Annotated in this window: 57 protein-coding genes (2 of these 57 cut by a window edge); 28 read left to right on the top strand and 29 right to left on the bottom strand. The window is 41.6% G+C overall.

Going from position 1 to position 57,671, the window contains the following annotated elements:
* The 3 genes from MUS1_RS06380 to MUS1_RS06370 all read left to right on the top strand — a co-directional run.
* Window positions 1-128 carry the 3' end of a response regulator gene (locus MUS1_RS06380; protein ID WP_036160310.1) on the top strand. 1,138 nt of this gene lie to the left of the window's left edge, so 128 of the gene's 1,266 nt are visible here — the last part of the coding sequence; its start codon lies off the left edge, out of view; its stop codon occupies window positions 126-128.
* Window positions 129-257: 129 nt separating this feature from the next.
* Window positions 258-1,277: a serine/threonine protein kinase gene (locus MUS1_RS06375; protein ID WP_051436141.1), complete on the top strand. Its 1,020-nt coding sequence runs from the start codon at window positions 258-260 to the stop codon at window positions 1,275-1,277.
* Complete coding sequence (locus MUS1_RS06370; protein WP_245595765.1) at window positions 1,274-3,247, top strand: RecQ family ATP-dependent DNA helicase; 1,974 nt, start codon at window positions 1,274-1,276, stop codon at window positions 3,245-3,247. Before MUS1_RS06375 ends, MUS1_RS06370 begins: the two co-directional genes overlap by 4 nt.
* Here the strand turns inward: MUS1_RS06370 and MUS1_RS06365 are convergent.
* The 5 genes from MUS1_RS06365 to MUS1_RS06345 form a co-directional block, all read right to left on the bottom strand.
* Window positions 3,225-3,668 carry a VOC family protein gene (locus MUS1_RS06365; RefSeq protein WP_051436140.1) on the bottom strand — a complete coding sequence of 148 codons (444 nt, stop codon included), beginning with the start codon at window positions 3,666-3,668 and terminating at the stop codon, window positions 3,225-3,227. The genes MUS1_RS06370 and MUS1_RS06365 overlap by 23 nt on opposite strands.
* A 73-nt stretch (window positions 3,669-3,741) precedes the next feature.
* Window positions 3,742-4,053 carry a GIY-YIG nuclease family protein gene (locus MUS1_RS06360; RefSeq protein ID WP_036160308.1) on the bottom strand — a complete coding sequence of 104 codons (312 nt, stop codon included), beginning with the start codon at window positions 4,051-4,053 and terminating at the stop codon, window positions 3,742-3,744.
* 30 nt (window positions 4,054-4,083) lie between these two features.
* The gene (locus MUS1_RS06355; RefSeq protein ID WP_036160305.1) at window positions 4,084-4,785 is read right to left on the bottom strand and encodes an aspartate/glutamate racemase family protein; all 702 of its coding nucleotides are present in this window, start codon (window positions 4,783-4,785) and stop codon (window positions 4,084-4,086) included.
* A gap of 16 nt (window positions 4,786-4,801) precedes the next feature.
* Window positions 4,802-5,419: a LysE family translocator gene (locus tag MUS1_RS06350; RefSeq protein WP_036160303.1), complete on the bottom strand. Its 618-nt coding sequence runs from the start codon at window positions 5,417-5,419 to the stop codon at window positions 4,802-4,804.
* On the bottom strand, window positions 5,419-5,625 hold the full coding sequence (locus MUS1_RS06345; protein WP_036160301.1) for a hypothetical protein: 207 nt from the start codon (window positions 5,623-5,625) through the stop codon (window positions 5,419-5,421). Before MUS1_RS06345 ends, MUS1_RS06350 begins: the two co-directional genes overlap by 1 nt.
* A gap of 245 nt (window positions 5,626-5,870) precedes the next feature.
* On the opposite strand from MUS1_RS06345, the gene MUS1_RS06340 reads away from it, so the two are divergent.
* From MUS1_RS06340 to MUS1_RS06315, 6 genes are all read left to right on the top strand, one after another.
* Window positions 5,871-7,292 (top strand): aminotransferase-like domain-containing protein, encoded by a 1,422-nt coding sequence (locus tag MUS1_RS06340; protein WP_036160298.1) that lies wholly within the window; start codon window positions 5,871-5,873, stop codon window positions 7,290-7,292.
* Between the two features lie 200 nt (window positions 7,293-7,492).
* On the top strand, window positions 7,493-8,872 hold the full coding sequence (locus tag MUS1_RS06335; protein ID WP_036160296.1) for a TolC family protein: 1,380 nt from the start codon (window positions 7,493-7,495) through the stop codon (window positions 8,870-8,872).
* Window positions 8,869-10,074 (top strand): efflux RND transporter periplasmic adaptor subunit, encoded by a 1,206-nt coding sequence (locus MUS1_RS06330; protein WP_036160294.1) that lies wholly within the window; start codon window positions 8,869-8,871, stop codon window positions 10,072-10,074. The genes MUS1_RS06335 and MUS1_RS06330 overlap by 4 nt, the downstream gene beginning before the upstream one ends.
* Window positions 10,071-13,388, top strand: coding sequence for an efflux RND transporter permease subunit (locus MUS1_RS06325; protein ID WP_036160291.1), 3,318 nt, complete (start codon window positions 10,071-10,073; stop codon window positions 13,386-13,388). Before MUS1_RS06330 ends, MUS1_RS06325 begins: the two co-directional genes overlap by 4 nt.
* A gap of 262 nt (window positions 13,389-13,650) precedes the next feature.
* The gene (locus tag MUS1_RS06320) at window positions 13,651-14,121 is read left to right on the top strand and encodes an Lrp/AsnC family transcriptional regulator (RefSeq protein ID WP_036160290.1); all 471 of its coding nucleotides are present in this window, start codon (window positions 13,651-13,653) and stop codon (window positions 14,119-14,121) included.
* Window positions 14,122-14,161: 40 nt separating this feature from the next.
* A complete protein-coding gene (locus MUS1_RS06315) occupies window positions 14,162-15,907 on the top strand; it encodes an aminotransferase class V-fold PLP-dependent enzyme (RefSeq protein WP_036160288.1) in 1,746 nt (581 codons plus the stop codon).
* A 68-nt stretch (window positions 15,908-15,975) separates the two neighbouring features.
* Here MUS1_RS06315 and MUS1_RS06310 read toward each other — a convergent pair whose 3' ends face one another.
* Both MUS1_RS06310 and MUS1_RS06305 read right to left on the bottom strand, forming a co-directional pair.
* Window positions 15,976-16,434 (bottom strand): MOSC domain-containing protein, encoded by a 459-nt coding sequence (locus tag MUS1_RS06310; RefSeq protein ID WP_036160287.1) that lies wholly within the window; start codon window positions 16,432-16,434, stop codon window positions 15,976-15,978.
* Window positions 16,435-16,707: 273 nt separating this feature from the next.
* The gene (locus tag MUS1_RS06305) at window positions 16,708-16,929 is read right to left on the bottom strand and encodes a DUF6500 family protein (protein WP_036160286.1); all 222 of its coding nucleotides are present in this window, start codon (window positions 16,927-16,929) and stop codon (window positions 16,708-16,710) included.
* Between the two features lie 156 nt (window positions 16,930-17,085).
* On the opposite strand from MUS1_RS06305, the gene MUS1_RS06300 reads away from it, so the two are divergent.
* The 6 genes from MUS1_RS06300 (at window position 17,086) to MUS1_RS06275 (ending at window position 22,397) form a co-directional block, all read left to right on the top strand.
* Window positions 17,086-17,346, top strand: coding sequence for a DUF4212 domain-containing protein (locus tag MUS1_RS06300; protein ID WP_036160285.1), 261 nt, complete (start codon window positions 17,086-17,088; stop codon window positions 17,344-17,346).
* Between the two features lie 5 nt (window positions 17,347-17,351).
* Window positions 17,352-19,118 (top strand): sodium:solute symporter family protein, encoded by a 1,767-nt coding sequence (locus tag MUS1_RS06295; protein ID WP_036160284.1) that lies wholly within the window; start codon window positions 17,352-17,354, stop codon window positions 19,116-19,118.
* Window positions 19,119-19,318: 200 nt separating this feature from the next.
* Complete coding sequence (locus MUS1_RS06290) at window positions 19,319-19,864, top strand: hypothetical protein (RefSeq protein WP_036160283.1); 546 nt, start codon at window positions 19,319-19,321, stop codon at window positions 19,862-19,864.
* Window positions 19,865-20,099: 235 nt separating this feature from the next.
* On the top strand, window positions 20,100-20,303 hold the full coding sequence (locus tag MUS1_RS06285; RefSeq protein ID WP_036160282.1) for a hypothetical protein: 204 nt from the start codon (window positions 20,100-20,102) through the stop codon (window positions 20,301-20,303).
* A 240-nt stretch (window positions 20,304-20,543) separates the two neighbouring features.
* The gene (locus MUS1_RS06280) at window positions 20,544-21,002 is read left to right on the top strand and encodes a GNAT family N-acetyltransferase (protein WP_036160281.1); all 459 of its coding nucleotides are present in this window, start codon (window positions 20,544-20,546) and stop codon (window positions 21,000-21,002) included.
* 15 nt (window positions 21,003-21,017) lie between these two features.
* Entirely contained in the window at window positions 21,018-22,397 is a 1,380-nt protein-coding gene (locus MUS1_RS06275; protein WP_036160279.1) for an HD-GYP domain-containing protein, read from the top strand.
* A 131-nt stretch (window positions 22,398-22,528) separates the two neighbouring features.
* On the opposite strand, the gene MUS1_RS06270 is transcribed toward MUS1_RS06275, so the two are convergent.
* Window positions 22,529-23,839 carry a M18 family aminopeptidase gene (locus MUS1_RS06270; protein WP_036160278.1) on the bottom strand — a complete coding sequence of 437 codons (1,311 nt, stop codon included), beginning with the start codon at window positions 23,837-23,839 and terminating at the stop codon, window positions 22,529-22,531.
* Window positions 23,840-23,926: 87 nt separating this feature from the next.
* Between MUS1_RS06270 and MUS1_RS06265 the strand changes: the two genes are divergently transcribed.
* The 5 genes from MUS1_RS06265 to MUS1_RS06245 all read left to right on the top strand — a co-directional run bounded on the left by MUS1_RS06265 (window position 23,927) and on the right by MUS1_RS06245 (window position 29,419).
* Window positions 23,927-26,020: a carboxy terminal-processing peptidase gene (locus MUS1_RS06265; RefSeq protein WP_245595764.1), complete on the top strand. Its 2,094-nt coding sequence runs from the start codon at window positions 23,927-23,929 to the stop codon at window positions 26,018-26,020.
* A 144-nt stretch (window positions 26,021-26,164) separates the two neighbouring features.
* The gene (gene ybfE, locus MUS1_RS06260; RefSeq protein WP_036160276.1) at window positions 26,165-26,455 is read left to right on the top strand and encodes a LexA regulated protein; all 291 of its coding nucleotides are present in this window, start codon (window positions 26,165-26,167) and stop codon (window positions 26,453-26,455) included.
* A 128-nt stretch (window positions 26,456-26,583) separates the two neighbouring features.
* Window positions 26,584-27,162: a thymidine kinase gene (locus MUS1_RS06255; RefSeq protein ID WP_036160275.1), complete on the top strand. Its 579-nt coding sequence runs from the start codon at window positions 26,584-26,586 to the stop codon at window positions 27,160-27,162.
* Between the two features lie 2 nt (window positions 27,163-27,164).
* Complete coding sequence (locus tag MUS1_RS06250; protein ID WP_036160274.1) at window positions 27,165-28,061, top strand: recombination-associated protein RdgC; 897 nt, start codon at window positions 27,165-27,167, stop codon at window positions 28,059-28,061.
* Window positions 28,062-28,240: 179 nt separating this feature from the next.
* Window positions 28,241-29,419: a cation diffusion facilitator family transporter gene (locus tag MUS1_RS06245; protein WP_036160273.1), complete on the top strand. Its 1,179-nt coding sequence runs from the start codon at window positions 28,241-28,243 to the stop codon at window positions 29,417-29,419.
* Window positions 29,420-29,450: 31 nt separating this feature from the next.
* Here MUS1_RS06245 and MUS1_RS06240 read toward each other — a convergent pair whose 3' ends face one another.
* Window positions 29,451-30,749: a DNA recombination protein RmuC gene (locus tag MUS1_RS06240; protein WP_036160271.1), complete on the bottom strand. Its 1,299-nt coding sequence runs from the start codon at window positions 30,747-30,749 to the stop codon at window positions 29,451-29,453.
* Between the two features lie 54 nt (window positions 30,750-30,803).
* On the opposite strand from MUS1_RS06240, the gene MUS1_RS06235 reads away from it, so the two are divergent.
* From MUS1_RS06235 to MUS1_RS06225, 3 genes are read left to right on the top strand one after another with little or no spacing between them, the layout of a single operon-like run.
* Window positions 30,804-31,421 (top strand): YigZ family protein, encoded by a 618-nt coding sequence (locus MUS1_RS06235; RefSeq protein ID WP_036160270.1) that lies wholly within the window; start codon window positions 30,804-30,806, stop codon window positions 31,419-31,421.
* A gap of 2 nt (window positions 31,422-31,423) precedes the next feature.
* Entirely contained in the window at window positions 31,424-34,252 is a 2,829-nt protein-coding gene (gene rapA, locus MUS1_RS06230) for an RNA polymerase-associated protein RapA (RefSeq protein WP_036160268.1), read from the top strand.
* A gap of 6 nt (window positions 34,253-34,258) precedes the next feature.
* Window positions 34,259-34,876: an RluA family pseudouridine synthase gene (locus tag MUS1_RS06225; protein ID WP_036160266.1), complete on the top strand. Its 618-nt coding sequence runs from the start codon at window positions 34,259-34,261 to the stop codon at window positions 34,874-34,876.
* Window positions 34,877-34,966: 90 nt separating this feature from the next.
* Here MUS1_RS06225 and MUS1_RS06220 read toward each other — a convergent pair whose 3' ends face one another.
* On the bottom strand, window positions 34,967-35,449 hold the full coding sequence (locus tag MUS1_RS06220) for an FKBP-type peptidyl-prolyl cis-trans isomerase (protein ID WP_036160265.1): 483 nt from the start codon (window positions 35,447-35,449) through the stop codon (window positions 34,967-34,969).
* A gap of 282 nt (window positions 35,450-35,731) precedes the next feature.
* On the bottom strand, window positions 35,732-36,091 hold the full coding sequence (locus MUS1_RS06215; protein ID WP_036160264.1) for a DOPA 4,5-dioxygenase family protein: 360 nt from the start codon (window positions 36,089-36,091) through the stop codon (window positions 35,732-35,734).
* Window positions 36,092-36,326: 235 nt separating this feature from the next.
* Here MUS1_RS06215 and MUS1_RS06210 point away from each other — a divergent pair, with 235 nt between their 5' ends.
* Window positions 36,327-39,785 (top strand): hybrid sensor histidine kinase/response regulator, encoded by a 3,459-nt coding sequence (locus MUS1_RS06210; protein WP_036160263.1) that lies wholly within the window; start codon window positions 36,327-36,329, stop codon window positions 39,783-39,785.
* Window positions 39,786-39,795: 10 nt separating this feature from the next.
* Here the strand turns inward: MUS1_RS06210 and MUS1_RS06205 are convergent, their stop codons facing one another.
* The 4 genes from MUS1_RS06205 to MUS1_RS06190 form a co-directional block, all read right to left on the bottom strand.
* The gene (locus MUS1_RS06205; protein WP_036160262.1) at window positions 39,796-40,425 is read right to left on the bottom strand and encodes a TetR/AcrR family transcriptional regulator; all 630 of its coding nucleotides are present in this window, start codon (window positions 40,423-40,425) and stop codon (window positions 39,796-39,798) included.
* Between the two features lie 65 nt (window positions 40,426-40,490).
* On the bottom strand, window positions 40,491-40,886 hold the full coding sequence (locus MUS1_RS06200) for a DUF2750 domain-containing protein (RefSeq protein ID WP_051436138.1): 396 nt from the start codon (window positions 40,884-40,886) through the stop codon (window positions 40,491-40,493).
* Between the two features lie 15 nt (window positions 40,887-40,901).
* Window positions 40,902-41,591, bottom strand: coding sequence for a 16S rRNA pseudouridine(516) synthase (locus tag MUS1_RS06195; RefSeq protein ID WP_036160261.1), 690 nt, complete (start codon window positions 41,589-41,591; stop codon window positions 40,902-40,904).
* 26 nt (window positions 41,592-41,617) lie between these two features.
* Window positions 41,618-42,148 carry a GNAT family N-acetyltransferase gene (locus tag MUS1_RS06190; protein ID WP_036160260.1) on the bottom strand — a complete coding sequence of 177 codons (531 nt, stop codon included), beginning with the start codon at window positions 42,146-42,148 and terminating at the stop codon, window positions 41,618-41,620.
* A gap of 402 nt (window positions 42,149-42,550) precedes the next feature.
* Here MUS1_RS06190 and MUS1_RS06185 point away from each other — a divergent pair, with 402 nt between their 5' ends.
* The 3 genes from MUS1_RS06185 (at window position 42,551) to MUS1_RS06175 (ending at window position 44,532) form a co-directional block, all read left to right on the top strand.
* Window positions 42,551-43,102 (top strand): DUF3455 domain-containing protein, encoded by a 552-nt coding sequence (locus MUS1_RS06185; protein ID WP_051436137.1) that lies wholly within the window; start codon window positions 42,551-42,553, stop codon window positions 43,100-43,102.
* A gap of 111 nt (window positions 43,103-43,213) precedes the next feature.
* Window positions 43,214-43,786 carry a sigma-70 family RNA polymerase sigma factor gene (locus MUS1_RS06180; RefSeq protein ID WP_036160258.1) on the top strand — a complete coding sequence of 191 codons (573 nt, stop codon included), beginning with the start codon at window positions 43,214-43,216 and terminating at the stop codon, window positions 43,784-43,786.
* The gene (locus MUS1_RS06175) at window positions 43,783-44,532 is read left to right on the top strand and encodes an anti-sigma factor (protein ID WP_036160256.1); all 750 of its coding nucleotides are present in this window, start codon (window positions 43,783-43,785) and stop codon (window positions 44,530-44,532) included. The genes MUS1_RS06180 and MUS1_RS06175 overlap by 4 nt, the downstream gene beginning before the upstream one ends.
* Before the next feature lie 280 nt (window positions 44,533-44,812).
* Here the strand turns inward: MUS1_RS06175 and MUS1_RS06170 are convergent, their stop codons facing one another.
* The 14 genes from MUS1_RS06170 to MUS1_RS06105 all read right to left on the bottom strand — a co-directional run bounded on the left by MUS1_RS06170 (window position 44,813) and on the right by MUS1_RS06105 (window position 56,696).
* On the bottom strand, window positions 44,813-45,349 hold the full coding sequence (locus tag MUS1_RS06170) for a P-loop NTPase family protein (protein ID WP_036160254.1): 537 nt from the start codon (window positions 45,347-45,349) through the stop codon (window positions 44,813-44,815).
* Between the two features lie 264 nt (window positions 45,350-45,613).
* Window positions 45,614-46,234 carry a YitT family protein gene (locus MUS1_RS06165; RefSeq protein WP_036160252.1) on the bottom strand — a complete coding sequence of 207 codons (621 nt, stop codon included), beginning with the start codon at window positions 46,232-46,234 and terminating at the stop codon, window positions 45,614-45,616.
* 104 nt (window positions 46,235-46,338) lie between these two features.
* Window positions 46,339-46,656, bottom strand: a complete 318-nt coding sequence (locus MUS1_RS06160) for a S24/S26 family peptidase (RefSeq protein ID WP_036160250.1) — start codon at window positions 46,654-46,656, stop codon at window positions 46,339-46,341.
* A gap of 45 nt (window positions 46,657-46,701) precedes the next feature.
* Window positions 46,702-47,205: a superoxide dismutase, Ni gene (sodN, locus tag MUS1_RS06155; RefSeq protein ID WP_036160248.1), complete on the bottom strand. Its 504-nt coding sequence runs from the start codon at window positions 47,203-47,205 to the stop codon at window positions 46,702-46,704.
* Window positions 47,195-47,416 carry a hypothetical protein gene (locus tag MUS1_RS06150; protein ID WP_036160246.1) on the bottom strand — a complete coding sequence of 74 codons (222 nt, stop codon included), beginning with the start codon at window positions 47,414-47,416 and terminating at the stop codon, window positions 47,195-47,197. Before MUS1_RS06150 ends, sodN begins: the two co-directional genes overlap by 11 nt.
* A 69-nt stretch (window positions 47,417-47,485) precedes the next feature.
* Window positions 47,486-47,929 (bottom strand): hypothetical protein, encoded by a 444-nt coding sequence (locus tag MUS1_RS06145; RefSeq protein ID WP_036160243.1) that lies wholly within the window; start codon window positions 47,927-47,929, stop codon window positions 47,486-47,488.
* A gap of 287 nt (window positions 47,930-48,216) precedes the next feature.
* A complete protein-coding gene (cobO, locus tag MUS1_RS06140) occupies window positions 48,217-48,861 on the bottom strand; it encodes a cob(I)yrinic acid a,c-diamide adenosyltransferase (protein WP_084035578.1) in 645 nt (214 codons plus the stop codon).
* The gene (locus MUS1_RS06135) at window positions 48,830-49,561 is read right to left on the bottom strand and encodes a trimeric intracellular cation channel family protein (RefSeq protein WP_245595763.1); all 732 of its coding nucleotides are present in this window, start codon (window positions 49,559-49,561) and stop codon (window positions 48,830-48,832) included. The genes cobO and MUS1_RS06135 overlap by 32 nt, the downstream gene beginning before the upstream one ends.
* Complete coding sequence (locus MUS1_RS06130; RefSeq protein ID WP_036160242.1) at window positions 49,546-50,136, bottom strand: histidine phosphatase family protein; 591 nt, start codon at window positions 50,134-50,136, stop codon at window positions 49,546-49,548. The genes MUS1_RS06135 and MUS1_RS06130 overlap by 16 nt, the downstream gene beginning before the upstream one ends.
* Complete coding sequence (cobS, locus tag MUS1_RS06125; protein ID WP_036160240.1) at window positions 50,133-50,918, bottom strand: adenosylcobinamide-GDP ribazoletransferase; 786 nt, start codon at window positions 50,916-50,918, stop codon at window positions 50,133-50,135. The genes MUS1_RS06130 and cobS overlap by 4 nt, the downstream gene beginning before the upstream one ends.
* Window positions 50,919-50,966: 48 nt before the next feature.
* Complete coding sequence (gene cobT / locus MUS1_RS06120; protein WP_036160238.1) at window positions 50,967-52,028, bottom strand: nicotinate-nucleotide--dimethylbenzimidazole phosphoribosyltransferase; 1,062 nt, start codon at window positions 52,026-52,028, stop codon at window positions 50,967-50,969.
* A gap of 22 nt (window positions 52,029-52,050) precedes the next feature.
* Entirely contained in the window at window positions 52,051-52,818 is a 768-nt protein-coding gene (gene rlmB, locus MUS1_RS06115; RefSeq protein WP_036160236.1) for a 23S rRNA (guanosine(2251)-2'-O)-methyltransferase RlmB, read from the bottom strand.
* Window positions 52,819-52,860: 42 nt separating this feature from the next.
* A complete protein-coding gene (gene rnr, locus MUS1_RS06110; protein WP_036160234.1) occupies window positions 52,861-55,458 on the bottom strand; it encodes a ribonuclease R in 2,598 nt (865 codons plus the stop codon).
* Between the two features lie 434 nt (window positions 55,459-55,892).
* Window positions 55,893-56,696: a pyruvate, water dikinase regulatory protein gene (locus MUS1_RS06105; RefSeq protein WP_036160232.1), complete on the bottom strand. Its 804-nt coding sequence runs from the start codon at window positions 56,694-56,696 to the stop codon at window positions 55,893-55,895.
* Window positions 56,697-56,933: 237 nt separating this feature from the next.
* Here MUS1_RS06105 and ppsA point away from each other — a divergent pair, with 237 nt between their 5' ends.
* Window positions 56,934-57,671, top strand: partial view of a phosphoenolpyruvate synthase gene (gene ppsA, locus MUS1_RS06100; RefSeq protein ID WP_036160230.1) — the 5' end (the start) only. The gene runs 1,662 nt beyond the window's last position; only the first 738 of its 2,400 coding nucleotides appear in the window; it begins with the start codon at window positions 56,934-56,936; its stop codon lies beyond the right edge, outside the window.

Raw genomic sequence — 57,671 nt, 5'->3', positions numbered from 1 at the left:
TTCGAAACCACAAAGAAGCAGCGATCAAGTCTTGGAAGCAATGGAACCAGCTCATTAACTCAAGCAAAGCCTCTCCACTGACTGATGCTCAAGCTTATACATTAGAGAAGCGGCTTGGGTTGAAATAATTCGTTTTTATATTTTACCCTTACTTGCTATAACGCTCCTTCATCGTTATCGTCACGGTTCGATTTTCTGTCTCTAATGTTGGCATCACGCTTGGCATGAGAGATAAAGGTAAAGTAAAGGGTTAAACCATGTCTGCAAACGATAACACTTCAGCCAATCAAACCGACACAGCCGCAACATCAGCTAGCCTCGCTTTTTCTTCTCTTGTTCCTGATGTCATTTTAGATGCGGTTGAATCGTCAGGTCTTTGGAGTGACTCTCGAATTTATCCACTAAACAGCTATGAGAACAGAGTCTATCAAGTGGGTATTGAAGATGGCTCACCGGTTATTGCGAAATTTTATCGACCAGAGCGCTGGACTGAAGCGCAAATCCTTGAAGAACATACGACATTACTAACGCTAAAAGCAGATGGCATACCCGTTGTAGCGCCGCTTGAATTTGAAGGAAAAAGCCTTTTCTGTCACAAAGGTATCTATTTTTGTTTATCACCACGATTGATTGGACAACATCCAGAAGCGGATAATTTAGACGAGTTGTATCAGCTTGGTGAGCTTATTGGTCAAGTCCATCAACAAATGTCGACAACACCGTTTACACATCGAATCAGCGTATCGCCCTTATCTCAAATAGACGAAGCGGCAAGACTAATTTTGTCGAACGCCTTCTTACCAGAAAAGCTCAAACCTATTTACAAGCAGCAAGTTGCTAAACTACGCCAAATGAGCGAAGCACGCATTCAAAAATATTGGCCAATACAATTACGCCCTGTGCATGGCGACAGTCACCGTAGCAACCTCATGCTGCATGAAGGTCAATTCCATTTATTGGATTTCGATGATTGTCAGAATGGCGTTGCTGTACAAGATCTATGGCTTCATCTGACTCAAACTGAAAATCCAAAACAACAACTTAGCGAAATTATTGAAGGCTATGAAAACTATTTGCCTTTTGAAACAAGAGAGCTAAACTTAATCGATGTGTTCAAAAGTGTGCGTGTTATCAATTACGCTGCTTGGTTGCAGAGTCGATGGAGCGACCCTGCGTTTGTAAAAGCATTTCCTTGGTTTGGCTCTGAAGAATATTGGCTAAACCATTTAAATGAATTAAGAAATTGTGAATTAGAATGGGGAAATATTTCCCGATGAAACGAATGGACTCGACAGAAACTATGGAAAACTCATTACAATCTCTGTTTGGCTTTAATCAATTCCGTGAAGGCCAAAAACAAACCATCGAACAGCTTTTATCTGGCTACTCTTCTCTTGCTGTCTTCCCTACTGGATCAGGCAAGTCTTTATGTTATCAATTTACCGCTACGCAATTACCCCATTTAACCTTAGTTATTTCGCCGCTAATCGCCTTGATGCACGACCAACTAGAATTTTTACGATCTAAAAATATTGCCGCCGCAAGCCTAGATTCAAGCCAAACAAAAGAAGAAAGCCAAGCGGTTATGGCTGGCGTTCAGAACGGCTCGATCAAAGTCTTAATGATTTCGGTAGAACGCTTCAAAAACGAACGCTTTCGACGCTTTATCAAGCAAATCCCTATTTCTATGTTAGTTGTTGATGAAGCTCACTGTATTTCAGAATGGGGACATAACTTTCGTCCAGACTATTTAAAGCTGCCTCATTATCAACAAGAACTCGCCATTCCGTTAGTGTTGCTTTTGACCGCAACTGCAACGCGTCGAGTGCAAAAAGACATGGCACAAAAATTCGCCATACACCCAGAACATATTATCCAAACGGGTTTTTATCGCCACAATTTAGACATTGATCTTATTCAAACGGAAGGTCACCAGAAGTTCGTCAAGCTCAAAACCGTACTCGATGAAACACAGGGCGCTGGCATTGTTTACGTTACTCAGCAGAAAACAGCTGAAGAGATTGCTACGGCATTGCGGACAGAAGGCTATTCTGCAGAGGCTTACCATGCAGGACTAGGTAACGATATTCGTAGTGATATTCAAGCCAGATTCATGGACAGCAAAACACGTATCATAGTCGCAACAATAGCTTTTGGTATGGGCATTGATAAATCTGACATTCGTCTTGTTGTACATTTTGATTTACCTAAATCCATTGAGAACTACAGTCAAGAAATTGGCCGTGCAGGACGAGATAACCAACCAAGCCGATGTGTAATGCTTGCCAGTTTAGAAGGGTTACATACCTTGGAAAACTTTGTCTATGGTGACACACCAGAGACACAGGATATAGATACGTTACTAAGAAACATCACAGAGCAAACGGTTCAACAAGCGAATGACATACAAGAATGGGAAACCCAGCTTTATGGCTTATCAAACCAAACCAACATTCGTTCTTTGCCATTAAAAACCTTACTCGTCCAACTTGAATTACTCGGTGCAATCACCCCAAAATACAGTTATTACGCAGATGTTCGACTTAAATGGGAAGGCGATAGAATCGCTTTTGGACATCAAATCCCAGAGCAATGGCAACAAGCTTACCAAGCCATATTAAAAGGAATTCAGTATAAGAAAATTTGGGGATCACCAGATTTCGATAAGCTCTTCAATGAAACAGGGCTTTCTCGAAGCGACGTTTTACAAGTATTGGAGTTTGCCGCTGACCACAATATCTTAACCTTGGAAAGCAAAGGGTTAACAGAAGTTTATCAAGTCAATCCAGATGAGTTTCATCATCAAATATTAGCAAATCAATTGCATCAGTATGTGGATGAAAAACAAACCGCTGAAATCGATAGAATCGCCACCATGATTCGATTTTTTCAACTGGATAGGTGTTTAAATCATAATTTGGCCCGCTATTTTGGCGACCAGAATTCACCTGAAGATTGCGGACATTGTTCGGTTTGTCGTGGCAAACCGCTCGTTTTCCTAGAGAATACGCTATCCGAAACCTGGCAAGAGCACCTTGCTCATTATGTCAAAGAGTTTGCGCAACACATACAAAGCAAAAGCCCAAACACAGCTATCACTCCAGTGTTAATCACACGTTTTTTAACGGGTCTGACACAACCTATTTTTACTAAAATAAAAGCGCGTCAGTTGGGTGGTTTTGCGGTTTACGAAGAACAACCTTATCAAGAGGTACTAGAAGCGGTTACTCCGCTTCTTTCTCGTTAGCTTCTTTCTCAATCGAATCTAATGAAGGCTCCACCGGTTCATTCTGTGTGGAGTTTAGATACACACTCACTTCAATAAGGTTATTGTCTGGGTCGTTAAAATACACAGACTCAATTGGACCTTGCGCTCCAGACTTACTAACTGGTCCTTCTAAAATAGTCACCTTACAAGCTTTTAAATGCCCCACGACATCATCCATTGACCAATCTGTTATCAGACATAAATCCCCCGCTCCTTCCATAGCATGGTTACGCAGTTCTTCACCCAATAATTGCAGATTAATTTTTTGTTGTCCGAAACGGACTGCCTTACGTCCTTCACCGAAAGTAACGGACTCCATTCTTAATACCGTTTCATAGAAAGACACGGCTCTATCAATGTTTGCCACGGTCAATACGACGTGGTCAAAATGGCTAATCATAGCTCCTTGCCTCCTATGGCAAGCCAATAACGAATAGTAATAATGCTACGAATGATTTAATAAAAACACAAGCTTAACCACTCGTCTCTTTGCATAATGAGTCAAGATCAATCAGACCTTCTATTAAATTGAGTTTTTTTCGTTTTGTTAGTTTTTTTACTTTGTATTCAAGTACTAACGCATCACTTTGAGAACCAATTATTTGTTGCCAAACCAGCACCAATGGCCCTTTCCCTTTTAAATAACGAGCACCGCGCTTATTGTCACCAGAATGTTCTTTAAAACGTCGCTCTACATCTGTGCTAATACCAGTGTAGAGTGTGTCGAAGCGTGTCTTCACAATGTAAATGCTCCATTGTGCGTCTTCTATTTTTTTCTGCCTCATGACGGACGTTTCCAGCATTCTTATGATTTTTTATATAACATCTAATATAGCCCACTCAACCGCTTTTTTAGCATGAATGTATGTCGTGTCTAAAAGCATGATTTCTGTGTCATTTTGATTCACTAACATTCCGATTTCAGTACAACCAAGGATAACCGCTTCAGCACCCTGACTTGCTAAAGACTCAATAATTCGTAGGTATTCAACTTTAGAATCTGAATTTAACTGCCCTAAACAAAGCTCTTTATAGATCACATTATGAATAATATTTCTGTCTTCTGTATTAGGAACCAAAACCGTTAAACCATAATCTTCAGTTAAGCGGCCTTTATAAAAATCTTGCTCCATTGTAAAAGCCGTTCCCAATAATCCTACCGTTTTAACCCCTTTTTTTACAAGCACTTCAGCCGTGGCGTCCGCTATATGCAATAAGGGGATATCAATAGAGTTTTCTATTTGTGAAGCGACTTTATGCATTGTATTTGTACATATTAATAAAAAGTCTGCACCAGCCGCTTGAACATTTTTAGCTGCATCAATCAGTATCTCAGAAGTACCTTCCCAATCACCCTTATGCTGTAACTTTTCAATAGGATCAAAATCCACACTGTACATAGCAATTTTTGCAGAATGCAGCCCACCAAGTGACTCTTTTACGCCTTCATTGATTGCTTGGTAATATCCGACACTGCTTTCCCAGCTCATTCCACCTAAAAGCCCAATGGTTTTCATATATCCTCCAAAATCATTACCCTCTAACAATCATCATCAATGTTAAGGCCGTTGCGGTTCCCATGATAAGGTTAAAGACGCGTTGTCGTTTAGCGTCTGTTAACCAGCGTCGAATACTCACACCCAACCACGCCCAAAGTGAAATTGTTGGGAAGTTAACACAAGCAAATACAAGCAGAATCCAAAGGCCAGATTGTAAATACAAATCCCCTTCGATGGTGAACGTACTCACGGCACTAATTGCCATCATCCACGCTTTCGGATTTACAAACTGAAACAACGCAGCTTGCCACCAAGCCATTGGTTTACTTTCCTCACTCTCTTCAGAAGCATTATTCATTTTTTGGCTCACAGGGGCACTGGCAATCTTCCACGCCAACCATACTAAATAAGCACCACCAACCCACTTCAACACAAGATACAGAGGCGGATATAAGGAGAACAAAGCACCCAACCCCAATAAAGCAGACGAAATCAACACCGCCATCCCTATGCCAATTCCAAGCATATGGGGCAAGGTGCGTCGAAAACCAAACTGAGCACCAGAAGCCAATAACATAATATTATTTGGACCTGGTGTTCCAGACATTACAAAGGAAAATATCACAAACGCAATAAAAAAGGATAAATCCATCACAACGCTTTCATTCCTTTTTTAACTTGCCTTAGTAAATCTCGTACAAAACCCAGTACAGAAGCGTGTGCTATTTCTGTTTGTTTCTCATCATCTGTTATGCCGATATCACACATCTGTTGAGCGCTTAACAATGCTAATGCCTTGCGGCTTTGATAACGCTGTACACAATGTTGAATGTGAACAAACAAACTAATAACCAGCATAACTTTCTCCTTTAAGCTGCGCCGACAAAAATTTTCATGGGCGCTGTGTATGAATATCTACTTTAGGAAAAACAGCCAAGACAATACAGATTCAAAAAAAACCTTTATTAACCATACAGAAGAGCGTTTTATCGTCTGTATGGTATAATAATACCAAATCTGTATGGTCACACTTTTTATAAAAACGTTCTACAATAAAACTATCCCAACATCATGTTTTAAACCACCACGGCTAAACACATATTATGACGCTCTATCAAAAGCTAGCAAAACGCTTAAGAGAACACATTCAGCACGATTTCTATAAACCGGGTGACAAACTTCCGTCTGTGCGTCAATTAGCTCAAGAACACGGTGTCAGTATTTCTACAGTTCAAGAAGCCTATAGACAGTTAGAACAAGAGCTCCTTGTCGAAGCAAAACCAAAATCAGGTTATTTTGTTTGCCAGCAAAAAAAAGACAACTTACCCAGTGTTTCTAGACCACCACAGCGACCACTAGAAGTCTCTCAATGGGAAGAAGTTCTCAACATGCTCATGAACCGCAGTAATCAAAAAGGCGTGCAGTTACAACACGCCATGCCAGACATGAAAGCGCCAACACTTAAGCCTTTATTAAAAACGCTGTCTGATCTCGCTAAACAAAAACCAGAGTTAGGGTTGAGCTATTCAGATATTCGAGGCAGAGAGGAACTACGCACGCAACTTTGTCGTTTAGCCGTTGCGTCAGGTTGTCAGTTACATCCAGATGATCTCGTTGTTACTTCTGGATGCCAAGAAGCTATTTCTGTTTGCTTACGAGCGGTCACTGAACCCGGCGATATCATCGCCATCGAATCACCAAGTTTTTATGGTTCTATGCAAGCTATTAAAGCCGCCAACCTAAAAGCCATGGAAATACCCACTCACCCAGAAACCGGTATGAGTATAGAGGCGCTTGAACTAGCGTTAGATCAATGGCCAATCAAAGCCATCTTTGTCACTCCAACATGTAACAACCCAATGGGTTACACCATGCCAGAAGAGAAAAAAGAGCGACTCTATAAACTGGCACAAAGTTACGACATTGCCATTATAGAAGACGATATTTACGGCGACATTTCTTTTCAATTTCCTCGTCCCAAAACCATTAAATCTTTTGATAATGATGGTCGAGTACTTTTGTGTTCTTCTTTTTCAAAAACAATCGCACCCGGTATGAGAGTCGGCTGGATTGCCCCTGGGCGTTATCGGGACAAAGTCACTCACATAAAATATGTCAGCAGCTCCATGTGCCCTGTTTTTCCTCAGCTTGCCATTGCGAAATTTATTCGCTTAGGCGGTTACACAAAGCACATTCGTCAAATTAGGCAGCACTATGAAAAGCAAAGAGACCATTTGTTAAATGCCATCAAAGCCTATTTACCCAGTGACACTCGAGTAAGTTTTCCTGACGGTAGTTTCATTTTATGGGTAGAACTCAACCCAAACATCGACAGCATGAAACTATTAGAAAAATGTCGCGCTGAAGGCGTGAGCTTTGCTCCTGGCCCATTATTCTCGGCAACCGGAAAATTTCGAAACTGTTTTAGACTCAATTTTAGTGAACAGAGTCTAGAAAAAAGGGAATGGGCAATTAAAGTCTTAGCAAAAATCATTACTGACTTTAATGTAGAAAAGAATAAATAACTCAGAAAAGAATGCTTAAATGGAATATCTAATTAATTTTTTTTGTAAAGAAGTGAAAATTTCATTTAATGAAGCCAACAGAAAATACGATAATCTGAACTAGACTAGACGTAATATTTATCTCGTTACTGTCTCTTTATTAGGCAAATAAGCATCGTGTTTGTCGTATGTATTTACTTATTTTGATTAGGATTCGTTGAATGATAAACAAGTCGTTACGAAACGCGGGCGCACTTTGTTTAAGCTTGATATTGGCTGCCTGCAGTAACACAGAAAAACGCGAAAATTACGCAGAGCTGGCCCAAGGTGAACTTGAGTCGATTGGCGATGCCAACTTCTCTCAATGGGAAGGTTTAGACCATGTAGCCCCCGTGAGCTACCTCACCGATTTGATCCAAGATGCGCAATTAGACCAACTCATTCAACAAGCATTAGACGCCAACCCGAGCTTACAAGAAACCAAACTCACCTTACAGGCGAGTTTGTGGAGCATCAAAAGCCAACACGGCGATTCTTTACCAACGGTTGAAGCTGGATTTTCAGCAGGCAAGTCAGAAGGTGACAGTGCAAGTTATCAGGCAGACGTGAGTGTGAGTTGGGAAATTGACTTGTGGCAGAAACTGGCGGCATCCGAAGAAGCTTCCGCTAAGTCTCTTGCCAGTGACGAAGCACTTTATCAAGCAAGCCAAGACACCTTAGTCGCCAGCCTCATTAAAACTTGGTTGGCCATCACTGCAAAACAACACGCCATCGATATTGAAGAAAAGCGTCTGGCGTTACTTGAAGCAAACGAGCAACTTATCCAAAAGCGTTTCAAAAACGGTCTTGGTGATTTAGAAGAATTGGATTCGGCCCGCACCACCACTTCCCAGTCACGCTCTGACCTTGTTGAACTTCAAGAAGACCTCGCCATTGAAATACGAACCTTGCAATTGTATTTGGGAAGCCAAGAACCCATCAAGTTCACTGCCAACACAAATTACCCCAATGTCAGTTTATCCTTCAGCGATTTTCCTGAGCAGAATTTGCAACGTCGTCCGGACTTAAAAGCCGCTTATCTAGACATTGAAGCCGCTGACCTCAATACCACGGTTGCTTACAAAGACATGCTGCCGAGCATCAGTTTGAGCGCGACCTTAAGCGAAACCGCGTCCTCGCCTAGCGGCGCTTTATTCGGCTCCCCTATTTGGTCTTTATTGGCGCAACTAACACAACCACTGTATCAGGGTGGTCAATTAGAAGCCGCAGCAGAGATTGCCAAACTCGAAACCGCACAAACTTATCAAGCCTACCGAGATACCTTGCTCACGGCAGTCAACGAAGTAGAAAGCGCATTAGGACAAGAACGAGTGTTGTCGCTACAAACACAACATATTCGAAATGCGCTCACCAGCTCACAAAAAAACCTCAGCCAATATGAGAAAAAGTACCGTTCTGGACTGATTGAAATCAGCGACTTAATCGACGTGCAAACCACCACATTCGATTTGGAAGCGCAACTTGACGACATTATTTATCAACACTTATCAAACCGAGTCAATTTAGGGCTCGCATTAGGGCTTGGAGTAAACGAAGAATGAAACGCCTCTCACTATGGATCACATTAATTCTGGCTCTGGTTTCGGTTGTTGGAGTGTATTTCTACATTACCAGTGCGATTGAGGCGCAAAACAACGAAGTCAAAAAGACGCGTCCTGAAACACCTGAACAAGCCCTACAAATCAGTGTCATGAATGTAGAAATGGGCGCGTACGCCGCAGAAATCAAAGCATCGGGATTGGTAGAACCAAGATATTCATTGACGTTAACGAATCAAGTCAGTGGCCAAGTGACACAGTTATCCAGCCAGTTTGAATCGGGTCAGGTCATCAAAAAAGGCCATGTTCTTGCCACGTTAACGAATAAAGAACTCAACAGCGAAGTTGCTAGTGCAAGAAACACTTTAGCCAGCGCCGAACTCGCCCTTAAAGAAGAACAGCGCCAAGGCGAGCAAGCCCGAGCAGAATGGGAAGCATCTGGTTTTGACGAAGCGCCAGATTCTGATCTTGTGCTTCGTGAACCACAACTTGCTGCAGCACAAGCCGAATTTGACTCTGCAAAAGCAGAATTAGAAAGCGCCCAAAATGATTTGAAGAATGTAAAACTCATCGCGCCTTTTGACGCATTAGTCGTAGAGCGTCTTATCACTCCTGGTTCATATCTAAGAAGTACAGGAAGTGACATAGGTACACTCTATAGTACTGATCGTGCTGAAATTCAAATCGACCTTTCCAGCAGTGACTGGTTAAAACTGCCAGACACAAACATTCTATTATCCTCGGATTGGCCCGTAACCATTCAAAGCATTGAAGACGGTGCGACATGGCAAGGTAAAATACTTCATGTGGGACTTCATATTGATGAAACAACTCGTATGCGCAGCCTAACAATCGGTTTGGATCAACCTTTGGCTCAGTCACCTCAACTCATTCCAGGTGCTTTTGTTAGTGTCTCTCTGAAAGGCAAAGAGTTAAATAATTTGTGGCGATTACCCAATACCGCACTGAGTCAAAAAAGTGAAATTTGGTTTCTTGATAAAGACAATAGACTCGACACTTTCGCAACGACGCCACGTTTTGTCGATTCAAATTATGTCTACATTCAAGCACCAGAAGACATGAAAGACGGTAATTATCAAGTTCTTATGCAGCCTTACAACAGTTATATAAAAGGTACCTTGGTTGACCCAATCATTGTTTCTAACCAAGAGAAGCAATCCACTGTAAAGGGCAATAATCCATGAGCCCAATAGACCAAAACAGAGGTATCATTCCTTGGTTTGCCAACAACCCAGTGGCCGCCAACTTATTATTAATCTTGATGATCACCTTGGGTCTGATCAACATGGGCTCCATTAACAAAGAAGCCTTTCCAAGCTTACCACCAAGTCAAGTCTCTATTTCTGTCAGTAATGACAGCGGCTCCGCGAAAGAGAACGAAGAAGGCATTGCCATTCCCATAGAGCAAGCCTTACAAGGCACGTCTGGCATAAAAAGCATCACCACTTCATCAAAAGCCAGCTCCACCAGCGTCACTGTTGAAATGGTCGATGGCTATGACATTAATGTCTTAACCGACGACATTAAAGACGAAGTCGATCAAATAACCTCTTTTCCAGACGATGCTGACCCGGCAGTGGTCACCAAGGCTACAAGAGTAGAACACTCAATTTGGGTTCAGCTTTACGGCGAGGCCGACCGTCGTACCTTGCAAAAGCTAACGGATGAACTGGAATCAGACTTACTGGCACAGGAAGACATCAGCTCCACCTCGATTACAGGTTGGTTAGATCCAACCATGATGGTCGAAATAGACAAAAATAAATTAGAGTCTTACGGTCTCACATTAACCGACGTTGCTAACGCCATTAATGCCGAGTCTTCGACTGCCAAAATCGCCACGCTGCGCAACGAAGACATTTACTTGAGCGTCAGCGCATCCGAGCAGGCGTACATCAAAAGCCAATTCTCACAGGTGCCGGTGCAAACCAACGAAAATGGCGGAACCTTGCTGCTTAGCGATATCGCCACGATCCGCGATGTGTTCGATGAAGACGAGTTCGTACTGTCTCGTTTTAACCGCGAAAACAGCCTAGCAATTCAAGTGCTCACCACAGGCAACAGCGACATTTCCAATTCGGTAATTGCCGCTAAATCAGTCATTCAAGACTGGCAAGACAGTGGCCGATTGCCCCCTAATGTCACCTTAGGCACTTGGTATGATCGCAGTGAATCCATAAACGAACGTCTAGAGTTAATGGTTGAAAATGCGGTGACAGGCGTCTTCTTGGTGTTTGTTTTATTAGCCATTTTCTTAAACATTACCGTGGCGTTTTGGGTCGCTATGGGGCTGCCATTTATTTTCTTTGGCACGCTGTTTTTTATGGGCACAGAAAGTATTGGCCTAACCTTAAATATGTTCACGACCTTTGGTTTCATCATGGCCTTAGGCATAGTAGTGGATGACGCTGTGGTGGTCGGCGAAAGTATTTATACTGTGCGGTCAAAAGAAGGCGATACGTTAGGGAGCACGATTAAAGGCACCATGATTGTCGCCATTCCAACGCTGTTTGGCGTGTTTACCACAGTCGCCGCCTTCTGGGCACTGTCGAACATCGAAGGTCGATTGGGCCAGCTTTACTCTCAATTCGCCATCGTCGTCGCTATTTGCCTCGTGTTGTCGGTAATCGAATCGAAGATCATTTTACCTGCTCACTTGGCTCACATTAACACTCGCAAATCAACTCGAACTAACCCTATTGCCAAAGGATGGGCTTGGATTCAACGTGGCGCTGACAACGGCTTACAGTGGTTCAGTGACCGTATTTATAAACCGACGATAGACATCGCTCTGAATCACAGATACGCCATCTGTTTGTTCTTCATTGCCGTTTTCTTACTAGTAATGTCCATGCCATTCACGGGTGCTATTCGTATCAGCTTCTTCCCACAAATTCCGGGGGACACTGTTCGTGGTGGCGTCACCATGTACAACGACGTGAGTTATGGACGCACCAGCCAAGTATTGCTAACACTGGAAAAAGCCGCCTACCAAGCGGATATTGCGTTGCGCAGTAATACAGATGAACGCTCTAGTGGTCAAAGACCAAATGCCAACGGTGAACAACGCGCAAATGCCAACGATGATGTAAGAAGCAAAACAGCTTCTGATAGATCGGCAGCAGACAGACCGAACCGCTCTGAAAACTCAGATCGCCCGAATAGACCTGCTACCAAGCCAAAAGGCGACGTAGCCATCAAAAATATCCAAGTGACCTCAAGCAATGAGCAGTCAGGTAATATTCGGATTGAGTTAATTACAGATCGCCCTTACACCTCCGCAGAGTTTGCTGCGAAGTGGCAGCAATTCTCTGGCATGCCGGAAGGTGTGAAGAACCTCAGAATTCGTAGTGCACGGGAAACCGTTGATGCCCTTAGAGTTGAACTCAGAGGCAATGATTCGAGCGTCTTAACCGGCGCTATGACAGAGCTGTTGAAACAACTTGAACCTCTTCCTGCCGTGACAGGGATAGAGCAAAACACCGAACCAACGGAATCTCGAATGGTGCTAAAACTCAGTGAACAAGGTCGTTTATTAGGTTTGTCCACCAGCGACCTCGCTTCTCAGATTTCCACAAATTTTGATGGCCAAGTTGTGCAGACTTACCAACGAGACAATGCCGAAGTGGAAGTGCGTTTAGGCTATCCGAATGACCAGCAAGAGTCCCCTGCTGCCGTGATGAACACCAAAGTCACGTTGGACGATGGCACACGTATTCCGTTGTCTGCAGTGGCAACCTTGTCTCAAGAAGAAGCCGAAACCACCATTGTTCGTATTGATGGAAAACGCTCTTTGTATTTGTCTGCCGAAGTAGATAAAGACGAAATGTCGTCAACGGAAGTGGTCGAATATTTGGAAAATGCCGTGGTGCCACAAATGGAACGCCAGTTCTCTGGTGTGTCTTTCTACTTCTCGGGGGAAGCGGAGCAAAGAGAAGAAACACAGTCTTCTATGTCTGAGATGTTCCTCATTGCGATGCTGATCATTTATGCCCTACTGGCCATTCCATTGAAGTCTTACACACAGCCAATCATTATCATGATGGCGATCCCATTTGGCATCATAGGCGCGTTGCTTGGTCATTGGATGAATGATTTAACGCTGGGGATTTTCTCGCTAAACGGTATTTTGGCGCTCAGCGGTGTAGTGGTAAATGACAGTCTCTTACTGGTGTCACGCTATAACGATTTACGCCATGAAACGGGACACATCAAGAAAGCCATTAGTCTTGCCTGTCGCAGCCGTTTGCGTGCGGTATTGCTAACGTCTATCACAACCTTCGCGGGGTTAATTCCTATTCTCTGGGAAACCTCAAAACAAGCACAAATGTTGATTCCAGCTGCGGTGTCATTAGGCTACGGCATTATGTTTGCGACGGTAATCACCTTAGTGCTAATTCCTGTCTTACTGATGATTAGTGAAGATGCTCGTCATCTTTTGGATCGGCTTAAAAGCAAAAAAGAAGATCATGATTTATCAAATCTAAAATTGGATTAGATTAACAAAATTGCCAGACATCAAATCAACGAACCCTTTAACGTTTCTTTAAAAATACGTTAAAGGGTTTTAATAACCTGCATTTTCATATCACTTCACCAAATTAATTCTCTTTTTTCCTCTAATTTTCATATTTTTTTCGATCTTTTTCAAAACCATCATTCCTCTTTTTTTGCCAAATAAGGAATCAAGTGACGACACACAGATAAAAAATCAATAATATGAAAAATAATCCTAAAAAACAAACCATAAAGAGAACAGAATGAACTTAGATGACATAGATTTGCAACTACTTGCCTTAATTCAAGGCGATGATAGTATTTCAACAGAAGCAATGGCTCACCAAGTTGGTTTGTCTAAAACCCCCTGTTGGAGACGCGTTCAAAAACTCGAAAAAGCCGGATTCATTAAACGCCGTGTCGCCTTGTTAGACGCGGATAAATTAGGGCTTGGCGTATCTGTTTTCGTACAGGTGAAAACCAATCAGCATGATGCTAACTGGGCCATTGAATTTGCCCGTATTGTGGCTGAATTTCCAGAAGTCGTGGAATTCTATCGCATGGCAGGAGAATACGATTATTTAATGCGAGTGTTAGTAAAAGACATTCCTTCTTATGACAAATTTTATAAACGCTTAATCAGCGCAACTGCTTTGACAGACGTAACGTCTAACTTCGCCATGGAACAGATTAAATGGACCACGGAGTTGCCTTTACCCACCAGTAAAGACTAGATATTTTGTTTGCTATGCCCGTTGCAAAAAAGGACAACACATGCCAACGGCGACACTTACAAGAATTGAAAAAGACACAAACAGGGAAACAAGCGATAAAAGCCAAGACACTATCATGGCTCGTATTCGTCAAGGCGTTATTGGTAAAGACACTCAAATAACCACACCATTTGGGCAGAGACTATTAACTTATGCGGACTATACTGCATCGGGTCGAAGTTTAGATTTCATTGAAGACGCTATTCATCAGTATGTTCTTCCTCTTTACGCCAATACTCATACGGAAGCGAATGCGACAGGCCAACAAACCACAACGTTTCGAGAACAAGCCCGAGACCAAATCCGCACAGCCGTGAATGCCAACGATGAAGACTTAGTCATGTTCTGTGGCAGCGGCGCCACCAGCGCAATAAATACACTTATTACCCAATTGGCGTTACGTCAACTATCGCTAGACGAAAAATCCAACATCTGTGTTTTGATCGGCCCCTATGAACATCATTCTAACGAGTTACCATGGCGAGAATTAGATGTTGAAGTCATTCGGATTGCAGAATCAAAAGATGGCGATGTTTGCCTCAACGATTTAGAACAACAACTTAAAACGAATCAAGGTAAACACCTAATTGGTAGCTTTAGTGCGGCTTCAAATGTCACTGGCATTTTATGTAACCAAAATGCCATCACAGAGCTTTTACATTGTTACAATGCACTATCATTTTGGGATTTCGCAGCTGCCGCACCTTATGTTGAATTAGACATGAACCCTAAAAAAGATTCTAAATTTGTCAAAGATGCGATGTTCTTTTCGACTCATAAACTCATCGGCGGGCCAGGTACACCGGGTATTTTAGTGGTTAAGAAAGCCATTATCAAAAATCAAAAACCGAGCCTTATTGGTGGTGGAACCGTATCGTTTGTAACCCCTAAAGACCATACATTTTTGCCAATAGGTGAACGTCGTGAGGAAGGCGGTACACCAGGCATCGTTGAATCTATCCGAGCAGGATTAGTATTCCAACTTAAGCAAACAGTCGGAACCGACGCGATAGAAAAACGTGAACATGAACTGGTTAAAATGATAGACAATAGATGGCGTAAAAATCCGCTAATAGAACGTTTAGGCCATCAAGAAGCAAGTCGTTTGTCTATTACGGCATTTCGAATTAAAACGAAACGTGACTCTTTGCAGCAGAGCTATTTGCACCATGGTTTTGTCACCGCCCTACTCAATGATTTATTTGGTATCCAAGTCCGCGGTGGTTGCTCTTGCGCTGGCCCATATGGACATCAGTTATTAAACATCAATGAGCAAGAATCGAAACGCATTCAAGAGGCCATCAAGCAAGGTGAGAAATTGGTAAAACCAGGCTGGGCTCGATTCAATCTGAATTACTTTTTAGACGATACTGAAGCCAACTTCATTTTGGATGCCATCGACTTTGTCGCTCAAAATGGTTTAGCCCTATTGCCTTTTTATGCTTACGACCAAAGTACCGATTTATGGCGTTTCCAAGGCAACAGCCCAACGCCAATGTCATTGACTAACTTGCTATGGAAATCATTAGACGAGAAAAACAGCAATAAGAGCGACAATCTAGATAACAACAACCTAGAAAATAGCGATTTAGAAAGTCAAAGATTAGACAGTAAAAATGCCTATTTGGCAGAAGCTCTGAAGATTGTTCATCGTTGCCAAGAAGGCCAATACACCATTCAAAAGCAACCTTTTAATACTGAGTTTAATGATCTTAAACGTTTTGTATTGGTTCAAGACCTTTTCTAAAAAGGTTTGGAAGCGCTAACAAATAACTTGGCGCTTTCTTCTTTCTTCTAAAAAACAAAACTGAAAAATCAGCTTTTTAATAAATTAAACTGCATACCGACGCGCAATATTCCTGTAGTCAAAACATTGGCTCTTAATCCTCCTGTCCGCGCCCACGCTTTCACAACTTGAGAGGATGTTAACGAATCGTTTGACAACGCTCGTCCAAGAGTACCGCAAGGTTCACACAATTCGACGCCATAAAAACGAACATTGCCAATAGAAAACTCTTGCCCGACCAACTGATTCAATCGAACACTTTGCGTGATGATGTTGCGTCGAGTGGATGATTGGCTAATGCTTTGACCAAAATTTGCATTAAACGCAGCAATCGCTTCACTTTCAACAAACGTAATGTTCTGACCCACTTCACTGCGCTTTCCGTAATTTCTATCACCTACAATACCTTTGCCGGCGTCTACTTTAACGGCATCTATACCAACCTGAGATTGCTTAGATTTTTTTGCCACATAAATCGCTTGAATCAACTATTGCCTCCTGAGGCATTTTATTTTCTATCACGTACTTTTCTATCAAATGCTTTGTATCATAACGTCTTTTAAAGGTTTAAATCGGCAAGATCACAACCATTTTTTGATACAAGACAGTTACTGCAATGAATCTATTATATGCCTTAAAACAAAACGCCCAATACCTTTGCCTTGATATTCCTCGATCGTTGCAAATTTACGCAATCGTGCAGCTTGTTGTTTTCTTACTAAATATTCATTAGGTTACTCTTCAGCTTTTTAAGACCTTGATTATTCATTTAATCCCGTCACCATGGAATGAATTTTTGTCGCTTTCTCAAAGTGATTAAGTTCATGCTCCTCGATCCACCATTGAGCTACCTCCATTAGAGCTGCAGGATCATCATTTTTATTTGCAAAAAAAGCATAAAATGAAACCTGAACGCCATCACCTTTTTGTTTAATTTTTTCAGCACATACTGATAGAATTTTTTCTCTAACTCTTGTATTCATACATTTTCTCCCTTTTTTTCCTTAGTTTACGCTTAAACCCTGTGCGGTATCATTATGATAAATAAACCCTTTATGCGACTAAAGTCTGACTTCTAATTCAACAAACCCCTGATAGATTAGATAGTGCAAATAAAAATAATTATAAGGAGATCTACAATGTCAGATCATAACAATAATGCAGAAAAATACTGGCAAGCAAACTTAAGGCTGATTCTAGGCAGTCTAGTAGTTTGGGCGCTAGCCTCTTATGGCTGTGCCATCATACTTCGTCCTATGCTCTCGGGCATTATGATTGGAGGCGCTGATTTAGGCTTCTGGTTTGCTCAGCAAGGTTCTATCCTCGTATTCATCATTTTGACTTTCTTCTACGCGTGGAGAATGAACAAACTAGATGAAGAATTTGGCCTTCAGGAGTAAGACGTATGGATCAGTTTACTATTAATTTACTTTTCGTTGGCGGCTCATTCGCGCTTTATTTCGGTATTGCCTTTTGGGCACGAGCTGGCTCTACAAAAGAATTCTATGTTGCCGGTGGCGGTGTTCACCCGGTATTAAACGGTATGGCGACAGCGGCAGATTGGATGTCTGCAGCGTCTTTCATCTCTATGGCAGGCTTAATCGCAGCAGGCGGTTACGCTAACTCAACCTACCTAATGGGTTGGACTGGCGGCTATGTACTGCTTGCTATGCTACTTGCACCTTACTTACGTAAGTTTGGTAAGTTTACTGTGCCAGACTTTATCGGTGACCGCTTCTACAGCCAAACAGCTCGTCTTGTTGCTGTAGCTTGTTTGATCATTGCTTCGGTAACATATGTTATCGGTCAAATGACTGGTGCCGGTGTGGCTTTCTCACGCTTCTTAGAGGTCGATAACAATACTGGCTTAATCATCGCTGCGATTGTGGTTTTCTTCTACGCTGTATTAGGTGGCATGAAAGGGATTACCTACACTCAGGTGGCTCAGTATGTTGTATTGATCATCGCTTATACCATTCCAGCGGTTTTCATCTCTCTGCAACTAACCGATACTTTCATTCCTGCAATAGGCCTTTTCTCTACTCATGCTGAATCTGGCATACCTCTGTTACAAAAATTAGATGAAGTAGTACGTGAACTTGGTTTCCAAGATTACACAGCTGATGTTGATAACAAATTAAATATGATTCTGTTTACTCTATCATTGATGATAGGTACTGCAGGTCTGCCACACGTTATCATTCGTTTCTTCACCGTACCTAAAGTGGCTGATGCTCGTTGGTCAGCAGGTTGGGCATTAATATTCATCGCTTTGTTGTACTTAACAGCACCTGCTGTTGCGTCTATGGCTCGTTTAAACCTATTAACGACTATTTACCCAGACGGTCCAACAGAACAACCGATTGAATACGCAGAACGCCCAGATTGGGTTCAGACTTGGGAAACAACGGGGCTAATCAAATTTGAAGATAAAAATGGTGATGGTCGTGTTCAATACTATAACGACGTTCCTGCATTCCAAAACGAAGCTACGGCTCGTGGCTGGGAAGGTAATGAATTAGTTGTTAACCGTGATATTCTAGTATTAGCAAATCCAGAAATCGCAAACCTTCCAGGTTGGGTTATTGGCCTTATTGCAGCTGGTGGTCTTGCGGCCGCACTATCAACCGCAGCAGGCTTATTGTTAGCCATATCCTCCGCAATCAGTCATGACTTAATAAAAGGTTCGATAAACCCTAATATTAGTGATAAAGGAGAGCTGAAAGCCGCTAGGATATCTATGTTTGTTGCCATAGTTGTAGCCACTTATTTAGGTATGAATCCGCCAGGATTCGCAGCCCAAGTAGTTGCTTTAGCCTTTGGTATCGCAGCAGCATCCATCTTCCCTGCGTTAATGATGGGTATCTTCTCAAAACGCGTAAACAGTAAAGGCGCAATTGCCGGTATGCTTGCAGGCTTAATTTCTACCCTTGTGTATATCTTTCTATTCCTTGGTTGGTTATTTATTCCAGGCACAGCGTCATTTGCGAATACACCTGATAACTGGTTATTTGGTATTTCACCACTGTCGTTCGGTGCGATTGGTGCAGTGATTAACTTTGTGGTTGCCTTCACAGTGTCTTCAATGACAGAAGAGCCTCCAAAAGAAATCCAAGATCTAGTTGAAAGTGTTCGTTATCCTCAAGGTGCTGGCGGTGCAGTTGATCATTAATACACATTGATCAATGTTAGTGTAAAAAGCACTAGTACAAAAAAGCACTATCTGTAATGATCGAGCCTTCTATTTTGACTTTCTAGCTTAGAGAGCTAAAAGTAGAAGATAGAAGGCTCGATTCCTTAATACCTTATCTAGTAAACAATTTTTAATAAGAAACACCTTAATAAACAATCCTTAATAAAAAGAGAAGATTTATGATTTGGGAACTCATTGCGACGATTTTCGCCGGTATCGGCGGCGCGGGTATTGCCCTACTAATCAGAAAACTATCTAGACAAATGGCGCCAAAATGGTTAGTTCCTGCGTTTGCAGGTATAGCCATGCTAGGGTTTCAAATCCAAGGCGAATATGACTGGTATGACCATCAAACAAGTTTATTACCTAGTGGGGTTGTGGTGGTAAAAGCGGTTGAAGAAGAAGCGCCATGGCGTCCTTGGAGTTATATTTACCCTCAAACTATGCGCTTTATTGCGGCGGATGTTGCCAATTCTGCTACAAACAAGATTGACCCGAGTCTTGTATTGGTCGATTTGTATTTTTTCGAACGTCGTAGTCTAGCAAAACGCGTCCCACAAATTATTGATTGCGTAAACGAAGCAAGAGCCGATTTTACTCAATCATTGAGTGCGCCATCAGATACGTCTATTGAATCAAAACCTCCTACTGATTCATCAACGACTTGGTATCCACTTGATAGCGATGACCCTTTAATAACGGCTCTTTGCAGTAGCCATTCATAATTTTCCCCTTTTAATCATGGCGTCCTAGAATCATTATTCACTCTAGGGCGATCAACGATCTAACTTTCTAGCAAACGCTTGAAAGTCCATCACTTCCAAAATAGATTAGTTTTTTTCATCTATTGGCGTATTTTTTATCGTTTGTCATCATCCAGCGTGAGCTCTATCATTTGATTATCGAAGTAAAGAACTTCTTAAAGAAATTAATTGATAAACAATCAAACTGGAGAATATTATGCAAACTGAAAAATGGGTTAGTGAAATGATCGATTCTGTTAATACAAGTTATATGTCTGAAGCCGAAAAACATACTATGTTGGTCAATACAGAACGTGCAGACTTCATTGCGAACCTTGTTGTATCTGGTTTTACTAAAGCCGCTAAAGTGTTTACAGCAATTAAGAAAAACCTTAACCCTTACTCTATTAAACACGCTTAATTAGCATCAAGAACACAGCAATAAGAAAGAAATATCGAGTAAGCATCTATTGGTTAAAATACATCGACCAAAAATAGATAATATAGCTTACTCACTGGATTGGTCGCGAAAACAAGAATATAAGCGCACCAACGTCCAGCCTCCCTCTTTAATGACAAATCATGTCAATTATCCTTTTCCAAATCTAAGTATTTCAGCCAGAATAGACAATTCAAAATAATATTATTGGAAAGAAATAAAATGATTTCCTGGCATTGCTTACTTTTTAATGAATTAGCCGTTCGCACTCTTTATGATTTAATAAAAGCGCGTGTTGATGTTTTCGTGGTCGAACAGAATTGCCCATACCCAGAGTTAGATGATGTTGATACATTACCGGATACAAAACATTTATTTGCTATGGACAATGATCAACCCGCTGCTTACGTTAGAGTAATCGCACCTAATGTTAGCTACCCAAATCACAGCAGTATTGGTCGTGTTTTGGTTGTTGCTGATTATCGAAAAGATAAACTAGGTCACGCTCTTATCAAGCAAGCCATTCAGGCCGCGTTAACATCATGGCCAAATACACCAATAAAAATTGGCGCGCAGTCTCACCTTGAAAATTTCTATCAATCCCATGGTTTTAAAAAAACATCTGAACCTTACATGGAAGATGGAATCGAACATATTACTATGGTTTTAACACCCAAATAAAAAATGGGAAATCGCATGTCATTACTACCTAAATCCGATTATATCCAACTGTCGGAGCTTATGCTGTCATTAACGATGGCACTTGATATGACAGAAGGGCAACCGCCAGAGCACTGTATTCGCTGTTGTTGGATTGGTATGCATATTGGCGAGAAAGTTGGCCTAACAAAAGATCAACTTTATGATTTGTATTTCACATTACTTCTAAAAGATACCGGTTGTAGTAGTAATGCAGCACGAATCTGCGAACTCTATTTAACCGATGATTTATCATTTAAACGCAATTTCAAAACTGTTGGCACTAGCTTATCCAGTGTTATCAACTTCGTTATGAAACATTCTGGAACAGGACAAAGTTGGAGTAAACGAATTAGCACAACCATTGATGTGCTAAAAAATGGTACTGATTACGCTCAAGAACTTATTGAGACTCGTTGTACTCGAGGAGCAGACATTGCTCGTGAGCTTAGGTTTAATGAGAATGTTGCATTAGGAGTACACTCCCTTGATGAACATTGGGACGGAAATGGTAGGCCCGAAAAACTCGCTAAAACGGATATTCCAATTCATTCAAGAATTGCCTTATTGTCACAAGTCATTGACGTTTTTCAATATGAAAACGATCTAGAAACAGCGTTAGCCGAAGTAAATGAAAGAAGCGCTAGCTGGTTTGATCCTGAATTGGTTAATATTTTTAACGACATAGCTAAAGATGAATCATTTCGAGCAACACTCGCCTCTCCAAATATTCTCCAAAAAGTCATGGCATTAGCACCTGCCCAAGCGAATATGCTGTTAAAAGACGACTACCTTGATTGCATCGTTTCTGCTTTTGGCAAAATCATTGACTCAAAAAGTCCATATACAGCAGGACACAGTGAACGAGTCGCTTTATTTACTGACATGATTGCTCAAGAAATGGGCATTGATACAGAAACAAGAAAATGGTTAAAGCGCGCAGCTCTATTACATGATGTAGGAAAATTGGGTGTCAGTAATACAATTCTAGATAAACCTGGCAAACTGGACTCAGACGAGTGGCAAGCCGTACAAATGCACGCACAATACACAAAAGACATCCTGTCACACATTTCATCGTTCAAAAATCTGGCTGATATGGCCGGGTCTCATCATGAAAAACTGGATGGTACAGGCTACCCTCTCAAACTTACTGCAGACCAAATATCTATTCCAACACGGATTATTACTACAGCAGATATATTCGATGCCATTACTGCAGAGCGTCCTTATCGCGGCGCGGTGCCAGTCCCTAAGACATTAGAAATTATGGAAGAAAATCTGCACAGCGCTATTGATATAGAATGCTTTGAAGCGTTAAAACGCAGCTTGAAAAAGCTTCCTGATGAACTCACGCTAATGAATGAAACTAAATGATTTAGACAGCAATGCAAGATTGACCTATAAAAAAGCCGTAAACAGAATGAATTTTTTCATTATTTACGGCTTTTTATTTCTACTGATAATTCCGTTAATACTTCAGAAGTAATACTTCTATAGAGAAAAAATTAACGAGTCATTAATGTCTCACGCTGAGTAAACCTCGCCAAGACTTTATATAAACCATAAGCATCACGGCTGCCTGCTAACTCTCGAATAGAGTGCATTCCAAACGTTGGCAAACCAATATCAATGGTCGGAACACCGATTTCGCCAGACGTAATAGGTCCAATCGTACTACCGCACGCCATATCACTGCGCACAACAAAACATTGCACGTCATAACCTTCTTCTGCCGCAATATCACGATAGATACTCGCCGTCTCACTGTTCGTCGCATAACGCTGATTGGCGTTCACTTTAATAACCGCACCCTTGTTAATCGCTGGAGCATGGTTCTTATCATGCTTCGCTGCGTAATTCGGATGCAAAGCATGAGCATTGTCAGCTGACACCAACATAGAGCGCTGCATGGCTTGTACATATTGCTCTGGATTCGGTGTTATACGGCGCAATACATCTTCTAAAAATGGACCGTTTGCACCACATGCCGACAGGCTGCCAATCTCTTCATGATCGGTACAGACTAATAAACTAGGGCGAGCAGTTATTTGATCGTCTTTTGGATTTAGAAGTGCTTGCAAACCAACAAAACAACTAAGCAAATTATCCAAACGAGCCGAACAAATATACTCTTTATGCAAACCTACCAATGCGGCAGGCTGAGTGTCGTACAAACTCAATTCAAAATCTAAGATTTTTTCAATGGATAAATCAGCATACTGCGCTTTAAGCTGAGCTTTTAATAACTCATGTAAATCAAATTCGTTTTCTGCACCGCATAAAATAGGTAAAATTTCTTCTTGAGGGTTTACAGAAAAACCTTCATTTGCGGTTCGATTTAAATGAATTGCCAGATTAGGCACAACGGCAATAGGGTCTTTGAAATCTACCAAGCGACTAACAATGTTTCCATCTGTTGTTTTTAATGTAATACGACCAGCAATCGATAAATCTCTATCCAACCAAGTATGCAGTAAAACACCACCATAAACTTCCACACCTAATTGGTGATAGCCAAAGCGATCCACTTGCGCATTAGGCTTCAATTTCAAACATGGACTGTCAGTATGTGCACCGATCATGCGCCAACCAGTTTGATTGATATCAAGCTGAGGAGTGGTGAAAGCGATTAAAGACGACTCATTTCGCGTCACAAAGTACTTTCCGCCTTCGTCAAGAACCCAATTATCTTCTTCCAATAATTCAACGAAACCCTTTGCTACCAAAGCGCTGCGCATACTGGCTGTCGCATGAAACGGAGTAGGAGATGATTGTAAAAACGACAAAAGCGTGTCATTAAAATTTGAATATTCCATAATTTCCTATAAGCACAATGCTGTAAAAAAGTGACTTTTTAACACTTTGGCTAGCCTTCCAGCCCAGTGTCTAATATGATTTTACCAATGACGTATAAAATAGACAGAGAGAACCCCTACTGGATGAACTATAAACGCCTTTTACTTTGCCTCTTAACCGGCTATACATTTTCCGTAACACCTGCGTTTGCTTATCAGGAGTTACAACCACCTCATGAATACGACAAAGTATCAAAAGAATTGGTCGAGATGCTTGAAGGCATTCATTATAACAGACCAAATATCGGGGACACTATTTCTGCGCAAGCGTTTGACTATTATATTGACGCCCTCGACCCGACAAAGAGCTTCTTCTTACAAAATGACATTGAAAACCTGTCTAAATACAGAAACAGCTTTGATGACGCTTTAAGAAACGGCGACACACAAGTTGCTTATACTATTTACAATCTTTACTTAGAGCGTTTTGAAAAACGCTTATCCAACATCCAAGATCACCTTCCAGAGATGATCAAAGGGTTTGATTATGAGATTGACGAAACACTTAACGCTGATCCTGACGAACAAAAATGGGCAACCACGGAAGCTCAATTAGATGATTACTGGCGCAAGCGCATTAAAAATCACGCTTTGGTGCTTAAGTTAAATGGTGAAGACGAAGAAAAAATCATCTCAACCATCGAACGTCGCTATAAAAATCAGCTTAAACAAGTTGATCAAACTAACGCTATTGATGTGTTCCAAACATTCGCCAATTCAATTACCGCAGCATTAGATCCACATACAAGCTACTTTGCTCCTCGTGCGTCTGAAACATTCAATATCAATATGAGCCTGTCATTAGAAGGTATTGGTGCTGTACTACAAATGGATGACGACTACACGAAAGTCGTGCGTCTAGTCCCTGGTGGCCCAGCAGCAACACAAAGCGAATTATCACCAAACGACAGAATCATTGCCGTTGGCCAAGAAGGCGAACCTATGGTTGATGTCGTCGGCATGCGTCTTGATGATGTTGTCGATATGATTCGTGGTGAACGAGATACCACCGTTATTCTAGAAATCACGCCAAGCAAAGGTGCTACGCAAACCAGCAAGAAGATCAGCATCGTTCGTAAAAAAGTAAAACTGGAAGATCAATCTGCTAAAAAAGAAATTGTCGAAATAGAGCGTGATGGTGAAACTTACAAAGTAGGTGTGATCACATTACCCACTTTTTACTCTGATTTCGAAGCAATCCAAGCTGGCGATAAAGATTATAAAAGCTCAACGCGCGATACAAAAAAACTGATTGAAGAACTCAGTGAAGAAAATATCGTAGCCCTAATTCTTGATCTAAGAAACAACGGCGGCGGCTCACTTCAAGAGGCAAATTCACTGGCAGGATTATTCATTCCATCAGGCCCAACAGTACAAATACGAGATCAAAGTGGTCGAGTAACGCCATTAGGTGATTCAGACCCAAGCATCACCTACAGCGGCCCAATGGGCGTATTAATTAACCGCATGAGTGCATCCGCATCAGAAATCGTTGCCGGAGCCCTACAAGATTACGGTCGCGCACTTATCCTTGGTGATCAGACATTTGGTAAAGGCACAGTGCAAGTCCTTCAAGAGTTAGATAAAGGTCAACTGAAAGCCACTCAAGCTAAGTTCTATCGTATCTCTGGTGAAAGCACACAACATAAAGGCGTTATGCCTGATATCGCCTTCCCTTCTATCATAGATAAAGAAACAGTTGGTGAAAGCGCATTAGATAACCCTTTGATTTGGGATAAAATTCATGAAACACGTTATCCAGTATACTGGAACATGCCTGCTTACTTGCCAATTCTAGAGCCTCGTCATGAAGCAAGAATGGCGGCGAATCCTAATTTTGTTGCTATTAACGACCAAATTAAAGAATTCAAAGAGCAAGTAGAAATTTATAAAACACTGTCTTTGAAAGAAAGCACTCGGATAAAGCAAAGAGAAGATTCTAAAGTAAGAGAGTTAGGACGCGAAAATGCTCGTCGTAAAGCGCTTGATTTAGAATTACTTACTTCTGTTGACGACATAGAGCCAGTTGAAGAAGATACCTACGCGAAAGAAGCGTCTGAAATACTGTTAGACTTTATCGCAACGAATCAGATGGCGGAAAAACAAGCTCAACAACAAGCAAAGGCAACTGCGAAAAAATAACGCCAAAGAGTTAAAAAAATAGCAGTAAAAGATTGCTGCTATAAAACGAAAAGCCGTCTTTTACGGCTTTTCGTTTTATGACACTTGCCTTATCTACTCAGTAGAAAGGCAACCTTCATTTTACCGACACGAATAAATAGACTCATGGCAAAAGCGTCATCCGACCGGAATACAATCGACTTATTTGGCAAATCCCCTGGCCGACCTCGTTCTAAAATACTAACGAGAAAAGATCAGCTAAAGGTCAATAAACGCCTTCAACGTGAAAAAGAAAAAACATTGGGGTTAAAACGTCTAGAATTGGTTATCGATCAAGAAACCATAACTAAGCTCGATCAACTTTGCGAAGCTCAAGGCATAAAGCGCTCAGAATGGCTCACTCTTGCAGTGAATAACAACCTAACAAAAACCAAAACGACGAAACCTAAAAAATAGAACCACTTATTTTTAGAAATAATATTAATAATGCACAGCAACCCTGCAATATTAAAAAAAACACTTCTAATATTGATTTGATATACTACCCAGCTCATTTATAAAGCAACGCAAATAAACAGACTCATATGGCCAAACTGTATTTTTATTACTCAGCAATGAACGCAGGAAAATCAACGGTTCTACTGCAATCAGCCCATAATTACAAAGAACGTGGAATGCGGGTTTTACTGCTAACAGCGTTAATTGATGATCGTTTTGAGACTGGGAAAATCTCTTCTCGGATTGGTATTTCTGCAGAAGCGAGCCTATTCGATAAAAATACAAACCTCATACAGCTAATAAAAGAAGAAACTGACTCTCAGAAATTGAATTGCATATTAATTGATGAAGCTCAGTTTTTAACCAAAGAACAGGTATACGATTTATCTGAAGTCGTCGATACACTGCACATTCCTGTTTTAGCCTTTGGCATACGTACTGATTTCAAAGGTGAGTTATTCGAAGGAAGCCAGTCATTATTGGCTTGGTCTGATAAATTAATAGAATTAAAAACCGTGTGTCATTGTGGTAGCAAAGCTACTATGGTCATTCGACTTAATGAGCAAGGAATTCCCGTTAAGGAAGGCGCGCAGGTAGAAATTGGCGGCAATGATCGCTACCTATCTGTTTGCCGTAAACACTTTAAAGAAGCCGTGAGAGACTAATTATGTGGTTCAAGAATGCCCAAATATTTCAGCTAAAAGACACAGAATCACTCGATACTAATGAATTGATCGATAAAATACCTGAATTTCCACTAAAGGAATGCGGCTCTCAGGAAGAATTTTCTTTCGGCTGGTTACCCCTTATTCGTAACAGTGAACAATGGAGTCTAGCAAGTGATCATTGTTTGCTTTTCCGCGCAGGCAAAGAAGAAAAAGTATTACCTTCTGCCGTAGTTCGTGAAGAACTGGAAGCAAAAGTGGCTGAAATTGAACTCATCGAAGGACGTAAAGTTGGCCGTAAAGAACAAGCCGACATGAAAGATGAATTAGTTTTTACACTTCGTCCCAAAGCATTTTCAAAGCGTACAGATATCTGGGCATACATTGACCTAAAAGCAAAAATCTTAGTTATTAACAGCACCAATACTGCTATGACAGAGTTGTTGTTTAAGCACCTACAAACCACGCTAGGCAGCTTCCCTATGACACCTCTACAGGCGCAAGTTGCTCCGTCGTCTTTGATGACTGATTGGTTGGTGAAAAACGAAGTCCCTGCTAGCCTAGAAACTGGTGATGAATGTGAGATTCAAGACTCTTCAGAAGACAAAGCAACCATTCGCTTTAAAGCACTAGAGCCTTTATCAGAAGACGTTACACGTCACCTAGAGCAAGGTATGGCGGTGAAAAACCTTGCACTTCGTTGGACGGATAAATTGAGCTTTGTACTCCATGATGATTTAACACTACGTAAAATCAAATTTGATGACGCTCTGAAAGAAGCCGCTTTCAATGAATCGCAAGGTGGTGGATTGTCAGACATGGACGCCAATTTTTCATTAATGTCATTGACTATGAGAGAGTTCTTTTCGTCTTACTGTTTATGGTTCGAAATCAACTAAGCAACTTTTTGCCCAAGCTTTTCCACAGATGTCGTGGATAAGCTTGGGGAGAACATTCTCTAAGCCAGCAACGATGGCAAAACACCAAAAAGCAACTTATTTTTTTTCTTAAATACTTAATTTTAAACACTGCAGTTCTAATAATCTGATAGAACAAAGCATCATTTCTGAGTGAATAAATGTCAAAACTTAAGCAAGAACAAGACATAGCAAAACGCGTCACCCTTGTGGGCGCTATTTGGGACGCTATTTTAGGGCTAGCCAAAGTTTTTGCCGGTTATTTTTCTCAGTCTCAAGCCCTTATGGCCGATGGTATTCACTCGCTATCCGATTTGGTAACAGATGTATTTGTGTATTTCGCCTCAGCCAATTCTCGCCAAGGACCTGACGAAAACCATCCTTACGGCCACCTTCGTTTTGAAACACTCACTACCGTCTTTTTAGGCATGGTATTAATCATTGTCGCCCTTGGCATTGCTTATGAATCCATTGAAGCGCAAACAGAAGGCATACAGGCTCAATTCACTTGGTACGGTTTAGCGGCTCTTCTAATGACAATTATCGTTAAAGAAGCCATTTTCCATTACACGAAAAAAGCGGGTGACCAGATTGGCAGTAAAATGCTAATTGCCAATGCATGGCACAGCCGAAGTGATGCCTTGTCTTCCATTGCGGTACTCATTGGGTTGGTCGGTGTGTATTTTGGTTATGCTTGGGCTGACATGGTCGCATCCATCGTGGTTGCTTTATTGATTAGTAAAATGGCTGTCAGCATGGTTTGGGAAAACCTTGCTGAATTAGTCGATACCGCACCCGACCCAAAACTGATGGAGAGAATCAAAGAAACGGCAAACAGTTTAAAACACGTCATGGCGCCTCATGATATGAGAGCCAGATCCATGGCAGGAAAAATCTATCTAGACATGCACATTCATGTACCCAGTCACGCCAGTGTTAGTGAAGGTCATTATCTTGGGGATTTAGTGGCTTATACAATTAAACAAGCACACCCTCAAGTTGAAGATGTGATGGTACATATAGACACAGATGAGAAAATTCAGACAGACAGTTTTATTCATGAACCGACATCGGAGAAACCACCACAACTTAAATTGCCAGCACGTCATCAAATACTTGCGGATTTAGGTTTCTTGTTGCGTCAACATGCCGCGTACGTGGATATTCCAAACACCAGACTGCATTATCTAAATAACCATCTGAATTTAGAAATTATAGCTCTGTCTGAAAAAGCGCCCGAAGGTGCCGATTTGAAACGACTGACTGCAGGTATTTTGCTGGATTTACAAACAGTCAACTACATTCAAACTGCAACGGTATTGTGGGACCTCGGCTCTTAACTTGCGTTCATTTATATCAATGAACTCTGTGTTAATCTGACTCGTCATTATTTAAATATTCAACCGGCAACGCTCTACTGGTTTTTGCCCCCATGAGCTTGAGTTTTTCTGCCCGTGAAACAAGATTACCGCGCCCTACCGTAAGCTTCTTCAAAGCAGAATCATGACTGCGCCCTACTGCTTCTAATTTACTGCCAATGTCATCCATGTCTTGCACAAAGCCAGAGAACTTATCGTACATGGCACCCGCTTGACGAGCGATTTCAATGGCGTTTTGACTCTGCTTTTCATTACGCCAAATATTTTGAATCGTTCTCAAGGTTGCCAATAAATTCGATGGTCCAACAATGATAATATTGTGCTCAAACGCTTCACTAAATAAACCATTATCCGCTTGTAACGCCAGACCGAATGCCGCTTCAATAGGAATAAACAGCAAGACAAAATCCAATGAAGTTATACCGGGTAAATCATGGTAAGACTTGGAACTTAAATCCTTCATATGACGGCGGATTGCATCTAAATGAAGTTTTAATGCGCGACTTCTGTCTTCATCCGTTTCCGCTTCCATATAAGAAAGATAGCTAATCAGGATCATTTTTGAATCCACAATAATTTGCTTACCTTCAGGAAGATGAATTACCACATCAGGTTGTAAGCGACGACCTTCTTCAGTCTGATAAGACGTTTGAACTTGATATTCTCGGCCTTTTTCCAAACCAGAACGCTCAAGAATTCGTTCTAAAATCACTTCGCCCCAACCGCCTTGTAACTTATTTTGACCTTTCAAAGCGTGAGTCAAACTGGTGGCATCATCACTGATTTTTTGATTAAGCTGCTGCAAACCTTTGATCTCTTTAACCAGAGAAAAACGCTCGCGGGCTTCTTCCTGATAGCTTTTTTCGACACTCTCTTGGAACTTTTGAATCTGTGAACCCAAAGGGGTTAACAAGGTGCCAAGCTGACGTTCGTTTTCTTTCGCTAATTGCTGACCTTGTTGGCTCATGATTTCATGGGCTAGTTGCTTAAATTCTGTCTCATTTTGCTTTTTCTGTTCACGATAAAAGGCTTCTTTTTCCTGCCATACACTTTGAGCCGCGGCGAATTGCTGCTCTAACGTCAGGGACTCTTTCTCCAAATAATGAATTTGATCTTTAGATCGCTCCAAAAGACGCAGTAATTCCTCATTTTGTTGCCGCATTTTTTCCTCTGCCTGCTGCCACTGACGACGCATAGCCTGTACAATAGCGGCAGCAACGCCAGAAATAAGAATCGTGCCGATACAAAAGCCCGATAACACCCAAACTGATTGTGAAAGCCAATCTGTCATATAAATTAAAACTCGCTATTTTTTATAGAGAAAACAACCGTTAAGCAAGTTTACATGGATTACTACCTAAGCCCAACACACACTCAACGCTTTGATCTAGAAATCAAAAATAGCCAGTTCCTTACGACAGTAAGCCGAACCAAAGGTCGTGTTGCGGCAAAAGCCTTCATTGATGAAATGAAGCAACGTTATCCTGATGCAAACCATCATTGCTGGGCGTTTGTTGCCGGTGTCCCAAATAATGCGCATTTATGGGATCAAAGTGACGATGGCGAACCGAAAGGTACGGCAGGAAAACCCATGTTAAACGTATTACAGCATTCGGATTTTGGAGAAACAACGGTTGTGGTGACACGTTTCTTCGGCGGTATAAAACTTGGGGCTGGCGGCTTAGTAAGAGCCTATAGTCAAGCAGTACAGGAAGCCCTTTCACAAACTATTTACGAAAGTGTTTACCCACGCAGCCCCGTTCAGCTAAAAATAACCTATCCTTTATTGGGAAAGGTTGAATATTGGCTAGAGCAAAGCGACATAGAAATTACCAACAAAACATACAGTGACAGCATCATGATTGATCTTGCTGTCATTGAACGTACTTGGCCCGAACAAAAAGTCATATTGACGGATTTGTGCCAAGGTAGCTTAACTTTAATTGAATCGGACAAAGCATAATCATGTATCAAACTGGACAAAGATGGAGTAGCCGCAACGAGCCTGATCTCGGCGTTGGCATGATAGTAGACAAACAAAGCAAATCTTTTACCTTGCACTTCCCTGATGCAGAAACCGATCGTTTATATTCACACGACCAAACCAGTCTTGTACGACGAACATTAACCGTCGGCGACCAACTTCATTATCAAGGTGAAACATTTACTATTTTAGAAGTAGAAGATGTAGATGACCTTATCGAATATCGCATTAGTGATGACGAAGACTGGTTAGAAGAATCCTTGATTCAATTTCCTCGTAACGACAAAAACGAACTGGATTCGCTATTAGCCTTGTCTCCTGCTCGCCGTATGTGGTTTGATCTTCGTCGTCACACATTAGAGCATCAAGCTGAAAATGCCGCGTCTCAAGTTCGCGGTTTAATGGGCTTAAAGGCTGAGCTTTTACCTCACCAAATTTATCTTGCTCATGAAATTGCCAATCGTCCTAAAGCACGTGCGCTTTTATGTGACGAAGTGGGTATGGGTAAAACCCTAGAAGCGGGTTTGATATTGCATCAACGCCTATTAAACGGCTTGTGTAAGCGCGTTCTTATCTTGACGCCAACTAACTTACAACACCAATGGCTTGTTGAAATGCTGCGCCGTTTTCATCAGCCTTTTTCACTGATCAATGAATCCGTGTATGAAGACTTCATGGATGGCGACGACAACCCATTTGAGCAACAACCTTTTGTTATTGCCCCCATTGATTGGGCGAGTCAGCATCCAAAAGCCACTCAGCACATGATAGATGCCGAATGGGATATGGTCATTGTTGATGAAGCCCATCACCTTGCGTGGCACCCTGAAACACCAAGTATTGGCTATCAGGTGGTAGAACGCTTAGCAGCAAAAACTGAGTCGCTTTTATTATTGAGTGCAACGCCAGAACAAACCGGCGAACGAGAGCATTTCTCTCGCTTGCAGCTTTTAGATGCTGATCATTATCACGATTTCGATCATTACTTGGCTCAACAGCAAGAATTCAAACAAGCCGCTGAATTGGCGGAAGCTTTGTTACCGTTTTCACAAGAGGGCGACACGTCTGAGCCACTCAATTGGCAAGAAGTATTTGCTCAGTACTTAGATGAAGTAAAATCAAAAGATTGGTTTATTTCACTAACAGATAAGAAGAACAAAGACCGCTCACAAGCCGCACAAGAAGCCATTAGCTGGTTGATTGACCGTCACGGTACAGGCCGTGAAATGTTCCGTAATACACGTGCTGCCGTGGGTGGTTTCCCAGATCGTTACTTGCATTCTTACCCATTGGAAAACAATGAGTTTTTTGCTTCCGCAAGCCACCATGTTCAGCCAGAAACCGACGTTGATGATGGCTTATGGGAAAAAGATCCGCGCTGGATTTGGTTAAAAGAATTCCTCGAATGCCAAGCTGACAAAGTCTTGGTTATTTGTCATACCGCCGACATGGCGCAATGGCTGAATGATCAGTTAACTTTTGCTGGCTTCCAAAGCGCTGACTTCCACGAACAAATGCCTTTGATTCACCGTGACAGAGCCGCAGCGTATTTTGCCGATGACGACGGTGCACAAATTCTTGTTTGTTCTGAGATTGGCAGTGAAGGTCGAAACTTCCAATTCAGCCATCATATCGTTATGTACGATTTACCTGAACATCCAGATTTATTGGAACAACGTATTGGACGCTTGGATCGCCTAGGGCAATTGAATGACGTACAAATTCACGTACCTTTCATCAAAGAAAGTGTTCAAGAACGTTTATTCCATTGGTATCACCACGCACTGAATGCTTTCTGCCGCACAACGGGTTCTGGCGATAAAGTGGAAGAAGCGTTCGGCGATAGCTTACATGCTTACCTTCACGGTCAAGACGACGATACCGATTTGCTTAACGAAGCACGTATCTACCACGAAGCGCTATTGAAGAAAATGGAACAAGGTCGCAATCGATTACTTGAGATGAGCTCTTGCCGTCCAGAACAAGCGCGAGACTTGATAGAACAAATCAATCATCAAGCGACAAAAGGTTTACATCACTATATTGAACAAGTAACTCACGCCTTCAATATTTATGCAGACTGCATGGACGACACACCAGAAAAAGCCGCGTGGTTCTTGCGCCCTTCTACCGACATGATGCTAGAAGCCTTACCGGGTATTGAAGAAGAAGGCAAAATGTTAATGCTGGATCGTCGCCAAGCAAGCCAACGTGAAAACGTCGCCTTTGCAACGTGGGAACACCCGCTTATCACCATGCTAATGGACGAAGTCCAAGGCTTCGATTCTGGTAAATTAACCTCCGCGATTTTGCCGATTGCCGCCCTTCCAGAAGGCACGGTATTGGTCGAAAGTATGTTTGTTATCGAAGCGACAGCTCATCCACGTTTGAAACTGGCTCAATCATTACCTATGACGCCAATGTGGCAGCTGTCAGATTCCAATGGTAAATTCCTTCATCAGCAATTTACCGCAGACAAATGGGCTGAAAAACTCAAAGGCGTGCCGAACCGAGTCGCAGAGCAATGGGTCGCTGCATTGCGCAAGAACCTCATTGAAGTATTGCAAGCTCATCAGCTAAATGCCCAAGACCAAGCACGTCCGATTGTTCATACAGCGAAAACGTCTTATCAACACCGCTGTCAAAATGAAATCGATCGTTTGGTTGAATTGAAGTCGTTCAACAATGCTATTCGTGATGAAGACATTGAATTGTTGGAAAACAACATGCAGGAAGGTTTGGTTCGAATTGATGAACATCAAATTCGTCTCGATGCGATTCGCATCATTTTAACAACTAAACCTGAATAAACTTAGTTGTTAGATATTCTCTACGAAGATGAATGGTTCGCCGTCATCAATAAACCTGCTAATTGTTTGTCTGTGCCTGGAAGAGGCGCAGATAAACTCGACTCTATTTTACACAGAGCCGAGCAGAAATTTGGTGAAGCCTTTACCATTCATCGATTAGACGAAGCCACTTCAGGGCTCATTCTTGTGGCGAAAACCCATGAATGCCAAAAACGCATGAATGCGTATTTTCGTGAACGAGAAGTACAGAAAGAATACCGCGCGCTATTGCGCGGTCATCTTTTAGGGGAAAAAGGCGAAGTAAGAAAGCCATTACGATGTGATTGGCCTAACCGTCCAAGACAGATAGTTTGTACCGACGAATGGAGCAAGGATTCGATTACTTTATGGGAACCCATCGCCTATGAAGGCAACACAACACGTGTTCGACTAACGCCTTACACTGGCCGGTCTCATCAGCTTCGCGTGCACATGCAAAGCCTTGGTCACGGTATCATAGGTGATGAATTCTATGACGACCAATACACCAACGAACCACGACTGCTGCTTCACGCTTATCGGTTGGAGTTTCGTCATCCCTTTACTAAAGCTTGGGTCGCGTTTGTGGCTCCCTGTCCTTTCTGATTCTTTACTTAAAAGACAAAAAAAAGCAGCGACTGTTTCCAGCCTCTGCTTCTATTAACTTAATTCTTTTAAAAAAACGTATTACGTTTTTTAGTGCTGATGACCGCCTTCACCATGTACATGACCATGTTCTAGTTCTTCTGCAGATGCTTCACGAACATCAATGATTTCAACATTAAAGTTCAACGTTTTACCTGCTAATGGATGATTACCATCCAACATAACACCATCTTCTTCTACACCAATAACCGTAACAGGTTGTTGACCGTCTGGTGTTTGTGCCATGAATTGCATGCCGATTTGGATATCATCTACGCCTTGAAAGTTTTCAGTGGGTACTTTCTGAATAAGCTCTTCATGAATCGCACCGTAGCCGTCCTCTGGGGCAACAGATACTTCAAGCTTATCACCAGCCGCTTTACCTTGAAGAGACTTGTCCAATCCATCAATAATGTTTTGCGCGCCACTTAAAAATACTAAAGGCTCTTGACCAATAGAAGAATCTAATTCTTGACCTTGCTCGTCTTTCAAAGTGTAGTGCATGCTGACAACGGCGTTTTCTGTAATTTGCATTGTATTCTCCTAATAAACAAATAATAAATAATAAATAAGGGAACGAGCGCTTGATACAAGCAAACTTACATTTCAAAAAATAAGCGATACACCGCCACAACACGAACCCAAACGATAATTTGTCAGTCTATGATAACGTCCCATAAACTCAATAACTACCGTATAACAAAGAAGTTTGGTACGTTCGACGATTTTTAAAGGGATGTTTAATCATTAAATATAAAAAAGACAAAAAAACCTAAATCGAATGGCACTTTTTAACACCATTACTGGAGGCATTAATTAGTAATAAGGCGTAAATATCGATGTATCTAGAGTATAGGACTTTCCTAACCAGCTCACGGCTTGAGTGTGATCAAGGTAATCATTGCCCGTTACAGGATGAACAAACACATCAATCGCCCCTCGGTTCAACATCAACCAAGGAACAATCGCGCCATAGGTTTCAGCCGAAAATGACAATTGGCAACTCCAAACTGGGTGTGGACCAACGGGCTTAAGATGAAAATGACCGATACGAATATCAAATAATTCAGACGCAGCCTGCGCTATTTTCTTCGCCAATTCAACGCCCGCTTCATCTGTATAATAAAGATGAGCATGGAAAGCGGTAATATCATGGTGTGATGGAATTGGAGTCATAGTGCCTTTTAACCTTATAATTTATAGATTTCTAAGTTCCTAATTTTTTGAACTTTTAATTTACGATTCTCTCAATTAAAAGTCACATATCTCAATAGTATAGTCTCATGCCACTTTAAATAGGAAAACAGCCAGTATGACTTTATTGCCAAGACCTAAGTCGTAGAGGATTATCAATTCGACTGTGCTACATTAAACTTTAAATAATAAAGGCCCTATTCAGGTAATTTACCACATGACTGTTTTCTGGATTCTATTAGCTATTCTTTATGTTTTGGGGTTGTTCTGGATCGCTATTTGGGGCGATAAGGAAAGTCCAACAGCTAAAAAACTGACTAGACACCCTATCGTCTATAGCTTATCTCTTGCCATCTACTGCACCGCTTGGACGTTTTACGGCTCAATTGGAGAAGCCTCTCGTTCTGGTTGGAGCTACCTGCCAATCCTTTTAGGCCCAATTCTCTTGTATTTATTTGCCTTTCCAATTTTGCGCAAGATGATCACAGTAAGTCGTAAACAAAACATTACCTCCATTGCCGACTTCATATCTTCCCGTTATGGCAAACGTCCAATGACAGCACCTTTGGTCATATTAATTGGGATGCTTGCCGTTATTCCTTATATCGCCTTACAACTCAAAGCCATTGGTTCCAACTTTGCGCTTTTTGTAAACCAAGATGAATCTTCCACCAGCCTAGTTGTATTAATAGCAAGCATTTTAATTGGCGTGTTTGCCATGCTATTTGGCACAAGAAAGGTAGAAGTCACAGAATATCGCTCGGGGATGATGCTGGCGATTGGTACAGAATCCTTGTTCAAACTGGTCGCCATTGTTGCTGTTGGTTTAGTGGCAATCATTATGACTCAAGACCTCAATGTTGATGAACTCAGTAGCAATGTCGATCTGTCCGTTTGGTCACCAGAACAAATGTTGTCCTTTCCTTTTTTGATGCAAACCTTTATGTCAGCCGCCGCGGTTATTTGTCTGCCACGCCAATTTCACGTCACCGTAGTGGATCATCAAAATAATAAACAATCCAATATGGCCCGCTGGTTATTCCCTTTATACCTGCTTATCTTCGCGGTTATCATTCCACCGATCGCTATTGCTGGTCAGAATCTATTTTCTGCTGATATAAACCCAGACACTTATGTTATTCAATTCGCACTGGCTTCTGACAATTTGCCATTGCAAATGCTCATTTTCTTAGGTGGAATGTCAGCAACAACCGCCATGATCATCATCGCCACCTTTGCCTTAAGTATCATGATCAGCAACGATGTCATTTTACCAATCATGCTGGCACGCGCCAGTACTCAGCAACAAGCCCTGCCTTTATATCGACGACGGATATTAATGATTCGACGATTGGCCATGGCTGGCATTCTTATGTTGTCCTTTTTGTATTATCAAAAAATGGCCAATAATGAGTCCTTAGCAGGAACCGGCGTCCTGGCTTTCTCTCTTGTATTGCAGCTCATGCCCGCTGTACTAGGTGGATTATATTGGAAGCGCGCTCACGCCTATGGTGTTTATACTGGTTTAGCCTTTGGTTTTTTATGCTGGGTTTTACTCATGATGCTGCCTCTAACTGGCGGTGTAAATTGGGGATTAGACAGCCCTCAGTCTCGATCCGAACTCATCAGCTATGGCGCTTTTATTAGTTTATTGGCAAATATTTTTGGCTATGTGATCGGCTCTTTATTATCTAGTGAACGGTTAATTGATCGCATTCAAGCCACCGCTTTTGTTAGCCCAACAACAGAACTCGAAAAAGGCTTCTTCAAACCAAAGAGTAAAGCGACCAATGGTGACTTTTTCGTTCTATTAGAAACTTTTCTAGGCAAACAAAAAAGCCAGCAAGTACTGGTAAATTACGAACAGGATTACAGCCAAAGCATTCCATCCAATGCCGCACCTAATCGTTTATTCGTGGACTATTGCGAACGCATTTTAGGTGGCGTACTGGGCGGTTCATCGGCTCGTACTATCATCAATTCCATCTTAGTCGATAAAAAAATCAAAGTGGAAGAAATGGTAACTTACTTGGATGAAACAACCCAAGCCATCCAATTTAGCCAAAACCTTTTGTTCGTTTCTATGGATAATTTGGACCAAGGTATTAGTGTCGTAAACAAAGATTTGCAAATCGTCGCATGGAACAAAACGTACCTCTCACTTTACCCTTACCCAGAAGGCATGCTAACGGTTGGTCTTCCTGTTGAAGAACTCATTCGATTTAATGCCATACGTGGCGAGTGCGGTGTTGGTGATATAGAAGAACTGGTAAGCAAACGTTTAGAACATCTCCGCAAAGGCACAGGACATCGCTTCTTGCGACGCAGAGCCAGTGGACGAGTGATCGAAATGGTCGGTAATCCATTGCCAGACGGCGGCTTCGTAACCAGCTTTACCGATGTCACCGAACACATTGAAAGTCAGCAAGCATTAAAAGAAGCCAACATAGATTTGGAAAAACGTGTTGAAGCTCGCACTGAAGAAGTACAAGGCGTCAATAACGAACTCATGCAAGAAATCGAACGCCGTAATCAAGCAGAAAAAGCACTCATCAGCGCCAAGGCAGAAGCGGAACAAGCCAACGCCTCTAAGACAGAATTCCTTGCCTTGGCCAGCCATGACATTCTTCAACCGCTCAATGCTGCAAAACTCTACATGGGCATTTTGCAATCGACAAAACTTCCTTACGACACCAACCAAGTTGTCACAAAACTGTTTGATTCTCTAGAATCCACCGAAGTGCTCATTTCCACCTTGCTTGAAATTGCCCGTTTAGACCAAGGTGCTATACAACCAAAATTAGTCGACTGTAATCTGCAAGACATACTCACACCAATTATTTCAGAATTTGATGTCATTGCAGAAAGTAAAAACATACGTTTAACCACACACCTTCGTCCGTTACGGGTTCATACCGATCCAATTTATTTACGCAGGATCATTCAAAACTTTGTTTCGAATGCGGTGAAATACACACAAAAAGGACGAGTACTGTTAAGCGTGCGACCAAGAAAAGGCTTAGTGTATTTACAAGTTTGGGACACTGGGGTTGGTATTCCAAAAGCCGAACAACAAAAAGTGTTCGACGATTTCTATCGCTGGGAAAACACTCAAGAACCTGGGATGGGACTCGGCCTTGGCTTAGTTCGCCGTATGCAAAAGCAATTAGGCTTGGCTACTGAAATCCATTCAACACCAGGAAAAGGCAGCTGCTTTAGCATTGGTATTCCGTTGGCTCAGAGCGATGTCATCGCAAACGTTCCAGCCCCTCAAATCGTCATAGAACCACAAAATAAATTGGCTCATTGTTATGTCTGGTGTATAGACGATGAAAAGAACAACCTCATCGCAATGAATACATTATTAAGCCATTGGCAATGTGACTGTCGCACCTTTAATCGTTTTGAAGACGCGCTACAAGCAGAAGGAGAAGCCGAGTTACTCTTGGTGGATTACCATCTCGATGATAACCAAGACGGCGTTTCTTTAATCAAAGCGCTCCGAGCACGAGCTGGAAGAGACATACCTGCCGTGTTGATTACCGCCCTACGCGACCCGAAACTGGTAGAAGAGTGCAAGCAACAAAATATTACCTACATGGCAAAACCAGCAAAGCCCGCAAAATTACGGGCTTTGGTTCAACACATTCATCAGTTAAGAGAAGATTCTGAATAACAAATTAGTTTTAGGATTGGGTCGGAAGACTCAATCCACAGCCAGCTAAAATAATGCTACTTATTGTGTCTCCGACACGTTTCAAATCCTCTTCGTTTAATGACTCAGTACCATTCAACGCCAAAATCTGGGCTTCAAAATCAGCATAATGCTGAGTTGTTGACCAGATCATATAGATTAGACTTGCGGGATCACGTTGCTGCATTTTTCCAGCATCCATCCAACCTTGAAGTAATGCCACTCGTGACATAAACCAAGGTCTTAATTCTTCTTTTAAATAATCGCCAATATGGTTTGCACCACCAATCACTTCCATGGCAAATAAACGCGACGCGACGCTTTTTTCAAAACTCTGCTTAAGTTTGACGCGAATAAAACCATCCAATACTTGAGCAGGGTCATCATCAATCGAAGCTTGATCTAAAAGGTCATTCCAGCCCATCAAGGTTTGATCAAGTACCTGTTTATATAAGTTGGCTTTAGACTGAAAATAATAAATGATGTTTGGCTTCGGCAAGCCAGCACGCTCTGCAATATGCTGCAAACTCGCACCATTGTAACCTTTCAAACCAAACTCAATTTCTGCAGCATCCAGAATTTTAACAAACACTTCTTCACGGTTGTTTTGGCGTTTACTCATGGAGAGTTAAGTCCTTATATCTATTTTATCCCGTTGCTAAATGTAATCTCTATCTAAAAAACGAACTAGACAAACAACTCAGTCAATTCCGCAGCGGTTGATAACTTACCTTCATCTTCAATATTCGGAAATACAGCTACCGTGATATTGTCTAAAGTCAAACTTGGCAACCATTCACCTTTAAAGGTATCCAGAGAAATCGAAACTGGTTCGCAATCGTCCCAATCATCAATCGCCCATTGGCTCGCAAAGTCTGCATCAGGCCAAACCATGACACAATCGCCATCGTCAGTTTCTACCATAACAAAGCCTTCGTCATTGCTTAGGCTCCAAACAAGCTCAGTGGCTTTTACTTGTTCAACAAAATACGCCAATCGTTCACTATCGGGAGCAACCAACAACTGAACGCGCTCGTCCATTGATAACTCTTTCGTAGATTTTTCATTTGTAGACTGTTTCATAATTTCAACCTCACCTTAAAAGTAGGCAACTTCTTCTTCAGTTAATTCGCGAAACTCACCAACAGCCAAATCTGCATCTAATGTTAATTTGCCTATTTTGTCTCGATGTAACACTTCAACCTTGTTTCCAACAGCAGCCAACATACGTTTTACTTGGTGATATTTGCCTTCTTGAATCGTCAAGAAAATCTCATTTTCACTAATCCGTTCTGTCACCGCGGGCAAAGTAAGGTCAGATTCGCCATTCAACAAAACCCCCTCTTCAAGATGGTTTAGATCGGCATCACTAATTGGGTCAGTTAATGTAATACGGTAGCGTTTATCGCACGCATTTCGCGGTGACGTAATACGATGTAACCATTGACCGTCTGTGGTCAAAAGCAACAATCCGGTTGTATCTTTGTCCAAACGTCCAACAATATTAAGAGTTTGTCCTAAATGAGAAGGCAATAAATCCAACACAATAGAATGCTCAGGATCTTGGTTCGCACACACATAATCCATTGGTTTATTTAGTAAGTAATAGCCTTCTGATGGCCAAGCCAACGGCTCACCATCCAAACAAATTACATCGCCTTCTTTAACCGCGTAATTCGCTTTTTTAACAATGTCACCATTTACAGTGACACGTTTTTTTGCAGCGGCAATTTTCGCAGCTTTACGAGCCAACTCAGTCACATGGGATAAATAAAAATCAAGTCTCAAGGGTATCGCCTATAGCTTTGTTCAGGTTAAGAGAACACTTCGTGGGTGGTTTCAATTTCTTTGTAGAAAAAAGTCGAGTTGTGCAGCATACCATTCGCACTGCGCGTATATCCTGGTACTTCACCAAAGGGAATATAGCCCATATTGACGTACATGTCGTGAGCGATATCATCGCTTCTGACCTCAAGAATAAGCAATTGCCTTTGCATGGCGGCAGCAACTCGCTCAACGCCCTGCATCAAAACACCTCCCAAACCATTTTCACGAGCTTGGGTGTGAACCATTAGCTTTTCAACATCACAACGATGTAAAGCGTTTGCCTTTGGCGACATAGCAATTTGCACACTGCCAACCACTTTATCGTCTTCACGAACTAATAATACTTGGCGGGCATTTTCTTGTAAGTCATCATTTACTGACAACCAATACGCCTTCGCTTCAGGTTCACTCATGGGTGGTAAAAAACCAATCGGAGCACCGGAATCTACAGCGTCACATAACAACTCGATAAGATCATCTAAGTAGGGATTAAGATTGTCTACTTTAAGTAACTCCAAACTCGTTTCCTCAGTCTTTTGATTGGCGTAATCATACAGGAGAGGCGAAAACTTAGGAAACGGATCTTTTCTAGATAGACTTGAATTTCAGCTCACAAATGGAAAGTCAAAAATGGGATGGTCTTGTAAGATATGATTAGCGAAGCGTGGGATGGCGTACTAACTGGTGAGCAGTTTTTGTATCAACCAGATAAAGTCAAAAGCCAGAAAACAGAGAGAAACAAAAAGGGCACCATCTAATTTCTAGCGTGTTAAACCATCCTATAAAGACAAATAAAAAATATTTTAATTTTTTTTTATTCTTCCTGCATCCAAAACGCCTTCTGAATTGTAGTACCTATTAACAGTAGGAAATTAGCTGTTTTTCAAATTCGAAATCTATCAATTAATAGGAAAACGACAATGAAAAATCAATACATGATCAAAGGCCTACAAATCACTGCAGCCTCTATTTTAATGGCAACCGCTACTCAATCTTATGCGTGGACTTTTTCACAAGACAAACTCCCTAGCGAAGTGCGAGTCCCGGCGGGTCATGAAGTCGCTATGTTTACTTCTGCGAAAGGGAATATTACGTGGGAGTGTAAGGTTGATACAGCTAACGCAGAAAAAGCGAAATGGGCATTTGCTGGTCCTCGAGCGGTTTTAAGTGACAATAAAGGAAATCATTTAGTGTCTTACTTTGGACCGCCAGCAACATGGGAATCACTTGATGGTTCATCCATTACAGGCACACAGTTGGCGATATCTCCATCTGAAAAAGGCAGTATCCCAATGCAATTAGTAAAAGCCAATGAGTCGGCTCGTCCGGGAGCATTGAAAGATGTTGCTTATGTTCAACGTATTAATTTGAGTGGCGGTGCTGCACCTGAAACAGGCTGTAATATCGAGAAAGTTGGCCATAAAATCGTGGTGAATTATTCTGGCGAATATTTGTTTTGGAAAGCCAAATAATCTCGTAAGCAGAAGTGCGCCAGAGAAAGTGTCAGACTTTCTATAGTAGAGGTATTTAATGACTTAAAAAGCCCAGTTTTGTACACTGGGTTTTTTTATTAGGGAAATGGCGTGTCATCATCAACAAACTTTGATTATGAAAGTACTTTGCAACGCTGTGCCGAAGGTAATCGACGAGCCTTAATGCAGTTATATGAGCAAGAATCTTCGAGACTACTGACGGTTGTTATGCGAATTTTAAAAAATCGCCCATTAGCAGAAGACGTTGTGCATGATGCTTTTATTAAGATTTGGAAAAATGCAAACACGTACCATAAAGACCTAGGTTCTGCTCGAGGTTGGGTTTATACATTGGCGCGAAACCTAGCATTAAACGCCCTAAAATACAGCCAACGCCAAGTGCTTGCTGAGCCAGATTTTCTTCTGAACTTATGCGATGACAAGGTGTTAGAAACAGAGGATCATCCAGATGAGCTATCAGAACTTGCTCAAGATCCATTAGCACAAGCATCACTTCAAGTGTGTTTAGAACATTTAGAACCAGAGCGTAAACTCTGCGTACTACATGCCTATGTCGATGGTTATACACAAGATGAAATAGCCACGTTGCTTGATAAACCACTTGGTACGGTTAAATCATGGATTAAGCGCAGCTTGAGAGCCTTAAAGGAGTGCTTAGAATGAATCAAGATACCAATAGTGTTCCAGACACCGATGATGATTTAGCAGGACAATATGTTTTGGGTGCATTATCACCCGAAGAGCAGGCTATTTTTGAAGCACGATTAACTAACAACGTTGAATTGCAAAAAGCAGTTAATCAATGGCAAGCGCATTTTTTATCAATCACTGATCGTTTAGACCCCTTGCAAGCTCCGCAGCCTTTATCAGCTCGGATTGAACGTAGCTTGGATGAACTTGAGCAACAATCAATCAAAGACGCTCAAAAACGATCTATAAAACAACCTCAAGTGCTGTCGTCATTTTGGCAGAGTTTGGCTTTATGGCGTGGAATCTCGGCGACTTGTTTGGCTGTCGCTATGGTGTTCGCTATTCAGTTACAAACGATTGAGCCAATAATGAGCGAACCCACTTACATCGCTGTTTTAGTGGCTCCTGAAAATAAAACGCCAGGATGGGTGATTCAAACCAGTCAAAATACGAATCAAATGCAATTGGTGCCATTGGCGGCTGTTCAGATTCCAGAAGGGAAAGCGTTACAATTCTGGACGAAAGCAGAAGGTTGGGATGCCCCCGTATCTTTAGGTCTAGTGAAAAGAGGCGAAACGCTTAACGTTGATATTAATACGCTTCCTCCATTAACTGAAAATCAGCTGTTTGAGTTAACCTTAGAGCAAGAAACAGGCTCCCCAACAGGGAAACCAACAGGCCCGATTACCTCAATTGGTCGTGGCGTTATAATGCTTTAATGTTTAGTAATATAAACCGTTAAAGCGGTCAGAGCCCTTAAGAAGCAACTCGTATATAGTGTTACAACATATATGTACCTTAAGGGATCTGGCTTTTTTAAGCCCACATAAATAGTGACGTTCGTCGATTACAATCTATTTATTCCTCACCAACTATTCTGTAGTGCTTTCTATAACATTTCGATTTCAATTGGCTTTTCGCGATACGTATCTTTAAAAAAGTTCACATGCATACAATTTAACAGGACACACATACCAAGAGTCACGCTATTACTGGGCTTTAAAGGTGTGTCCTATTAAAACTCTTCTGTTTTCGGTCTTTAAAGTCATTCAACTCTGCCATCGTTCGAATCACGTACACAGTTTTATCTGCTGACATACTTTCCAGCTTTTTTAAAAAACCATCATTCCAAAACATTGGACAAAGTTTTAATACTTTATAGCTTTCCAAACTACCTTTTAGAACAGAGCTGCCGTCAGGCCACCCTTCTGGTTTGACAAACAGACCTTTAATAAGTCGTTTGGTTACTAGCCAATAACAAACTGTGTAAGGTAGATCTATGTAGACCAAGGTGTCTGCGGCATCAAGTCGTTTGTAAAATGACTCGATTGGACCAAAGCCATCTATGATCCAATGGTCTGAGGATAAAATGCTGTCATGATTTTTGTTGTATGTTTCTCGATCAACTAAATCACCATTTACTTTATATACAATGGAATCCAATGGGTGGAGAGGTAAACCTGTTGCTGCGGCTAGATTTTTACTCAAAGTGGATTTACCACTGCCCGGTTTTCCAAAAACGGCTATTTGTTTCATGTTATCTATCTTCCTTCATTGAGATTATCCCTATGAGGCAGAAATAGAAAACCCGCCTCTTGGGCGGGTTTGACAAAGTAACAACGCATCAAAAATCCCACCATTCCTATGGAATGATGATAATTCGCGCTATTTGTTTCGTAAGGTTTATAGTCATATTTTCATCCTGCTGGATGAGTTCATTAATGTCAATTAAACATTACCTGTTTTAAAAAAGACGACCTAAGCCGCCTTTCTCTAGATTCTCACCATTTTCTATCGTGTTTACACGTTACCCATGTAACGACCTGGTTTATGGTTTACCGCGATGATCATATTTAATGCAATCGCACCTACAATAGAAATAACAATCAAGGTGAAATCCACCACAAAAACAGACAACAAGACGATACAACAGTCCGCTACCATCTGAAATTTACCCATTGAAATACCATATTTCTCAGCGACATAACGAGCCAAAATATTCAAACCACCTAAACTTGCGTTATGACGAAACAACATCAAAAAACCAACACCAATTAAAGAACCACCAACAATACTCGCGTAAATAGGGTTAACGCTTTCAAATGAAATCATCATCGCGGTTAAATCAGAAAATGCTGATAGGCAAAAAACGGCAAAAAATGTTTTTAAAGTAAACTCCCAACCAAAGTGCATAATTGCTAATACATAAAAAGGTAAGTTGATAACAAAAAACGCTTGTCCAAAACTGAAAGAGGTTGAATATTGGATAAGAAATGCCAATCCTGCAGATCCGCCAGATAGCAAACCAGTTTGGATGAAAAGGTTGACACCTAACGAAATGATTAAGGTACCAAGAACCATAGCTTGGGCATCTTCAAGGCGAGTGTGCTTTTGTGACTTATTTGCGTCTACTGTCGACATAAATATCTCTTTGGTTTTAATAAAGGAAAAGGGGTCGTGCAATGGCGTGGATTCTAGAGAAAAATTCGCACAAGACCAATATCAAACCAAAAAGCATTTTTATGTCATTTTAATAAAGTGTCTTTATTTTTGTACACTTTTGAAGAGCAAATACAGAAGATTACTTTGCCAACAACCCGTCGTGACGATACCCAGCCAATACGTTCTGATTGCATACTCCAGTTATTTTCACCACCCAACCAGAGTTGTCCGCCAGGAGCGATATGTAAAACTTTTTTAATAATAAAGCCATAAAAAGCATGATCAACTACCACAAGGTGGCCGATCTTGAGTTTTTTATGCCATCGACTGGTAAAAACAAAATCACCATCTTGTAATCTAGGAGACATACTTTCTCCTTGTACTTTTATTAGGTTCAGCATTTTGCCTCCTTTTTACTCTTATGAATTGTTTAGAACAGCAGTCACCTAGCCTTTCAGGTCAGGATAAACCACGGTTAGCATTGGCGGATAAGGACAAGTTGCACGGTACGTGGGGACGCCTTTCGTTAACCAGAAAGCATCCGCAAATTGATTCACCAATTCAACCAGCTTTTCACCTTCTACGTGGTCAATGCTTTGTTTACACATTGACGCTTGAAGCATGATGGCATGCGTTAAATCATGAATAGTCGGCACTTGTTCAAACTGTGTTGCTTTGAAATAATCTCCCCAAATGATTCGAACCGCTTCTTTCACTTCTGTACAAGCCGCTTCTTTTTCTATCACTAAACGAGAAATCTGTGCGAAGCCTGCAACATCAAGGTCGCCTTTATCTTCCACTTCTTTGATCAAGTCCAATAGACGAATACAGCTTAATGCCGCGAGCTGTGCTGTTGATGGATCGTATATTTTACAAGGAATATCGCAATGAGCTTGCGCGGTTTTAAAGCCAATTACTTTGTCTAGAATTTTAATCACACTATGCATCATGGTTAATATCCTTCTTTTTAACAGAGTAACGACGGCGAACCAATTGCTTATAAACAAAGCCACCAACTATTAATGCAGCGACTGAAAAAATGCTTAACATATGAATGGTGTTACTCATCCAATGGGAATGATCATGACCAGGATGTGCTTGTACAACTTGGCTCATCACAAAAAAGAAACTTAATAGCGAGGCAGTAAAAATAGATTTCATATTAGATATCCTTATGAATAAGTCATTAAATTTCATTACAATCAGGCCAAATAAACTCAAACAAAAGTATCAATGATGTATTGCAGCTTTCGAACTAGAAACCGCACTCGATAACGCCTGCATTAATATTTTGCTCTGGGCGGTAATGTTTTTACTGTGACTTTGAGTAAACAACTCCCACTCGAATCGAATGTGCGTAGCTGTTCGCATAATCAAATTGTGTTGCTCATCATCAACATCGGTACGTGTAATAATGGTTTGTAAGAAATTCATTGCACTTTCATATTGTGTGTTGGCCGATACGAAGTCTCCCAACGCGGTATAAGATTCTGCAATATTCAAGAAACTGACCGCGGCTGCAGCAACAGCAGACTCTGCGTCTCGATGAAAATCATCATCAAACGACATTTCAGCTTGCGCCAATGCTTGACGATTCAAATCCACAGCATCAGAGAAAGCATGGCTTGAATAAGCTCTATTGGCTTGTCTTGTTAAACGTTCCCAGTTTTGCATTCTTGCCTCCACGGTCTTTTACTATAGATCAACAACACTAATGGGAATCATTATCGTAAAAGAATTGAAATAAATCCAGAAGTTTTGAGAATAAATCTCATTTGGTTCTGATTTTATGTTTGGAAAGTTCTGCAGAGTCTAGGGGGAAGGTATTTTTTGGGGAAGGTAAAGTTGATGGTCGTTCAGCAAGAAAAGGTACGACTTAATAGAGTATTATAGCTCGTAATGCGTACCTTAATCCGATATTGACCACTCGTATCTGTTTTGGTGTCTCTGTTATAAAAGCCCTACCATTCAATACCGACTTGCGCTTTTACGCCATTGGCAAAAGCATGACGTTCATCGGCAATTTTACTGTGTGTGTCTACATTGTCTAATAATACTCGTGGTGCTGTACGGCCCGTCATCATCACATTTTGGTGTTTTGGACGTGCAGCTAAGGCAGCAACCAGATCATCTTCATTTAGATAACCGTATTTATACATGTAGGTTATTTCATCCAGCAGGATAAAATGAATACTTGGATCAGATAACATTTTTTTCGCTAAATCCCAGGCTTGTTCAGCAGCTTCTTTTTCCAGCTCTGGATTACGAGTTTCCCAAGTAAAACCGTGGCCCATCACGTGAAAATCAACCAAAGGATGCTCACCAAAAAACAATTGTTCACCTGTTTTTTTACGGCCTTTGATAAATTGAATAACACCACATTTTTGGCCATGACCTAACGCTCGAGCCATTGTACCAAAGCCACTTGAGCTTTTACCTTTACCATTGCCTGTTAGCAAAATGGTCACACCGCGCTCTTCTGTTGCCGAAGCAATACGCTTATCAACAACAGCTTTCTTTTTTAGCAAACGTGCTTCATTTTTGTCTAAAGCATCTTGGTCTGCAGTGTCTTTTTCAATACTTGGTGTTAGTGGAGTTTTGGTCATCTTTTCTTGGGTCATGATCTATCTCTTTTTTATAAAGTAGCCAACTTGGGTAATACAAATCTTTATGTATCGCGAATACTCTCAGTATAAAGATTAACAACACCGCGTAAATGGAGTTAAATTCATGTGAAGGTATGTTTTTGTGAAGTAGCACAAACAAGAAGGCGCCCAAAAAAGCAGGCGTAGCATAAAATTCACGCCCCAAAACCAAAGGTGGACGATGGCTTAATACATCACGAATAATGCCACCAGCGACACCAGTGATGATGCCCATGGTAATGGCAATTGGTGCCGCGAAACCTAAGTCTAATACCTTTTCCGTAGCAACGACGGTAAATAAAGCCAGACCAAAAGAATCGGCATAATGAAACACTTTTTGTCGGTCATTCATAAAACGAACACCGAAAAAAGCAAAAACAGAAGACGCAAATGCTACCCACAAATACGAGGTATCAGCGACCCAATAAACCGTTTCAACAGATAAGACAGTATCTCGAATCGTACCGCCACCAAGCGACGTCACCATGCCAAGAAAGACGACACTAAAAAGATCCATGTCTTTTTTGCCAGATGAAATAACGCCAGTGATTGCAAAAGCAGCAATACCAAACATACCCAAAAGATATAGCAACATGATGTATTTTATCTCAATAAAATCAAAGAAAACTTGGCGAACACCAAACCTTACGCTATTACCCAATCACCAGCACCGAGACGCTTCAAGGTGACATAATCCCTTTGAACCATAAACTCGGTCAGACTAGTAAAGCCCACATCGATACGATGCGCCTGAGCAAGTGGCCACTGACAAAGCAAACTTACCAATACCTTAATCACGCCTGCATGGGCTACCAACACACAAGCATCAACAGGATTGTCTTTTATCGACAACCACCAGCTCCAAACTCGATCTGCAACCATTTGTAATGATTCGCCATTATAAGGCGCACCGTTAACAATATCTTCCATCCAAGCATCAATTTCTTGCTTTGGAATATCTTGCCAGCACAGCCCTTCCCAATCGCCAAAGTCTAATTCTTTAAGTGCGACAACCGATTGAGAATGTCCGTTACTAATATGATCGGCTAATTGTGCTGCTCGACTTAATGGACTGTGATAACACACATTCAACGCGTCAGAAAAATCCAATAAAAGGGATTTCATCAGAGCATTCGCGCCCTCTTCCCAGTCAGGCGAAAGTGGTACATCCATATCGCCATAGCATAAGCCTTTTTTCACATCCGGCTTTGGATGTCGTATTAAAAATAATTTCACGAATAGGACGCCAACAAACAAACGATAACAAGCACCTCACCAATTTGCTCACTCGCTCCTAACGTATCTCCGTTAAACCCTTCTATTTTTTTACGCAAATACATACGCAATAACACCACAACACCAACGGCAATAAGCAATGTCATAATAAGAGCAATAATATTGAACGCCAACAAACCAATAACCAAACATGGCGCAAGCGCAATCGTCCAATGAATCGGGCTTAATTTGGCAATCATACCAGATGCCTTACTCTTCCCTAATGTCACATAATCTAACGTGCTCATCAGCATTAATGGCATAATTCTCGCCATGACATGAACAATACACCAAGCGCTTAAGGTATAAATCAGTCCTAGGAACGACTCAGGAATCACCTCTAAAAGTTCACTCAGTAATAACCATTTAATAGAAAGGGAAAACCAAATCGACAAGGCGGCATAACTGCCAATTCTAGAATCTTTCATGATGGACAAACGTTGTTCTTTGTCCCAACCACCAATCAAGCCATCACAAGAATCCATCAGGCCATCCTCATGAAAACCGCCCGTTAGTAATACGGCTGTCAACAACATCAAGATAGCTTGCAAAGACGAAGACCAATCAAACCAAAGTGGCCAAGCGCTAATCAAAGCGACAACGATACCTATCCATGGCAAAAAGCACACCGGTGAGATGTGCTTTATATCATCACTCCAATCCACTTTCAGCGGAATTCGAGTGTAAGTAACAAGGCTACGTTTAAAGCCTTGCCAATATGGACCAAGTACCATGCCTTTCATATTTATTTACTTCTTACTTTTGTATTTTAACATCGCTGCTCAAAACAATTATTGAGAGTCACTGACACCAGCGCTTTTAAAACTCGCCATTTTATTCAAGAATACACAAGCACTCTGAATCAAAGGATAAGCGAGAATAGCGCCAGAACCTTCACCCAAACGCAAATCCAAAGACAAAATCGGTTCTGCATTAAAATGTTCCAGTAGGGTTTTATGTGCTTTTTCATTGGATTGATGGGCAAAAACAGCGAATTCACGAACATTCGGCTCTACTTTTTGAGCAAACAACAAGGCGACAGAACAAATGAAACCGTCAACAACAAATGCTGTTTGACGCTCCGCTGATTGCAACATCGCACCAGCCATTGCCAAGATTTCAAAGCCACCAACTTGTTCGGCCAATGTTTGAGCATTCCAATCAGTCATCGCCTGACCCGTTGCTTGTTCCGCGCGCTGTAATGATTGCTCAATAATAGACGCTTTATGGGACACACCCGCTGGGTCTAAACCTGTTCCGCGACCTGCACTGTCTGCCGCACTGATACCAATTAAAGCCGTCATCATGCATGAAGATACACAAGTATTGCCTATGCCCATTTCACCGAACATCAACAAGTTCACACCATCATCAATGGCTAGATTCGCTTCATAAACACCCGCTTGAATGGCTTGTACAGCTTCTGCCGATGTCATCGCAGCTTCTTGACTAAAGTCTTTGGAAGAAAACGCCACTTTACGCGCGCCCAATAAAGGATGCTCATCCAACTTTGCATTTACACCCACATCGACAACGCGCAAAGGCACATTGTGCTGATCGCAAAACACACTAACGGCGGCACCTCCCAGCAAGAAGTTCATCACCATTTGAGGTGTCACTTCTTGAGGAAACAAACTAATACCTTGCGCAACAACACCATGATCGGCAGCAAATACAATCATTTTTGCTTTTGATACATCAGGCGTAATGCTGTTTTGAATTTTCCCTAGCTGAAAAGCAATGCTTTCCAATTCTCCCAACGCCCCTAAAGGCTTAGTTTTATTATCAATTTTTTGCTGCAATGCGCTTTCAATTGAAGACGAAGGCGCTTGAATCGTAAACGTTGGAAACAAAACTATCTCCTTAAGCTGAATCTTAACCTTTTGCTTTTACAGCACGCTGGCGAACGACTTCGTAAAGACAAACACCCGTTGCAACAGAAACATTTAGGCTAGAAACCACACCAGCCATTGGCAGCTTCACAAGATAATCACATTGCTCTCGGGTTAAACGACGCATGCCTTCACCTTCCGCGCCCATTACAATAGCGGTGCCAATAGTAAAATCTTGCTCATAAACGGTTTGCGTTGCTTCGCCTGCGGTACCAAAAATCCAAACACCTTGATCCTGCAATTTCTTCATGGTGCGAGCTAAATTTGTTACTGAGAAAACAGGCATACTTTCAGCCGCGCCACAGGCTACTTTACTAACCGTCGCATTTAATGGAGCAGAGTTGTCTTTTGGCATCACAACCGCATGAGCACCCGCCGCATCAGCACTACGTAAACACGCACCTAAGTTATGCGGATCGGTTACACCATCTAGAATAATGATCAAAGGATTTTCTTCCAACCCAGCAACCAAAGTATGCAAATCCGCTTCGTTACCCGCTTTGGTCATGGTAGTGAAAGCCACAACGCCTTGGTGTACGACGCGATCTTTGTTCTTGGTAAACAACTGATCAATGTCTCGACGAGGCACAACGCTATAACGCACCTTGTTGGTTTTACAAAGCTGAACCAAACGTTGATTTTTCTTATCTTCTCGGCCTTCCTGAAAGCGTACTTCTTTCACGCGCTCAGGTTGTTGAGTTAACGCATTTTCCACGGCATGAATGCCGTATATCCATTCTAAATCTGACATTATTTACTCTATTCTTTTGTGTGTCGTGCGTCGTATTTCTAATCAATCTTTCGCTTTCGGCTTAGCGTTGCTCTTCTTTGGTTTTTTTGGTTTCTTTGGTTTTTTAACCGCAGAAGCCGGTTTACCATTCGCAGCGGTGCCATTGGTTTTTTTCAGTCTAATACGCTTACCTTTAGAAATAGGTGAACGACGTTTTTTCTTCGCCTTCCCATCTGATTCTTTAGCATCTTTGCCTGCTTCTGCTTTATCACCTTTCGGTGCGGCTTTCTTATCAGTGCCTTTTTCAGCACTTTTTGCAGAGCCTTTAGACTTAGAACGACCACCTAATTCAATCGGCGGTAATTGCGCCAATTGCATTTCCAATTCGGTTTTGTCGTCACGCGCAATTTTCTTACGCGGCGCAGGTGTGGTTTCAGCAAGACTCAAATCAATTTTGCGTTGTTCCAAATTCACATTGGCAACACGAACTTTCAATGTCGCACCGAGGCGGAAAACACGACCAGTACGCTCGCCAATAATCGCTTGATGCTCAATGTCATGAACAAAATAATCTTGACCAAGTCCTGAGATATGAATCAAACCATCAACAAACAAACCTTGCAGCTCAACAAACAAACCGAACGACGTCACTGCAGTCACAACACCATCAAAGGTTTCACCGAGGTGCTGTTCAACATATTGACACTTCAACCAAGCTTCAACATCACGAGTGGCTTCGTCAGCACGGCGCTCAGTCACAGAACAAGAATCACCGAAGCCATCCATATCCGCATGTTCATAGCCGTAGATTTTACGTTTTTTAAGTTCTGGACTACCTGCCACACGATGGGCTTGACGCACATCAGGACGGCCTTCTCCACGAATCAAGTAACGAATCGCACGATGTACCAATAAATCTGGGTAACGACGAATTGGCGATGTGAAATGAGTATAAGCTTCGTAATTCAAACCAAAGTGGCCCAAATTATCCGCTTGATAAACCGCCTGAGACATAGAGCGCAACATCATGGTTTGAATGCTGCGAGAATCGGCACGATCTTTTATTTGTTCAGACAATACTGCGTAGTCTGCTGGCGTTGGCTTCAAACCACCGGACAATTCCAAACCAAGCAAACCAAGATAAGTTCGCAAGGTCATCAAGCGATCTTCTTTTGGCCCTTCATGAACGCGGAACAAAGCAGGCAATTCAGCTTTTAATAATAATTCAGCTGTCGCAACGTTTGCACACAACATACATTCTTCAATCAGTTTATGCGCATCGTTACGCTCAACTGGAACAATGTATTCGATCTTCGAGTTTTCATCAAACACCATGCGAGTTTCAACTGTGTCAAACTCCATCGCACCACGCTCATCACGGGCACCTTTCAAGGTGTGATATAAACCATTCAAATCATCAATATGGGAAATAATAGAGGCGTAACGCTCACGCAACTCCAAACCTTGTTCTTCTGGCTCGGCTGCGATCATTTTCGCTACTTTCGTATAAGTTAAACGAGCATGGGAACGGATTAAGCCTTCATAGAACTTAAAGCCACGCATCTTACCTTTTGTCGTCAGTGAAATTTCTGCCACCATCGCCAAACGATCTACATCTGGGTTCAATGAACACAAACCGTTCGATAACACTTCTGGCAACATAGGAATCACACGGCCAGGGAAGTAAACAGAGTTACCACGCACAATCGCTTCTTCATCCAACGCTGTGTCTTTTTTCACATAATGAGAAACATCGGCAATGGCAACAAACAACTTCCAGCCACCTGGTGTTTTTTCACAATATACCGCATCATCAAAATCACGAGCGTCTTCACCATCGATAGTAACGAACGGTGTTTCACGAAGATCAACACGATGCGCTTTATCTTCTTCAGCTACTTCAGCAACAAAATCTTTGACTTGCTTTTCAACCGCTGCTGGCCATTCATTCGGAATTTCATAGCGGTGCATAGCCACTTCAATTTCGACACCTGGTGCCATGAAGTCGCCTAGAATTTTCTTCACAAGACCTTGGGCTGGTTTACCACGTTCTGCATAAGATACAATTTCAGCTAAAACATACTGTCCGTGCTTTGGCGTTAAGCCAGAATCGGTTGTAATTTGAATGTCTTGGGCGATACGTGGATTTTCTGGGGTTACAAAAGCCGTACCACTTTCCAGGTAGTAACGTCCTACCATTTGGGTATGTTTACGTTCTAGCACTTCAACCACAACGCCATCTAAACGGCCTTTTACGCTACGGCCAGAAAGGCGTGCTTTTACTTTGTCGCCGTCCATCACGTTTTGCATTTGACGAGCAGAAAGAAAAATATCGTCGTCACTTGGGCGCAATAAGAAGCCGTGACCTTCTTTATTACCCTGAACGTAACCTTCTATAAGGTCACTTTCTAAAATCGGTTGGTATTCATCATCTCTATTACTGGTTAACTGATTATCACGACACATAGCGATCAATCGACGGCGGAGTGCTTCTATTTCATCTTCACCTGTAAGATTAAAATCTGTACATAAATCAAGGTGACCAATGCTTCGGTTTTGGGTAGCTAGAAACTCTAGAATGAATTCACGACTCGGTACAGGATTGTCGTACTTAGACGCTTCTCGTTGCATGTGTGGATCGTTAATTTTTTTATTACTCAATGTATATTTATCCTTGGTGTTTTTAAATAAGATGCATCCTTTATAAAATAGAATTGTGAACATCTTACTATTCAGAACGTGTTCCGCGCTTTGGTGTCACTTTCAGTATCGTTATGATCCGTACTTCTATAGACATCGCTACAAACAGCACCCCGAACCAAGTTGCTTACGCGTTCAATTAATGGACATTATAGAGCATTCTCATCAAATACTCTCCCAGTAAGCGTAGCTCTTATCATTATCTGCCCACTCTCTTATGGTTTATTTGGTAATTACACAACAAAACGAGTAAATCACACTCGTTTCTAGGGAATCACCTCTCAACTCCTGATGCCTTTTTGGCCTAAACAATTTCTTTTTATCACTTTTTTTGTCAGTTTTTATGCCAAAAACCCTAAACCTATCGAATTATTCGATTGATTGTCGAATAAAAATCACTGTCTATGACGAACCAAATTCATCTCTGCCATCACTTTGGTGGAAATTTCCTCCACAGAGAGTTTAGTAGAATTCAAAAATGAAATGCGCTCTTGGCGATAAATAGACTCCACTTCATCTACTTCATAACGACACTGACGAGCGGAAGCATATTTGCTTTCCGCCATTCGTCCAGTTCGAATTTCCTGTAAACGTTGCGCGTCTATGGTCAAACCAAACAGTTTTTTCTTGTGCTCTTTTAAAACCCTAGGCAAACCAGAAGAAGAAAAGTCATCTTCGGTGATCGGATAGTTCGCCGCTTTTATCCCGTACTGCATTGCCAAATACAAACTCGTTGGCGTTTTACCTGAACGAGACACACCCAATAAAATGATATCAGCCTCTTTAAAATTCTTTACGGAAACACCGTCATCATTAGCCAAAGCGTAATTAATGGCATCTATACGGCCATCGTAAACCCCCTCTTTCATGCCATGGGCTTTTTGCGCTGTTGGCTGTGCTTTTACACCTAACGCTTTCTCTATTGGCGACAATAAATCACCAAACAAATTATAACAATGACAGTCACAAGACTGAATAATTTCACGAATATCCGCATCAGAAATAGTATAAAAAACCAGCAACTTAATACCCTGTTTCATTTCCAAATTAACTTGTCGCTTCAACCCTTCCGCCTGATCTTTAGTGACCAAAAATGGCACACTTTTGGTTTCAACAGCTACATCAAAAAACGACAACATCGCCGACCCAAATACTTCTGCGGTAATCGCTGTTCCATCTGAAACAAAATACACTTTCATTCGTTTCTACCTATTTTGTTGTTATCTAACGACATTTACTTTTTCGATTGAAATAAAACTACATCGAATAATCGATTTTATTCAAAGCAATACCTCTACATACAATGAACCCAGACCAAGCGTTTTGACAAGCACCTATATTTTCTAGAAAAACACGATCAATTTCTAGAAAACATCGCTTGATGTCTACTTGGCAAACCAGCCAAATAAAACAACTTATAATAATTGGAGTCCTTCGTGAGCAAATTCGTTAAGTGGTTTAAAGATCTTCGCCTAGAAGATGTCGGTGAAGTTGGCGGCAAAAACGCCTCTTTAGGAGAAATGATTTCTAACCTGACAGACCTTGGTATTCAAGTACCAAACGGTTTCGCTACCACTTCCTATGCCTATCAAAGCTTCCTAGCAGAAAGCGGCCTAAACGATAAAATCCACGATGCACTTAATGCACTTGATGTGGACGACGTACAGGCACTTGCCAAAACAGGTGAGCAAATCCGAACCTGGATTGAAGAAGCGCATTTTTCTGCTGAATTCGACCAAGAAATCGAAGCCGCTTTCGCTTTATTATGCGATGACAACGCAAATGATACCTCATTTGCAGTCCGCTCTTCTGCAACAGCGGAAGATTTACCAGACGCCTCCTTTGCAGGCCAACAAGAAACCTACTTAAATGTCATTGGCTTGGCCGATATCAAAGCATCGATCAAACGCGTATTTGCGTCTTTGTTTAATGACCGTGCCATTTCGTACCGTGTTCACCAAGGCTTTGAACACCAAGGCGTTTCACTGTCTGCTGGCATTCAAAAAATGGTACGCAGCGACATTGGTGCATCCGGCGTTTTATTCACTCTTGATACAGAATCAGGTTTTGACGAAGTAGTCTTTATTACAGCGGCTTACGGTCTTGGCGAAATGGTCGTACAAGGCACGGTAAACCCAGATGAATACTATGTTCATAAACCAACACTTGCGGCG

The organism is Marinomonas ushuaiensis DSM 15871, assembly GCF_000521805.1.
In the GTDB taxonomy this organism is placed as follows: Bacteria; Pseudomonadota; Gammaproteobacteria; order Pseudomonadales; family Marinomonadaceae; genus Marinomonas; species Marinomonas ushuaiensis.
The sequence above is the reverse complement of the archived record's forward strand: the minus strand, read 5'-3'. Positions and strand labels throughout refer to the sequence as shown.

Excerpts from the sequence above, each read along its gene's own strand:
- MUS1_RS06375 (WP_051436141.1), top strand. The coding sequence starts at position 258 with ATGTCTGCAAACGATAACACTTCAGCCAATCAAACCGACACAGCCGCA.
- MUS1_RS06370 (WP_245595765.1), top strand. The coding sequence starts at position 1,274 with ATGAAACGAATGGACTCGACAGAAACTATGGAAAACTCATTACAATCT.
- MUS1_RS06365 (WP_051436140.1), bottom strand. The coding sequence starts at position 3,668 with ATGATTAGCCATTTTGACCACGTCGTATTGACCGTGGCAAACATTGAT.
- MUS1_RS06360 (WP_036160308.1), bottom strand. The coding sequence starts at position 4,053 with ATGAGGCAGAAAAAAATAGAAGACGCACAATGGAGCATTTACATTGTG.
- MUS1_RS06355 (WP_036160305.1), bottom strand. The coding sequence starts at position 4,785 with ATGAAAACCATTGGGCTTTTAGGTGGAATGAGCTGGGAAAGCAGTGTC.
- MUS1_RS06350 (WP_036160303.1), bottom strand. The coding sequence starts at position 5,419 with ATGGATTTATCCTTTTTTATTGCGTTTGTGATATTTTCCTTTGTAATG.
- MUS1_RS06345 (WP_036160301.1), bottom strand. The coding sequence starts at position 5,625 with ATGCTGGTTATTAGTTTGTTTGTTCACATTCAACATTGTGTACAGCGT.
- MUS1_RS06340 (WP_036160298.1), top strand. The coding sequence starts at position 5,871 with ATGACGCTCTATCAAAAGCTAGCAAAACGCTTAAGAGAACACATTCAG.
- MUS1_RS06335 (WP_036160296.1), top strand. The coding sequence starts at position 7,493 with ATGATAAACAAGTCGTTACGAAACGCGGGCGCACTTTGTTTAAGCTTG.
- MUS1_RS06330 (WP_036160294.1), top strand. The coding sequence starts at position 8,869 with ATGAAACGCCTCTCACTATGGATCACATTAATTCTGGCTCTGGTTTCG.
- MUS1_RS06325 (WP_036160291.1), top strand. The coding sequence starts at position 10,071 with ATGAGCCCAATAGACCAAAACAGAGGTATCATTCCTTGGTTTGCCAAC.
- MUS1_RS06320 (WP_036160290.1), top strand. The coding sequence starts at position 13,651 with ATGAACTTAGATGACATAGATTTGCAACTACTTGCCTTAATTCAAGGC.
- MUS1_RS06315 (WP_036160288.1), top strand. The coding sequence starts at position 14,162 with ATGCCAACGGCGACACTTACAAGAATTGAAAAAGACACAAACAGGGAA.
- MUS1_RS06305 (WP_036160286.1), bottom strand. The coding sequence starts at position 16,929 with ATGAATACAAGAGTTAGAGAAAAAATTCTATCAGTATGTGCTGAAAAA.
- MUS1_RS06300 (WP_036160285.1), top strand. The coding sequence starts at position 17,086 with ATGTCAGATCATAACAATAATGCAGAAAAATACTGGCAAGCAAACTTA.
- MUS1_RS06295 (WP_036160284.1), top strand. The coding sequence starts at position 17,352 with ATGGATCAGTTTACTATTAATTTACTTTTCGTTGGCGGCTCATTCGCG.
- MUS1_RS06290 (WP_036160283.1), top strand. The coding sequence starts at position 19,319 with ATGATTTGGGAACTCATTGCGACGATTTTCGCCGGTATCGGCGGCGCG.
- MUS1_RS06285 (WP_036160282.1), top strand. The coding sequence starts at position 20,100 with ATGCAAACTGAAAAATGGGTTAGTGAAATGATCGATTCTGTTAATACA.
- MUS1_RS06280 (WP_036160281.1), top strand. The coding sequence starts at position 20,544 with ATGATTTCCTGGCATTGCTTACTTTTTAATGAATTAGCCGTTCGCACT.
- MUS1_RS06275 (WP_036160279.1), top strand. The coding sequence starts at position 21,018 with ATGTCATTACTACCTAAATCCGATTATATCCAACTGTCGGAGCTTATG.
- MUS1_RS06270 (WP_036160278.1), bottom strand. The coding sequence starts at position 23,839 with ATGGAATATTCAAATTTTAATGACACGCTTTTGTCGTTTTTACAATCA.
- MUS1_RS06265 (WP_245595764.1), top strand. The coding sequence starts at position 23,927 with ATGACGTATAAAATAGACAGAGAGAACCCCTACTGGATGAACTATAAA.
- ybfE (WP_036160276.1), top strand. The coding sequence starts at position 26,165 with ATGGCAAAAGCGTCATCCGACCGGAATACAATCGACTTATTTGGCAAA.
- MUS1_RS06255 (WP_036160275.1), top strand. The coding sequence starts at position 26,584 with ATGGCCAAACTGTATTTTTATTACTCAGCAATGAACGCAGGAAAATCA.
- MUS1_RS06250 (WP_036160274.1), top strand. The coding sequence starts at position 27,165 with ATGTGGTTCAAGAATGCCCAAATATTTCAGCTAAAAGACACAGAATCA.
- MUS1_RS06245 (WP_036160273.1), top strand. The coding sequence starts at position 28,241 with ATGTCAAAACTTAAGCAAGAACAAGACATAGCAAAACGCGTCACCCTT.
- MUS1_RS06240 (WP_036160271.1), bottom strand. The coding sequence starts at position 30,749 with ATGACAGATTGGCTTTCACAATCAGTTTGGGTGTTATCGGGCTTTTGT.
- MUS1_RS06235 (WP_036160270.1), top strand. The coding sequence starts at position 30,804 with ATGGATTACTACCTAAGCCCAACACACACTCAACGCTTTGATCTAGAA.
- rapA (WP_036160268.1), top strand. The coding sequence starts at position 31,424 with ATGTATCAAACTGGACAAAGATGGAGTAGCCGCAACGAGCCTGATCTC.
- MUS1_RS06220 (WP_036160265.1), bottom strand. The coding sequence starts at position 35,449 with ATGCAAATTACAGAAAACGCCGTTGTCAGCATGCACTACACTTTGAAA.
- MUS1_RS06215 (WP_036160264.1), bottom strand. The coding sequence starts at position 36,091 with ATGACTCCAATTCCATCACACCATGATATTACCGCTTTCCATGCTCAT.
- MUS1_RS06210 (WP_036160263.1), top strand. The coding sequence starts at position 36,327 with ATGACTGTTTTCTGGATTCTATTAGCTATTCTTTATGTTTTGGGGTTG.
- MUS1_RS06205 (WP_036160262.1), bottom strand. The coding sequence starts at position 40,425 with ATGAGTAAACGCCAAAACAACCGTGAAGAAGTGTTTGTTAAAATTCTG.
- MUS1_RS06200 (WP_051436138.1), bottom strand. The coding sequence starts at position 40,886 with ATGAAACAGTCTACAAATGAAAAATCTACGAAAGAGTTATCAATGGAC.
- MUS1_RS06185 (WP_051436137.1), top strand. The coding sequence starts at position 42,551 with ATGAAAAATCAATACATGATCAAAGGCCTACAAATCACTGCAGCCTCT.
- MUS1_RS06175 (WP_036160256.1), top strand. The coding sequence starts at position 43,783 with ATGAATCAAGATACCAATAGTGTTCCAGACACCGATGATGATTTAGCA.
- MUS1_RS06170 (WP_036160254.1), bottom strand. The coding sequence starts at position 45,349 with ATGAAACAAATAGCCGTTTTTGGAAAACCGGGCAGTGGTAAATCCACT.
- MUS1_RS06165 (WP_036160252.1), bottom strand. The coding sequence starts at position 46,234 with ATGTCGACAGTAGACGCAAATAAGTCACAAAAGCACACTCGCCTTGAA.
- MUS1_RS06160 (WP_036160250.1), bottom strand. The coding sequence starts at position 46,656 with ATGCTGAACCTAATAAAAGTACAAGGAGAAAGTATGTCTCCTAGATTA.
- sodN (WP_036160248.1), bottom strand. The coding sequence starts at position 47,205 with ATGATGCATAGTGTGATTAAAATTCTAGACAAAGTAATTGGCTTTAAA.
- MUS1_RS06150 (WP_036160246.1), bottom strand. The coding sequence starts at position 47,416 with ATGAAATCTATTTTTACTGCCTCGCTATTAAGTTTCTTTTTTGTGATG.
- MUS1_RS06145 (WP_036160243.1), bottom strand. The coding sequence starts at position 47,929 with ATGCAAAACTGGGAACGTTTAACAAGACAAGCCAATAGAGCTTATTCA.
- cobO (WP_084035578.1), bottom strand. The coding sequence starts at position 48,861 with ATGACCAAAACTCCACTAACACCAAGTATTGAAAAAGACACTGCAGAC.
- cobS (WP_036160240.1), bottom strand. The coding sequence starts at position 50,918 with ATGAAAGGCATGGTACTTGGTCCATATTGGCAAGGCTTTAAACGTAGC.
- rlmB (WP_036160236.1), bottom strand. The coding sequence starts at position 52,818 with ATGTCAGATTTAGAATGGATATACGGCATTCATGCCGTGGAAAATGCG.
- MUS1_RS06105 (WP_036160232.1), bottom strand. The coding sequence starts at position 56,696 with ATGAAAGTGTATTTTGTTTCAGATGGAACAGCGATTACCGCAGAAGTA.